This is a genomic window from Acidovorax sp. AC410, assembly GCF_979253235.1.
In genome coordinates this window covers 958,932-1,013,076 of sequence record NZ_CEEDCG010000001.1, presented here as the reverse complement: position 1 = coordinate 1,013,076, position 54,145 = coordinate 958,932, and the positions used below count along the sequence as shown (strand labels likewise).

General features: G+C 69.1%; 53 protein-coding genes (1 of these 53 running past the window's edge). 25 read left to right on the top strand and 28 right to left on the bottom strand.

Going from position 1 to position 54,145, the window contains the following annotated elements:
* Nucleotides 1-145 precede the first annotated feature (145 nt).
* The 3 genes from AC0IZS_RS04625 to AC0IZS_RS04615 all read left to right on the top strand — a co-directional run bounded on the left by AC0IZS_RS04625 (nucleotide 146) and on the right by AC0IZS_RS04615 (nucleotide 3,231).
* Nucleotides 146-904: a Crp/Fnr family transcriptional regulator gene (locus tag AC0IZS_RS04625; RefSeq protein ID WP_471634573.1), complete on the top strand. Its 759-nt coding sequence runs from the start codon at nucleotides 146-148 to the stop codon at nucleotides 902-904.
* A gap of 86 nt (nucleotides 905-990) precedes the next feature.
* Entirely contained in the window at nucleotides 991-2,415 is a 1,425-nt protein-coding gene (gene glmU, locus AC0IZS_RS04620; protein WP_471634572.1) for a bifunctional UDP-N-acetylglucosamine diphosphorylase/glucosamine-1-phosphate N-acetyltransferase GlmU, read from the top strand.
* A 21-nt stretch (nucleotides 2,416-2,436) separates the two neighbouring features.
* The gene (locus AC0IZS_RS04615; RefSeq protein WP_471634571.1) at nucleotides 2,437-3,231 is read left to right on the top strand and encodes a sensor histidine kinase; all 795 of its coding nucleotides are present in this window, start codon (nucleotides 2,437-2,439) and stop codon (nucleotides 3,229-3,231) included.
* Here AC0IZS_RS04615 and AC0IZS_RS04610 read toward each other — a convergent pair.
* Both AC0IZS_RS04610 and AC0IZS_RS04605 read right to left on the bottom strand, forming a co-directional pair.
* The gene (locus AC0IZS_RS04610; protein WP_471634570.1) at nucleotides 3,220-4,296 is read right to left on the bottom strand and encodes a sensor domain-containing diguanylate cyclase; all 1,077 of its coding nucleotides are present in this window, start codon (nucleotides 4,294-4,296) and stop codon (nucleotides 3,220-3,222) included. The two genes, AC0IZS_RS04615 and AC0IZS_RS04610, sit on opposite strands and share 12 nt — an antisense overlap.
* Nucleotides 4,297-4,439: 143 nt before the next feature.
* Entirely contained in the window at nucleotides 4,440-4,937 is a 498-nt protein-coding gene (locus AC0IZS_RS04605) for an Lrp/AsnC family transcriptional regulator (protein WP_471634569.1), read from the bottom strand.
* Nucleotides 4,938-5,068: 131 nt separating this feature from the next.
* On the opposite strand from AC0IZS_RS04605, the gene glmS reads away from it, so the two are divergent.
* The 9 genes from glmS to AC0IZS_RS04560 all read left to right on the top strand — a co-directional run bounded on the left by glmS (nucleotide 5,069) and on the right by AC0IZS_RS04560 (nucleotide 16,941).
* Complete coding sequence (glmS, locus tag AC0IZS_RS04600) at nucleotides 5,069-6,976, top strand: glutamine--fructose-6-phosphate transaminase (isomerizing) (RefSeq protein ID WP_471634568.1); 1,908 nt, start codon at nucleotides 5,069-5,071, stop codon at nucleotides 6,974-6,976.
* 178 nt (nucleotides 6,977-7,154) lie between these two features.
* Nucleotides 7,155-8,783, top strand: coding sequence for a GGDEF domain-containing protein (locus AC0IZS_RS04595; RefSeq protein ID WP_471634567.1), 1,629 nt, complete (start codon nucleotides 7,155-7,157; stop codon nucleotides 8,781-8,783).
* A 214-nt stretch (nucleotides 8,784-8,997) separates the two neighbouring features.
* Nucleotides 8,998-9,426: an organic hydroperoxide resistance protein gene (locus tag AC0IZS_RS04590; RefSeq protein WP_471634566.1), complete on the top strand. Its 429-nt coding sequence runs from the start codon at nucleotides 8,998-9,000 to the stop codon at nucleotides 9,424-9,426.
* 50 nt (nucleotides 9,427-9,476) lie between these two features.
* The gene (locus AC0IZS_RS04585) at nucleotides 9,477-10,805 is read left to right on the top strand and encodes an ATP-binding protein (RefSeq protein ID WP_471634565.1); all 1,329 of its coding nucleotides are present in this window, start codon (nucleotides 9,477-9,479) and stop codon (nucleotides 10,803-10,805) included.
* Nucleotides 10,802-11,554 (top strand): response regulator, encoded by a 753-nt coding sequence (locus AC0IZS_RS04580; RefSeq protein ID WP_471634564.1) that lies wholly within the window; start codon nucleotides 10,802-10,804, stop codon nucleotides 11,552-11,554. The genes AC0IZS_RS04585 and AC0IZS_RS04580 overlap by 4 nt, the downstream gene beginning before the upstream one ends.
* Nucleotides 11,555-11,948: 394 nt before the next feature.
* Nucleotides 11,949-12,977 (top strand): alpha/beta fold hydrolase, encoded by a 1,029-nt coding sequence (locus AC0IZS_RS04575; protein WP_471634563.1) that lies wholly within the window; start codon nucleotides 11,949-11,951, stop codon nucleotides 12,975-12,977.
* Between the two features lie 33 nt (nucleotides 12,978-13,010).
* Nucleotides 13,011-14,759 carry a cytochrome c biogenesis protein DipZ gene (locus AC0IZS_RS04570; protein ID WP_471634562.1) on the top strand — a complete coding sequence of 583 codons (1,749 nt, stop codon included), beginning with the start codon at nucleotides 13,011-13,013 and terminating at the stop codon, nucleotides 14,757-14,759.
* 231 nt (nucleotides 14,760-14,990) lie between these two features.
* Nucleotides 14,991-15,941, top strand: a complete 951-nt coding sequence (locus tag AC0IZS_RS04565; protein WP_471634561.1) for a Bug family tripartite tricarboxylate transporter substrate binding protein — start codon at nucleotides 14,991-14,993, stop codon at nucleotides 15,939-15,941.
* Nucleotides 15,942-15,945: 4 nt separating this feature from the next.
* The gene (locus AC0IZS_RS04560; RefSeq protein ID WP_471634560.1) at nucleotides 15,946-16,941 is read left to right on the top strand and encodes a Bug family tripartite tricarboxylate transporter substrate binding protein; all 996 of its coding nucleotides are present in this window, start codon (nucleotides 15,946-15,948) and stop codon (nucleotides 16,939-16,941) included.
* Between the two features lie 19 nt (nucleotides 16,942-16,960).
* Here the strand turns inward: AC0IZS_RS04560 and AC0IZS_RS04555 are convergent, their stop codons facing one another.
* Both AC0IZS_RS04555 and AC0IZS_RS04550 read right to left on the bottom strand, forming a co-directional pair.
* On the bottom strand, nucleotides 16,961-18,067 hold the full coding sequence (locus tag AC0IZS_RS04555; RefSeq protein ID WP_471634559.1) for an oxidoreductase: 1,107 nt from the start codon (nucleotides 18,065-18,067) through the stop codon (nucleotides 16,961-16,963).
* The gene (locus AC0IZS_RS04550; RefSeq protein ID WP_471634558.1) at nucleotides 18,064-18,462 is read right to left on the bottom strand and encodes a RidA family protein; all 399 of its coding nucleotides are present in this window, start codon (nucleotides 18,460-18,462) and stop codon (nucleotides 18,064-18,066) included. The genes AC0IZS_RS04555 and AC0IZS_RS04550 overlap by 4 nt, the downstream gene beginning before the upstream one ends.
* Nucleotides 18,463-18,601: 139 nt before the next feature.
* Between AC0IZS_RS04550 and AC0IZS_RS04545 the strand changes: the two genes are divergently transcribed.
* Nucleotides 18,602-19,501 carry a LysR substrate-binding domain-containing protein gene (locus AC0IZS_RS04545; protein ID WP_471634557.1) on the top strand — a complete coding sequence of 300 codons (900 nt, stop codon included), beginning with the start codon at nucleotides 18,602-18,604 and terminating at the stop codon, nucleotides 19,499-19,501.
* Between the two features lie 6 nt (nucleotides 19,502-19,507).
* Here AC0IZS_RS04545 and AC0IZS_RS04540 read toward each other — a convergent pair whose 3' ends face one another.
* Entirely contained in the window at nucleotides 19,508-20,437 is a 930-nt protein-coding gene (locus AC0IZS_RS04540) for a LysR family transcriptional regulator (RefSeq protein ID WP_471634556.1), read from the bottom strand.
* A 110-nt stretch (nucleotides 20,438-20,547) separates the two neighbouring features.
* On the opposite strand from AC0IZS_RS04540, the gene AC0IZS_RS04535 reads away from it, so the two are divergent.
* Genes AC0IZS_RS04535 through AC0IZS_RS04515 form a run of 5 tightly spaced genes read left to right on the top strand, consistent with a single transcriptional unit; the run spans nucleotide 20,548 to nucleotide 24,138 of the window.
* Nucleotides 20,548-21,384: an intradiol ring-cleavage dioxygenase gene (locus AC0IZS_RS04535; protein WP_471634555.1), complete on the top strand. Its 837-nt coding sequence runs from the start codon at nucleotides 20,548-20,550 to the stop codon at nucleotides 21,382-21,384.
* A 5-nt stretch (nucleotides 21,385-21,389) separates the two neighbouring features.
* Nucleotides 21,390-21,689, top strand: a complete 300-nt coding sequence (locus tag AC0IZS_RS04530) for a YciI family protein (protein WP_471634554.1) — start codon at nucleotides 21,390-21,392, stop codon at nucleotides 21,687-21,689.
* On the top strand, nucleotides 21,686-22,012 hold the full coding sequence (locus tag AC0IZS_RS04525) for a Dabb family protein (RefSeq protein ID WP_471634553.1): 327 nt from the start codon (nucleotides 21,686-21,688) through the stop codon (nucleotides 22,010-22,012). Before AC0IZS_RS04530 ends, AC0IZS_RS04525 begins: the two co-directional genes overlap by 4 nt.
* Before the next feature lie 23 nt (nucleotides 22,013-22,035).
* Nucleotides 22,036-23,118, top strand: coding sequence for a maleylacetate reductase (locus AC0IZS_RS04520; RefSeq protein ID WP_471634552.1), 1,083 nt, complete (start codon nucleotides 22,036-22,038; stop codon nucleotides 23,116-23,118).
* Nucleotides 23,119-23,145: 27 nt separating this feature from the next.
* The gene (locus tag AC0IZS_RS04515; RefSeq protein ID WP_471634551.1) at nucleotides 23,146-24,138 is read left to right on the top strand and encodes a Bug family tripartite tricarboxylate transporter substrate binding protein; all 993 of its coding nucleotides are present in this window, start codon (nucleotides 23,146-23,148) and stop codon (nucleotides 24,136-24,138) included.
* 18 nt (nucleotides 24,139-24,156) lie between these two features.
* Here AC0IZS_RS04515 and AC0IZS_RS04510 read toward each other — a convergent pair whose 3' ends face one another.
* From AC0IZS_RS04510 to AC0IZS_RS04500, 3 genes are read right to left on the bottom strand one after another with little or no spacing between them, the layout of a single operon-like run.
* Nucleotides 24,157-26,370, bottom strand: coding sequence for a xanthine dehydrogenase family protein molybdopterin-binding subunit (locus tag AC0IZS_RS04510; protein WP_471634550.1), 2,214 nt, complete (start codon nucleotides 26,368-26,370; stop codon nucleotides 24,157-24,159).
* The gene (locus AC0IZS_RS04505) at nucleotides 26,367-27,368 is read right to left on the bottom strand and encodes an FAD binding domain-containing protein (RefSeq protein ID WP_471634549.1); all 1,002 of its coding nucleotides are present in this window, start codon (nucleotides 27,366-27,368) and stop codon (nucleotides 26,367-26,369) included. The genes AC0IZS_RS04510 and AC0IZS_RS04505 overlap by 4 nt, the downstream gene beginning before the upstream one ends.
* Nucleotides 27,369-27,370: 2 nt before the next feature.
* Complete coding sequence (locus tag AC0IZS_RS04500; protein ID WP_471634548.1) at nucleotides 27,371-28,015, bottom strand: (2Fe-2S)-binding protein; 645 nt, start codon at nucleotides 28,013-28,015, stop codon at nucleotides 27,371-27,373.
* Between the two features lie 138 nt (nucleotides 28,016-28,153).
* Here AC0IZS_RS04500 and AC0IZS_RS04495 point away from each other — a divergent pair, with 138 nt between their 5' ends.
* Complete coding sequence (locus AC0IZS_RS04495) at nucleotides 28,154-28,597, top strand: winged helix-turn-helix transcriptional regulator (protein WP_471634547.1); 444 nt, start codon at nucleotides 28,154-28,156, stop codon at nucleotides 28,595-28,597.
* A 3-nt stretch (nucleotides 28,598-28,600) separates the two neighbouring features.
* Here the strand turns inward: AC0IZS_RS04495 and AC0IZS_RS04490 are convergent, their stop codons facing one another.
* From AC0IZS_RS04490 to gcl, 7 genes are all read right to left on the bottom strand, one after another.
* Entirely contained in the window at nucleotides 28,601-29,089 is a 489-nt protein-coding gene (locus AC0IZS_RS04490; RefSeq protein WP_471634546.1) for an RrF2 family transcriptional regulator, read from the bottom strand.
* Between the two features lie 34 nt (nucleotides 29,090-29,123).
* Nucleotides 29,124-29,795, bottom strand: a complete 672-nt coding sequence (locus tag AC0IZS_RS04485; protein ID WP_471634545.1) for an alternative oxidase — start codon at nucleotides 29,793-29,795, stop codon at nucleotides 29,124-29,126.
* 165 nt (nucleotides 29,796-29,960) lie between these two features.
* Entirely contained in the window at nucleotides 29,961-30,875 is a 915-nt protein-coding gene (locus AC0IZS_RS04480) for an EamA family transporter (protein WP_471634544.1), read from the bottom strand.
* A gap of 160 nt (nucleotides 30,876-31,035) precedes the next feature.
* Nucleotides 31,036-32,325, bottom strand: a complete 1,290-nt coding sequence (locus AC0IZS_RS04475) for a glycerate kinase type-2 family protein (protein WP_471634543.1) — start codon at nucleotides 32,323-32,325, stop codon at nucleotides 31,036-31,038.
* On the bottom strand, nucleotides 32,325-33,233 hold the full coding sequence (gene glxR / locus AC0IZS_RS04470) for a 2-hydroxy-3-oxopropionate reductase (protein WP_471634542.1): 909 nt from the start codon (nucleotides 33,231-33,233) through the stop codon (nucleotides 32,325-32,327). Before glxR ends, AC0IZS_RS04475 begins: the two co-directional genes overlap by 1 nt.
* A gap of 19 nt (nucleotides 33,234-33,252) precedes the next feature.
* Entirely contained in the window at nucleotides 33,253-34,035 is a 783-nt protein-coding gene (gene hyi, locus AC0IZS_RS04465) for a hydroxypyruvate isomerase (RefSeq protein WP_471634541.1), read from the bottom strand.
* Nucleotides 34,036-34,058: 23 nt separating this feature from the next.
* Nucleotides 34,059-35,855: a glyoxylate carboligase gene (gcl, locus tag AC0IZS_RS04460; protein WP_471634540.1), complete on the bottom strand. Its 1,797-nt coding sequence runs from the start codon at nucleotides 35,853-35,855 to the stop codon at nucleotides 34,059-34,061.
* Nucleotides 35,856-35,998: 143 nt separating this feature from the next.
* Between gcl and AC0IZS_RS04455 the strand changes: the two genes are divergently transcribed.
* Together AC0IZS_RS04455 and AC0IZS_RS04450 are read left to right on the top strand one after the other, a co-directional pair.
* On the top strand, nucleotides 35,999-36,922 hold the full coding sequence (locus AC0IZS_RS04455; RefSeq protein WP_471634539.1) for a LysR family transcriptional regulator: 924 nt from the start codon (nucleotides 35,999-36,001) through the stop codon (nucleotides 36,920-36,922).
* Between the two features lie 72 nt (nucleotides 36,923-36,994).
* Nucleotides 36,995-38,161, top strand: a complete 1,167-nt coding sequence (locus AC0IZS_RS04450; protein WP_471634538.1) for a pyridoxal phosphate-dependent aminotransferase — start codon at nucleotides 36,995-36,997, stop codon at nucleotides 38,159-38,161.
* Nucleotides 38,162-38,166: 5 nt separating this feature from the next.
* On the opposite strand, the gene maiA is transcribed toward AC0IZS_RS04450, so the two are convergent.
* Genes maiA through AC0IZS_RS04420 form a run of 6 tightly spaced genes read right to left on the bottom strand, consistent with a single transcriptional unit; the run spans nucleotide 38,167 to nucleotide 43,038 of the window.
* Nucleotides 38,167-38,817, bottom strand: a complete 651-nt coding sequence (gene maiA / locus AC0IZS_RS04445; RefSeq protein ID WP_471634537.1) for a maleylacetoacetate isomerase — start codon at nucleotides 38,815-38,817, stop codon at nucleotides 38,167-38,169.
* 16 nt (nucleotides 38,818-38,833) lie between these two features.
* Nucleotides 38,834-39,160, bottom strand: a complete 327-nt coding sequence (locus AC0IZS_RS04440) for a non-heme iron oxygenase ferredoxin subunit (RefSeq protein WP_471634536.1) — start codon at nucleotides 39,158-39,160, stop codon at nucleotides 38,834-38,836.
* A gap of 10 nt (nucleotides 39,161-39,170) precedes the next feature.
* Entirely contained in the window at nucleotides 39,171-39,641 is a 471-nt protein-coding gene (locus AC0IZS_RS04435; protein ID WP_322596312.1) for an aromatic-ring-hydroxylating dioxygenase subunit beta, read from the bottom strand.
* Between the two features lies 1 nt (nucleotide 39,642).
* Entirely contained in the window at nucleotides 39,643-40,935 is a 1,293-nt protein-coding gene (locus tag AC0IZS_RS04430; RefSeq protein ID WP_471634535.1) for an aromatic ring-hydroxylating dioxygenase subunit alpha, read from the bottom strand.
* A 40-nt stretch (nucleotides 40,936-40,975) separates the two neighbouring features.
* Nucleotides 40,976-42,025, bottom strand: a complete 1,050-nt coding sequence (gene gtdA / locus AC0IZS_RS04425) for a gentisate 1,2-dioxygenase (RefSeq protein ID WP_471634534.1) — start codon at nucleotides 42,023-42,025, stop codon at nucleotides 40,976-40,978.
* 17 nt (nucleotides 42,026-42,042) lie between these two features.
* Nucleotides 42,043-43,038, bottom strand: coding sequence for a 2Fe-2S iron-sulfur cluster-binding protein (locus tag AC0IZS_RS04420; protein ID WP_471634533.1), 996 nt, complete (start codon nucleotides 43,036-43,038; stop codon nucleotides 42,043-42,045).
* A 145-nt stretch (nucleotides 43,039-43,183) separates the two neighbouring features.
* On the opposite strand from AC0IZS_RS04420, the gene AC0IZS_RS04415 reads away from it, so the two are divergent.
* Complete coding sequence (locus AC0IZS_RS04415) at nucleotides 43,184-44,122, top strand: LysR family transcriptional regulator (protein WP_471634532.1); 939 nt, start codon at nucleotides 43,184-43,186, stop codon at nucleotides 44,120-44,122.
* Here the strand turns inward: AC0IZS_RS04415 and AC0IZS_RS04410 are convergent.
* The gene (locus tag AC0IZS_RS04410; protein ID WP_471634531.1) at nucleotides 44,116-44,940 is read right to left on the bottom strand and encodes an IclR family transcriptional regulator; all 825 of its coding nucleotides are present in this window, start codon (nucleotides 44,938-44,940) and stop codon (nucleotides 44,116-44,118) included. The two genes, AC0IZS_RS04415 and AC0IZS_RS04410, sit on opposite strands and share 7 nt — an antisense overlap.
* A gap of 178 nt (nucleotides 44,941-45,118) precedes the next feature.
* Between AC0IZS_RS04410 and AC0IZS_RS04405 the strand changes: the two genes are divergently transcribed.
* Nucleotides 45,119-46,150, top strand: coding sequence for a TRAP transporter substrate-binding protein (locus AC0IZS_RS04405; RefSeq protein ID WP_471634530.1), 1,032 nt, complete (start codon nucleotides 45,119-45,121; stop codon nucleotides 46,148-46,150).
* 9 nt (nucleotides 46,151-46,159) lie between these two features.
* A complete protein-coding gene (locus AC0IZS_RS04400; protein WP_471634529.1) occupies nucleotides 46,160-46,843 on the top strand; it encodes a hypothetical protein in 684 nt (227 codons plus the stop codon).
* Nucleotides 46,844-46,862: 19 nt separating this feature from the next.
* On the opposite strand, the gene AC0IZS_RS04395 is transcribed toward AC0IZS_RS04400, so the two are convergent.
* A complete protein-coding gene (locus AC0IZS_RS04395; protein WP_471634528.1) occupies nucleotides 46,863-47,654 on the bottom strand; it encodes a fumarylacetoacetate hydrolase family protein in 792 nt (263 codons plus the stop codon).
* 238 nt (nucleotides 47,655-47,892) lie between these two features.
* On the opposite strand from AC0IZS_RS04395, the gene AC0IZS_RS04390 reads away from it, so the two are divergent.
* The gene (locus AC0IZS_RS04390; RefSeq protein ID WP_428003469.1) at nucleotides 47,893-48,813 is read left to right on the top strand and encodes a helix-turn-helix transcriptional regulator; all 921 of its coding nucleotides are present in this window, start codon (nucleotides 47,893-47,895) and stop codon (nucleotides 48,811-48,813) included.
* Between the two features lie 3 nt (nucleotides 48,814-48,816).
* Here AC0IZS_RS04390 and AC0IZS_RS04385 read toward each other — a convergent pair whose 3' ends face one another.
* The 5 genes from AC0IZS_RS04385 to AC0IZS_RS04365 all read right to left on the bottom strand — a co-directional run.
* A complete protein-coding gene (locus AC0IZS_RS04385) occupies nucleotides 48,817-49,866 on the bottom strand; it encodes an Ldh family oxidoreductase (protein ID WP_471634527.1) in 1,050 nt (349 codons plus the stop codon).
* Nucleotides 49,850-51,145: a homogentisate 1,2-dioxygenase gene (hmgA, locus tag AC0IZS_RS04380; RefSeq protein WP_471634526.1), complete on the bottom strand. Its 1,296-nt coding sequence runs from the start codon at nucleotides 51,143-51,145 to the stop codon at nucleotides 49,850-49,852. The genes AC0IZS_RS04385 and hmgA overlap by 17 nt, the downstream gene beginning before the upstream one ends.
* 151 nt (nucleotides 51,146-51,296) lie before the next feature.
* Nucleotides 51,297-52,295, bottom strand: a complete 999-nt coding sequence (locus tag AC0IZS_RS04375) for a tripartite tricarboxylate transporter substrate binding protein (RefSeq protein WP_471634525.1) — start codon at nucleotides 52,293-52,295, stop codon at nucleotides 51,297-51,299.
* A gap of 43 nt (nucleotides 52,296-52,338) precedes the next feature.
* A complete protein-coding gene (locus AC0IZS_RS04370; RefSeq protein WP_471634524.1) occupies nucleotides 52,339-53,496 on the bottom strand; it encodes a CaiB/BaiF CoA transferase family protein in 1,158 nt (385 codons plus the stop codon).
* A 25-nt stretch (nucleotides 53,497-53,521) separates the two neighbouring features.
* Nucleotides 53,522-54,145 carry the 3' portion of a hydroxymethylglutaryl-CoA lyase gene (locus tag AC0IZS_RS04365; protein WP_471634523.1) on the bottom strand. 330 nt of this gene lie beyond the right edge of the window, so the window shows 624 of its 954 coding nt (coding positions 331-954); its start codon lies off the right edge, out of view — the gene reads right to left on this strand; it ends in the stop codon at nucleotides 53,522-53,524.

Below are 54,145 nucleotides of genomic sequence, written 5' to 3'. Positions count from 1 at the left end.
CTGACAGGCGTGCAATGTCAAAAGACATAGCAGGATCGCGCACACCGAAAAGGCCGCAGGCGCCATGGTGCGGGGCCAACACCCATGCAAAAATGCCTGCGGGCCGGCGCGTCAAATGGCCGCCCGCTTCTAAAATGGCGCCACGATGAATGCCACCCTGCCGCCCGATGCATGTCCCCCGCACTGCCACGAGTGCCGCTTGCGCAGGACGGGGTCTTTCATCCCGGTGGAGCCCCGGGTGCTCGATTTCATCGAAGGCTTTCGCTCGGCCACGCTGGCGGTGCAGTCCGGGGATGCGCTGGTGCATGAGGCCCAGGCCAACGCCCGCCTGTTCACCCTGTACTCGGGCTGGGCGTTTCGCTACAAGACGCTGAGCGACGGGCGTCGCCAGATCCTGAACTTCCTCCTGCCGGGCGACCTGGTGGGCTTGCAGCAGGAGTTCGGTGACCTGTCGGCGCACGGTGTCGAGGCGCTCACCGACTGCACGCTGTGCGTGTTCCAGAACGACAGCCTGTGGGCCGTGTTCGCGGAGCATCCCCGGCTGGGTTACGACGTCACCTGGCTGGCCGCCCACGAGGAGGGCCATGTGGACGACGGCCTGCTGACCGCCGGGCGGCGCAATGCCACGGAGCGCGTGGCCATGCTGCTCATGCACCTGTACCGCCGGGTCGAGCGCGTGGGCCTGGTGGAGGCCGATGGCAGCGTGGCCTTCCCGCTCAACCAGCAGCACATTGCCGATGCGCTGGGCCTGTCGCTGGTGCATACCAACAAAACTCTGCGCCGGCTGGCCCTGCTGGGCCTGCACGAGCTGCGCAACGGGCGGCTGCGGCTGCTCAATACCCGCGCGCTCGAACGCATCGCCGAGTATTACGACACGCCGCCGCGCCTGCTGCCTCTGTTGTAGGCGCGCAGGCGCAGCCCTGGCGCGGCGCAGCCGATAATCCCGGTGCCTGCACGCCACCTGGTGCGCAGGCCCAATTTTCAATTTCCATGACGCAACTCGACATCCTCATCATGGCGGCCGGAAAGGGCACGCGCATGAAAAGCCGTATCCCCAAGGTGCTGCAGCGCCTGGGCGGGCGCCCGCTGCTGCAGCATGTGCTGGACCAGGCGGTCCACCTGCAGGCGCGCAGCGCCACCGTGATCACCGGCCACGGCGCCGCCGAAGTGGAGGCAGCCACCCGCAAGGCCGGAGCGAGCGGTTTGGAGCTGGCCTTTGTGCGGCAGGAGCCGCAACTGGGCACCGGCCATGCCGTGCAGCAGGCCGTGCCGCACCTGCGCGAGGACGGCACGGTGGTGGTGCTGTCGGGCGACGTGCCGCTGACCCAGGCCGATACCCTGCGTGCCCTGGTGGCCGCCGGTGGCAGCGACCAGCTGGCGCTGCTGACCGTCACGCTGCCTGACCCCACGGGCTACGGTCGCATCGTGCGCAACGCGGCAGGCGCGGTGCAGGGCATCGTCGAGCACAAGGATGCAAGCGAGGCGCAGCGCGCCATCGCCGAGGTCTACAGCGGCATCATGGCCGTGCCCGCACGGTTGCTGGCGCCCTGGCTCGCCCGGCTGACCAATGACAACGCCCAGGGCGAGTACTACCTGACCGACATCGTCGCCATGGCCGTTGCCGACGGCGTGCCGGTGGTGGCCCATCGCATCACCGATGCCCTGCAGGTGGCCGGCGTGAACAGCCCGCAGCAACTGGCCGAGCTCGAACGCGCCCACCAGCAGCGCCAGGCCCGCGCGCTGCTGGAGCAGGGCGTGCGCCTGGCCGACCCGGCCCGCTTCGACCTGCGCGACGACGTGCGCACCGGCGTGCGCGGCGAACTGGTGTGCGGGCAGGACGTCGAGATCGACGCCAACTGCCTCTTCACCGGCCGCGTGGAGCTGGGCGAGGGAGTGCAGATCGGCGCCAACTGCTACATTGCCAACGCACGCATCGCCGCAGGCGCGGTGATCCACCCCTACACCCACATCGACGGTGAGAAGCTCGGTGCCAGCGTGGGCGAGGGTGCGCTGATCGGCCCCTTCGCGCGCCTGCGCCCGGGCGCCCAACTGGGCCGCGAAGTCCACATCGGCAACTTCGTGGAGGTGAAGAACTCCACCCTGGCCGATGGCGCCAAGGCCAACCACCTGGCCTATCTGGGCGATGCCACGGTGGGCGAGCGCGTGAACTACGGCGCCGGCGCCATCACCGCCAACTACGACGGTGCCAACAAGCACCGCACGGTGATCGAAGCCGACGTGCATATCGGCAGCAACTGCGTGCTGGTGGCACCCGTCACCATCGGTGCAGGTGCCACGGTGGGCGGCGGCTCGACCATTTCCAAGGACGTACCACCGGGGTCTTTGGGCGTGGCCCGCGGCAAGCAGGTGGCCATTGCCCATTGGTCGCGTCCGGCGAAGCAGCCCAAACCCTGAGCTGACCAGGAGGCCTGCGCCATGAGTGACGACGACACCCCCCAGACCGTGGAGGCCTTGCGCGCCGAACTGGCGCGCAGCCGCCAGCAGGTGGCCGACATGGCTGCCGCGCAGGAGGAGTTTCTGCGTGCCGTCTCGCACGACCTGCGCGCGCCGCTGCGCCATGTGACCTCCTACGGTACTCTGGTGCGCGAGGTGCTCGGTGACCTGCCGGCCGATGTGGTGCAGGCGCCCGAATTGCAGGAGGCGCTGGGCTTTCTGGCCACGATGGACCAGTCGGCCCGGCGCATGGGGCTCATGATCGATGGCCTGCTGGCCATCACGCGCGCTACGCGCGCGCCCCTGCGTTGCGAAACCGTGGCGCTGGCCGATGCCGTGGCCCAGGCACGCACGGACCTGGCGGCGGCCGAGGCCGGGCGCGAGGTGCAGTGGCACCTGGCGCCCGACCTGCCCGTGCTCGATGCCGACGCCGCCCTGCTGCGGGAGCTGCTGGTGCAGGTGCTGGGCAATGCGCTCAAGTTCACGCGCGGCCAGGCGGTCGCCCAGATCCACATCGGCGCAGAGCCGCTGGCGGGCGGCCGCGTGGCCGTGACCGTGCGGGACAACGGCGTGGGCTTCGACCCCGCGCGCGCGGGCGCGCTGTTCGGCGTGTTCCAGCGCCTGCACCGCGAGACGCAATTCGAGGGCGTGGGCACCGGTCTGGCCCTGTGCCGGGTGATCGCCCAGCGCCATGGCGCGCAGCTCACGGCCGATGCAACGCCGGGCGCGGGCTGCCAGGTCCGCCTGGAGTGGCCTGCTTCGCCCTCAGGGCTCTGAGGCGGCCAGCGCGCCCTCGGTGGCGCTGCCCGTGCCGTCCCGGCTGTCGGTAACGCGGTTGCGCCCGGCGTTCTTGGCCACGTAGAGCGCGGCATCGGCTGCATCCATCCAGGCGCGCAGGCTGCCGTGTTGCGGATGCGCGGCCGCCACGCCGATGCTGGTGGTCATGCGCAGGGCTGGCAGGTCGCGCAGGCGGATGGCCTCGGTCTGCGCGCGGATGCGCTCGGCCACGGCGACGGCTTCCTCCACGGCCATGCCGGTCAGCAAGATGGCGAACTCATCGCCTCCATAGCGGCCCGCGCAGTCCGTGGCGCGCACATGGCCGCGCACCACATGGGCCACCGCGCGGATCACCTCGTCGCCCACGGTATGGCCGTGCTGGTCGTTGATCTGCTTGAAGCTGTCGATGTCCATCATCAGCATGCAGGCCGGCTCGCGGCTGGCATGGTGGCGGCGCAGCGCGGCCTCGGCCTGCTCCTGCCAGTGGCCGCGGCCGTACAGGCCGGTCAGCGTGTCCACGCGGCGCAATTCGTCGAGCAGCAGGTTCTGCTGTGACACCTTGCGGATCAGCCGGTAGCTGACCATGCTGACCGAAAGGGTGTGCAATGCCATGACTGGCAGACAGGCCAGGATGATGGGCAGGGGGCTCTCGGGTGACCAGTGCACTCCCGTGAGCAGGGAGCTGGCTGCTCCGCCCGCAAGCATGGCCGGAATCGACCGCGCCCACAGGCTGCGGATGCCGGTGGTGATCTTGTCCACCAGGGTCAGCGTACACAGCAGCACACTGGGCAGCAGGCTGAAGTGCATGAGCGGCACCAGGGCCGCCGCCAGGGCCGAGTCGGCGAGCAGGTTGCGGATCTCGGCGCGGTAGGGATCGGCACTGCGCCGTGCCAACTGGTAGGCCACGTGGGGCCAGACGAAGCAGGGCAGCACCATGCCCACCCAGGCGAGGATGGATGCCTGGCGCTGCCACAGCACGACCGCCACCACCACGCCGCCCAGGCCCATGCCAAGCACGCGCAGCGGGTATACGCGGCGGGGCATCTGTTGTTCGTAGGTGGCCATGGAGGGCAATGCAGGCGCAGGCGGATGGTGCCGCGAGAAGAGGAAGGCGCAAAGAGCTTACCTTTACCCGGCGGTAGAGGCCAGCGGGAAATGGCATGCCCTTGCGGATCCCGTGGCGTCCAGGCCTCGGTCCGGCATGGCCGTCATGGCGCTTGCACCGGGATGGCAGTGTTGAATTTTGCGCGTTTGGTGCTGAAGAAAGCCTTCACGTTGCGCACGTTGGCGTCGCCCGTGAACAGCTGCTGGGACAGCGCCAGGTAGCCTGGCATGTCGCGCGTGTACACCACCAGGATGAAGTCCGGGCCGGGCGACACGCGCCAGCACTGCTGCACGGCCGCGTGCGCCACCGCGCGGGCCTCGAAGGCGTCGAGCGCCTGCGCATCCTGCCGGTCCAGCGACACCTCCACGATGCAGGCCAGGCCATGGCCTTGCACGGCGGCCAGGCGGTCTGGTTGCAGCAGGGCCACCTGCCGCTCGATCAGGCCCACCTCGTGCAGCCGCTTGACCCGGCGCAGGCAGGTCGGCGGCGAGACGTGTACCTGTGCGGCCAGCGCCTGGTTGCTCTGGCTGGCGTCGATCTGCAGCAGTGCGAGCAGCTGCAGGTCCACCTGATCAAGGGTGATTGATTCCGAATTTTCCATTATTTTGGAATTTTATTTCAATCAATGAATTTCGTGAAATTCGAGTTCATTTTCTTGAAAATATCAATCACTAATTCCATCGGTGCGTGCCTACCATTGCGCTACTTATCCAACAACAGGAGCAGCAATCCATGTGCGGCATCGTCGGCGCGGTCTCCACGCGCAACATCGTTCCCATCCTCGTGCAGGGCCTGCAGCGGCTCGAATACCGCGGCTATGACTCGTGCGGCGTGGCCGTGCATGCATCGAGCCTGGACGCCAGCCGCCCGGCCGGCCTGCAGCGTGCCCGCAGCACGGCCCGCGTGGCCGAACTGCTCGAACAGGTGCAGACCGACCATGTCGATGGCGCCACCGGCATCGCCCACACGCGCTGGGCCACACACGGTGCGCCGGCCGTGCACAACGCCCACCCCCATTTCAGCCATGGCACGGGCGATGCGGCCAGCACACCGGGCCGCGTGGCGCTGGTGCACAACGGCATCATCGAGAACCATGAGGAACTGCGCGCCGCCCTGCAGGCCCGTGGCTACGTGTTCGCCAGCCAGACCGACACCGAGGTCATCGCCCACCTGGTGGACAGCCACTACAGTGGCGACCTGTTCGAGGCCGTGCAGGCCGCGGTCGCCCAGTTGCATGGCGCCTACGCCATTGCCGTCATGCACAAGGACGAGCCGCACCGCGTGGTGGGCGCGCGCGCCGGCTCGCCGCTGATCCTGGGTGTGGGCTCCGGCGCCGGCGGCTCGGTGGCGGGCGAGCATTTCCTGGCCAGCGACGCCATGGCCCTGGCCGGTGTGACCGACCAGATCGTCTACCTCGAAGAGGGCGACCTGGTCGACCTGCAACTGGGCCGCTACTGGATCGTGGGCAAAGGCCGCGAGGCGCTGACCCCCGCGCAGCGCCCGGTGCGCACCGTGCAGGCCCACAGCGGCGCGGCCGAACTCGGTCCCTACCGCCACTACATGCAAAAGGAGATCTTCGAGCAGCCACGCGCCATTGCCGACACGCTCGAGGGCCTGGAAGGCATCGTGCCCGAGCTGTTCGACGGCGCCGACGGCACGGCCGCCTGGCGCGTGTTCAAGGAGATCGACAGTGTCCTCATCCTGGCCTGCGGCACCAGCTACTACAGCGGTTGCGCCGCCAAGTACTGGCTCGAAGAGATCGCCGGCATCCCTACCCAGGTCGAAGTGGCCAGCGAGTACCGCTACCGCACCAGCGTGCCCAACCCGCGCAGTCTGGTGGTCACCATCACCCAGTCGGGCGAGACGGCCGACACCCTGGCCGCGCTGCGCCACGCGCAGAGCCTGGGCATGCAGCACACGCTGACCATCTGCAACGTGGCCACCAGCGCCATGGTGCGCGAATGCAAGCTGGCCTACATCACGCGCGCCGGCGTGGAGATCGGTGTGGCCAGCACCAAGGCCTTCACCACGCAGCTGGCCGGGCTGTTTTTGCTCACGCTGGCGCTGGCCCAGTCCAAGGGCCGCCTCACGGCCGAGCAGGAGGCCGCCCACCTCAAGGCCATGCGCCACCTGCCCGTGGCACTGCAGGCCGTGCTCGCGCTCGAACCCCAGGTCATCAGCTGGGCCGAGGACTTCGCGCGCATGGAAAACGCCCTGTTCCTGGGCCGGGGCCTGCACTACCCGATCGCCCTCGAAGGTGCCTTGAAGCTCAAGGAGATCAGCTACATCCACGCCGAGGCCTACCCGGCCGGCGAGCTCAAGCACGGCCCCCTGGCCCTGGTCACCAGCGCCATGCCCGTGGTCACCGTGGCACCCAACGATGCGCTGCTGGAAAAGCTCAAGAGCAACATGCAGGAAGTGCGCGCCCGCGCCGGCGTGCTCTACGTGCTGGCCGATGCGGACACCCGCATCGAGAGCAGCGAAGGCATCCACGTGATCCGCATGCCCGAGCACTACGGCCCGCTGAGCCCGCTGCTGCACGTGGTGCCGCTGCAACTGCTGGCCTACCACACGGCCTGCGCGCGCGGCACCGACGTGGACAAGCCACGCAATCTGGCCAAGAGTGTTACGGTGGAGTGAGGGCGCCTTGGTCGCTGCCGCCGATGCCCCCATCTGCGGCGAGCTGGGCAGGCCGGCCCGGCAGGGCATGCATTCGTGCGGCTTTTTGCAACGGGAATGACCAGGGCCCGGTCTCTGTGCGATATTCACGGGACCTGTTCTAGAACCAGTCACCCCGCAGCACCATGCGCCATAGACCATGGAACGCACAGACCAACTCCTGGCCGACCTGAAAGATTGCGAAGCAGCCAGTCTCGTGGGTGCGCACGACGCCGGGGTCGAGATTGCGGCGCGTGCCCTGCAGACCGCCAGGGAGTGCGGGCTGCGCTCCGAAGCCGCGTCGGCGTCCGCCTGGCTGGCTGAGCACCAACTGCGCCGGGGCGAGAGCGAAAAGGCTGCGCTAAGCGCCCACGCAGCCCTGGTGGAGGCCGACGCGCTCGAGTTGCATGGGGTCGGTATCAAGCTGCGCAACATCCTGACCCGAGCCTGGTGCCAGCTCGGGCGGGCTGACGAGGCGCTGCCTGAGGCAATGCAAGCGCTGGGGCGGGCACGCACTCTGGATGCGCCCGGGCTGGTGTCGCGCAGCCTGTCCAGCCTGGCGGGCGTGGTGGAGTTGCTGGGCGACCCTGCGCATGCGATCACCCTCTTGCACAAGGCAGATGAAGAGGCCCAGCGTGACGTTGACAAAGTGGCGCAGTTCGCTGCAGTCGTCAATCTCGCAGGCGCACTGTGCCGATCCGGGCGCCAGCTCGCCCATCTGCCGGGCCCGCTGGCTCCGACCGAAGCGCAGGCTGCGCATCTGCGCGAGGCCCTGGCCGTAGTGCAGAGGGCGAAGGTGCTCGCGCGCGGGCATGTACGCTGGAAAATGGTCTGCGCCGAGATCGAATGCCTGGCCCTGGAAGCCTTGGGGCGGCTTGCGGAGATGCGTGTCGCGGTCGATCGGCACCGCGCATTCGCCATCAAGGCGAAGGCCCCTGATGCCCGTGCAGAAAACGAACTGCTCAACGCCGACTGGCTGTTGGCCAGCGGGCGTGCGGCCGAGGCCTGCGAAGCGCTGGACCACCGGGTGGATGCGGCCGCGGCCCAGCGAAACGAAGGATGCCGCCGGTGGTGGTGGAGATCCCGGTACCGTGCCTTCAAGGCCGCTGGCTCCGACGCGCAGGCACTGGCAGCACTGGAGTCCATGATGGTGCAGGTGCGCCGCGACCGTGAACTGAGCCTGACCGCCCAGGCGCGCGTGCTGTTGGGCGAGGTGAGAATGGAAATTGCCCAGCAGGAACTCGCGCAATTGAGGCTTGAAGCGCAAGAGCTCCGCGAGCGCGCCGATGTGGCAACGCAGAAATCCCTGCTGGACCCGCTCACCGGACTGGCCAATCGGCGGGCACTGGACGCCCGCCTGATGGCCGTGCTTCCGATGCGGCATGGTCAGGCGGAGGACTTCTCGCTGGCTGTCGTTGACATTGACCATTTCAAGCAGATCAACGATGGCTGGGGCCACGACATCGGAGACGCCGTGCTGCGCGAGACCGCCAAGTTGCTGATCGGCGGCGTGAGAGGGGGCGACTTCGTGGCGCGCATTGGCGGCGAGGAGTTCGTCATCCTGCTCTGGGGACAGGCATTGGCTGATGCCTCCCTGGTGTGCGAGCGGCTCAGGCAGCAGGTGCAGGCGCATGACTGGTCCCGATTCTTGCCGGGGCGTGACGTGACGGTCAGCATGGGGCTGACCTGTGCCCAGCCTCTGGACGATGCGGCCCAGCTCCTGCGGCGTGCCGACCAATGGATGTACGCGGCCAAGCGCGAAGGGCGCAACCGATTGCAGGGAGGATGATGGGGGGCTCCACGCGGTCCGCATGCACCGGCATTGCAGACCTGGGGCTGCCGTACCGCTGCACAGCCTGCGCGCGCGGCGGGGAGTTTTGTATGGTTTTGTACGCAGCCCTTGGCGGGCTACATTGGGTCAAGAAACCGCTGGGGCACAGCGCCGTCTGGTTCAACAATCCGGCCGTCATTTCGACAAGCAAACACTCCCCAAGGACCACACCATGACTGCCGCAGCAAGCACCGAAGAAACAGTTCTCTACACGGGCCGCACCCACACCACCGGTGGCCGCACCGGCGCCTCGCGCAGTGACGATGGCCGGCTGGACATCGTACTCACGCGCTTCGGCACGGTGGGCCAGGGCACCAACCCCGAGCAGCTGTTCGCAGCAGGCTGGTCGGCCTGCTTCATGGGCGCCATGGCACGCGCCGCGCAGACCGTGGGCGTGCGGCTACCGGAAGACCTGGCCGTGGATGCCGAAGTGGACCTGGTGCAGGGGCCGGACGGCTTTGCGCTGGCGGCGCGCCTGAAGGTCAGCGTGCCCGGCGTCGACCGCGACCAGGCCCTGGCCATCGTCGAAGGCGCGCACCAGCTGTGCCCCTATTCCAAGGCAACCCGCGGCAACATCGCGGTCGAGCTGTCCGTCGCCTGAACGGACTGCCAGCGTCCCGCCATGCCCTGGCCCATTTGCTAAGGAAGCCCGTGCCCTCATTCCTGCGGCGGCTCTGGCCGTCCACCCTGCTGGCTCGCACCACGCTCCTCGTGGTGCTGGGCATGGCGCTCGCGCAGCTGCTGACCTATGTGGCCATCCGCTACGAGCGGGGCCAGACGCTCATGAACCTGATGGTCAGCGGCGTCGAGCGCGACATCGCCAGCTCGGTGGCCATTCTGGACCGGCTGCCCGCCAGCGAGCGGGAGGACTGGCTCCAGCGCCTGGAGCGGCCCAACTACACCTTCTCCCTGCAAGGTGTCGTCGACACGGCGCCCCCAACCTCGCCCGCCCTGTCGCGCTTCGTCGAGGTCGTGGCCACCGCACTGCGCCCGTTCCCGGTGCTGGCTGTGGGCCAGCTCGAGAACCTGCTGGAGACGGTGCGCATGCAGGTGCGCCTCGGTGATGGATCGTCGCTCTATGTGCTCGCGCGCCGGGTTCCGATGCCGGTCTCTGACTGGGTCACCTGGCTGCTGCTCGCCCAGTTGCTGGTGCTGGCGGCCTGTGCGTGGGCGGGCATGCGCCTGGTCACGCGGCCGCTCAAGCGGCTGGCGGCCGCGGCGGACCAGCTGGGCCCTGACCTGCAGCCCTCGCTTGTGGCGGAAAGCGGGCCGGCCGAGGTGGCGCAGGCCGCACGCGCCTTCAACGCCATGCAGCGGCGCATTGCCGGCTACCTCAACGAACGCATGCAGATCCTCGCGGCAATCTCGCACGACCTGCAGACACCCATCACCCGCATGCGCCTGCGTGTCGACCTCTTCGAGGGCATGCCCGAAGCCGACAAATTTCGCCACGACCTCGATGCCATGCGTACGCTGGTGCAGGAAGGCGTGGGCTATGCCAAGACGCTGCAGGGCTCGCAGGAGCAACTGCGCCGCCTGGACCTGGACGCCCTGGTGCGCAGTATCGCCAACGACTACGCCGACACGGGCAGCCCCGTCACCATGGTGGGCGAGGTCACCGTGCCCGTCACCACGCGCCCGCATGCCTTGCGCCGCATCCTCACCAACCTGGTCGACAATGCGCTGAAATATGGCGAGCGTGCAGAACTGCGCGTGCGGCTGGAGCAGGACCACCTGTACATCGACGTCTGCGACACCGGACCGGGCATTCCCGAAGCGCAGCTGCTGGCAGTGCTGCAGCCCTTCTACCGCGTCGAGGGCTCGCGCAACCGCGAGACCGGTGGCTCCGGCCTGGGCCTGGCCATCGCGCACCAGCTGGCCCTGTCGCTAGCCGGAGAGCTCAGCCTGCACAACCGCCCCGAGGGCGGCCTGTGCGCGCGCCTGAAACTACCCGCCCACACCCCGATTGCATCCCCATGATGAGTACCACCGTTGCCCCCAGCGACCACATCCTCGTGGTCGACGACGACCGCGAGATCCGCGACCTGGTCAGCGCCTACCTGCAGAAAAATGGCTACCGCGTCACCACCGTGCCCACGGGGCGGCACATGCGCCAGACCCTGGAGACGGCGGGTCCCTTTGAACTCATCATCCTGGACCTGATGCTGCCCGGCGAAGACGGCCTGACACTGTGCCGCGACCTGCGCGCCGGCAAGTTCAAGGCCGTGCCCATCATCATGCTCACCGCCCGTGGCGACGAGGCCGACCGCGTCCTCGGGCTCGAGATGGGTGCTGACGACTACTTGGCCAAGCCCTTTGCCGCGCGCGAGCTGCTGGCGCGCATCAAGTCCGTGCTGCGGCGCACGCGCATGCTGCCGCCCAACATGCGCAGCACCGAGGAAGCACGCTACCTGGCCTTTGGCGACTGGCGGCTGGACACCGTGGAACGCGCCCTGCTGGACAAGGAGGGCACCCTGGTGCCCCTGAGCGGGGCCGAGTACCGGCTGCTGCGCGTGCTCGTGGACCATCCGCAAAAAGTGCTGACGCGCGACCAGATCCTGTCCATCACCCAGGGGCGCGAGGCGGAGCTGTTCGAGCGCTCCATCGACCTCATGATCAGCCGCCTGCGCAAATGCCTGGGCGACGATGCGCGCGAGCCGCGCTACATCAAGACCGTGCGCAGCGAGGGCTATGTCTTCGCGGCCCAGGTCGAAGCACAGGAAGGCTAGGGGCTGACCATGCGCAGATGGTTGTTCTCGCTCTTGTTCCTTTTCGGCGGGCTGGCCTCGGAGATCAGCCAGCCCGCGGGCCGACCCTGTGCCGTGCCCTCTGCCAGTGCGTCCCCGCCACGGCGGCGAGGCGCCCTCCCTCCGTCCTAGCGTTCCGGCTTCCTTCGGACCACCGCAGCACCGCCACCTTCAGGGTGGCGGTGGCGTTTTTGGCGCGGCCATGCGCGCGCTCGCTGGCGGCGGCTTTGTATGGCTGTGTATCCGGCGCCGATCTGGCTACACCGCCATGCACTTCCAGGGGGGCCATGACACATGCCACATACACGGCGGCGATGTACTAGGGGCAGCCGCTGACACCGTGTCGGCGCCCGTCAATCCCCTGAAAGAATCGACCATGGACACCACCAACCCATCCACCCGCCGCCGCAGTTTCCTGGGCAGCGCCGCCCTCGGCCTGGCCATCGCTCCCGTCGGCAGCCTGCTCACCGCCCCAGCGCGCGCTGCGGCGGGCAGCGGCGGGGCGACCCGCTTCGATGGGCTCAAGACCGTCGATGCCGGCGACCTGCGCGTCGAGTACGCAGAGGCCGGGCCGGCCAACGGCCCTGTCGCCCTCCTGCTGCACGGCTGGCCCTATGACATCCATGCCTTCGTCGATGTCGCGCCGCGCCTGGCGGCTGCCGGCTACCGCGTGATCGTGCCCTACCTGCGCGGCTACGGCGGCACCCGCTTCCTGTCCGCAGACGCCGTGCGCAACGGCCAGCAGGGTGCCGTGGCCCAGGACATCATTGCGCTGATGGACGCGCTCGGAATCCGCCAGGCCGTGCTGGGCGCCTTCGACTGGGGTGCGCGCATGGCCTGCATCCTGGCTGCCATCTGGCCCGAGCGCGTCGCCGGCCTGGTCTCCGTGAGCGGCTACCTGATCGGCAACCCCAAGGCCAATGCCAAGCCGCTGCCGCCGGCCGCCGAGTTCGCCTGGTGGTACCAGTCCTACTTTGCGACCGACCGCGGCCGCGATGGCTACGCCGCCAACCCGGCCGCGTTCAACCGCTTCATCTGGCAGCAGGCCTCGCCGCAGTGGCAGTTCGATGAAGCGACCTACCAGCGCAGTGCCCAGTCCTTCGAGAACCCGGACCATGTGGCCATCGTGGTCCACAACTACCGCTGGCGCATCGGCCTGGTGGGTGGCGAGCCGCGCTTCGATGCGTTGGAGGAAAAGCTGGTGGCCGCGCCCAGCATCGGCGTGCCGTCCATCACGATGGAAGGCGATGCCAATGGCGCGCCCCATCCGGCCCCAGCCGCTTATGCGAAGAAGTTCACGGGCAGGTACCAGCACCGCCACCTGAGCGGCGGCATCGGCCACAACCTGCCACAGGAAGCGCCCGGCGCCTTCGCGCAGGCGGTGATCGACGTCACCCGGCTCTGACCCCCGGCCACCAACCCGCCAGGAGCTGCTGCCATGACCCTCTATATCCTCGCGTTCGCCGGCGGGGTGCTGACCCTGCTCAGCCCCTGCATCCTGCCGGTCCTGCCCTTCGTCTTCGCGCGCCATGACCGGCCCGCTGCACAGGGCCACCTGCCCTTGCTCGCCGGCATGGTCGTTGCCTTCGCGTCCGTGGCCTCGCTGGGTGCGGTGGCGGGTGCCTGGGCCGTGCACCTGAACCAGGCCGGCCGCTGGATCGCACTGGCCTCGCTGGCCTGGTTCGCGGTTTCCTTGCTGCTGCCCGGGGTGGCGGGCTGGTGGAGCCGCCCGCTGGTCCGGGCGGGCGAACGCCTGCTGCGCGTCAAGACCCCAAGCCCCTGGCTGGGCTCCGCGCTGCTGGGCGTCGCCACCGGCCTGGTCTGGTCACCGTGTGCGGGGCCGGTGCTGGGCCTGGTGCTCTCCAGCGCCGCCTTGGCCGGCCCGGATGTGCACACCTCGCTGCTGCTGTTGTCCTACGGCGCGGGTGCGGCCCTGGCCCTGTGGGTGGCATTGCGGATGGGCGCCCGGCCCCTGGCGGCCCTGAAGGCGCGCTGGTTGCCTGGCGTCGCCGGCCGCCGCCTCGCTGGCGGTGTGATGCTGGCCGCGGTGCTCGCGGTCGCCCTGGGCGTGGACACCGGCGTGCTGGCCCGGCTCACCGGCCCCGGGGCTGCAGGTGGGTTCGAAGCCCGGCTGCTGCAGCGAGCGATGCCAGGGGCCGAGGCGGCCGAGTTGCCCGCCGACCGCCATGCCACACCACGCCCCTCCAGCCTGCCCATCGAATCCACGCGGGTCAGCCTCGATGGCGGCACCCAGTGGCTCAATGCCGCGCCGCTGTCCATTGCCGCGCTGCGCGGCAAGGTCGTGTTGTTGAATTTCTGGACCTACTCCTGCGTCAACTGCCTGCGCACGCTGCCCTACGTCAAGGCCTGGGCGCACAAGTATGCGGACCGCGGCCTGGTGGTGGTGGGCGTACACACCCCGGAGTTCGCGTTCGAGAAGGACCCCGGCAACGTCCAGCGGGCTGTGCGCGATCTCGGCATCCCCTACCCCGTGGTGCAGGACAACGACTTCCGCATCTGGCGCAGCTTCAACAACCGGTACTGGCCGGCGCTGTACTTCGTCGATGCGCAAGGCCGTGTGCGGCACCACCAGTTCGGCGAAGGCGGCTACGCGGCCTCCGAGCGCGTGATCGAGGAGCTGCTGCGCGAGGCTGGCGCCTCCTCCACTTCCAGCACCGGCGCCGTGCCACCGAATGCCCGACCAGACACCCGGGGCCTGGGCCTGGCTGCCGATGCGGATACGCTGCGCAGCCCCGAGACCTACCTGGGGTACGAGAAGGGGAGCCGTCCGCGCGTGGCCGGCAGGGTCGTGGCCGACCAGCCGGCGCACTACACCGCTGCGCCGCTGCAGACCAACACCTGGTCGCTTGCCGGCAATTGGACGCTGGGCCCCGAGTTCGTGCAGGCCCACCAGCCGGGCGGCCGCCTGGCGGTGCGCTTCGAGGCCCGCGATGCCAACCTCGTGCTGGGTGCGGCCACCGGCCAGCCCGTGCGCTTTCGGGTGACACTGGACGGCCAGCCGCCCGGTATCCACCATGGAACGGACGTGGACGCCGAAGGCAATGGGGTGGCGGACGCGACGCGGCTCTACCAACTGATCCGCCAGGGCGGCACGGTGAAGCCCCGCACCGTGGAGATCCAGTTCCTGGATGCGGGCGCGCGCAGCTATGCCTTCACCTTTGGCTGAACGGCCCCTCGGCGACCTGTTCAGTGTGTGCGCCATGCCCACCAACGGGCCCCGGTGCGGGGCCTCGCCGGTATTGAAGACGGGCCTATCTGCTAGGCCCCATCTGGCGTAGCGGGCCGGGCACCGGCCGTTCAGAATGGAGCGGTGCCGTCGCGGCCCGCGACAGGACAGGACAACAACGACAACGCCAGGAGACTTCATGCGCCTTACCCTTCCCCCGCACGCCGATCGGTGCTGGCCCTGCTCGCCGTGCTGGCACTGCCGGGCGCCTGGGCGCAGGCGCCGGCCTATCCCGACAGGCCCATCAAGCTGGTGGTGGGCTACCCGGCCGGCGGCGCGGTGGACATCGTCGCGCGCACGGTGGGCCAGGCCATGTCCGTCAGCATGGGCCAGCCCATCGTCATCGAGAACAAGCCCGGCGCCGGCACCAACATCGCGGTGAAGTCCGTGATCAGCGCGGTGCCTGACGGCTACACGCTGATGCTCGCGGCCAACGCACTGGCGGCCAACATGGCGCTGTACCAGCCCGCGCCGTTCGATGCCGAGAAGGACATGGTGCTGATCTCGCAGGTGGGCCGGGTGCCCGTGGTCATCGCGGCCAACCCAGCGGCGCCGTACAACACCGTGGCGCAGCTCATCGCGGCGGCCAAGGCCAAGCCCGATGGCATCGCCTTCGCCAGCCCGGGCAACGGCGCCACGCCGCACATGGCGGTGGAGCTGTTCGCCAAGGCGGCCGGCATTGCGCTGCAGCACGTGCCCTACCGCGGCGGCGGGCCGGCCATCACCGACACCATCGGCGGCCAGGTGCCGCTGGTGGCGGTCAACGCGCTGGAGGCCCTGCCGCACGTGAAGAGCGGCAAGCTCAAGGTGCTGGCCGCGCTGAGCGCCAACCGCACCAGCATCTTCCCGGACGTGCCGACTATCGCCGAATCCGGCTACCCCGGCTTCGAGGCCTCGGTCTGGTACGGCCTGGTCGCGCCCGCAGGCACGCCCAAGGCCATCACCGACAGGCTGCATGCCGAGGTGCAGAAGGCACTCGGGCAGCCCGAGGTCAAGGCGCGCATGACCGGCGTGGGTGGCGAGGTCACGCCCGGCAGCAGCGCGCAGTTTGCCGCGCTGGTGCGCTCCGAACGCCAGCGCTACGAGAAGCTGGTCAAGGAGACCGGCATCAAGCCGGACTGAACCCATGGCGGCCTTCCTGCCCCGGCGCCGGTTCCTGCCCCTGCTGGGCCTGCCGTTGCTCGCCGGGGCGCGGCTTGCGCACGCGGCGGCCGACTTTCCCTCGCGGCCGGTGCGCATCATCGTGCCCTTCACGCCCGGGGGCTCCAGCGACATCCTGGCGCGGGCCGTGGGGCTGGAATTGGGTCAATCGCTGGGCCAGCCGGTCATCGTCGAGAACGTTCCGGGAGCGGGGGGAACCCTGGGCTCCGAGCGGGCCCTGCGCTCGCCGCCCGACGGCCACACGCTTTTCATGGGCCACACCGGCACGCTGGCGGTCAATCCCTGGCTGTACTCGCAGCTCGGCTTCGATCCGCTCAAGGCCTTTGCGCCCGTGGCCCTGGTGGCCCGGGTGCCCAACGTGCTGGTGCTCCATCCCTCGGTACCTGCCGGCAGCCTGGCCGAACTGGTGGCTTACTCGCAGTCGCACCCCGACCGGCTGGCCTATGGGTCGGGTGGCAATGGCAGTGCGGCCCACCTGGCGATGGAGCTGCTCAAGCTGCAGACGGGGCTGAAGGCCTTGCACGTGCCCTACAAGGGCACGGCACCCTCGGTGAACGACCTGCTCGCGGGCCAGGTGCAGATGCTGTTCACCGGCGTGCCTGCGCTGCTGCCGCACATCAAGGCCGGCAAGATCAAGGCGCTGGCGGTCTCCAGCCGCCAGCGCCTGGTGCAGTTGCCCGATGTGCCTGCGGTCGAGCAGTCCGGCGCAGCGGGCACGCGCGGTTTCGAAGCCGACCAGTGGTACGGCCTGGTCGCCCCCGCGCGCACGCCGGCCGACGTGGTGCAGCGGCTCAATGCGCGCACCAACGACGCCCTGGTCGCTGCGGCGGTGGCCCAGCGCCTGGCCAGCGAAGGGGCCCAGCCCACTCCTGCCACCGCACAGGCATTCGGCGCCCTGATCGCCAGGGAAAAGGCCCGCTGGGAAGTCGTGGTCAAGGCCGCCGGGGTGAAGGCCGAATAGGGTCGCGCAGCCCTTCGAATCACCCGCTTGCGTCCGCGGTCTCGAACTCTGCCGCCTTGAGATCCCCCAGCGGCGACAGCAGGGCCGGATCGAACGCGCGCGGCGCCAGGCCATCGCGCAGGCGCTGCGGCCAGTCGGGGTTGGCCAGTGCACCGCGGCCCAGGGCCACGAGGTCCGCACCATCGCCCAGCGCGTTCGCCGCGCGTGCGGGGTCGTGCAGGCCGCCGTTGGCGATGAGGGTGGTGCCGGGCGCATGGCGGCGCGCCAGCTGCACCAGGCTGGCGCCGCCATCGGCGAAGGCTGGGCGCCAGGCCTCGAACTCGGTGACGTGCAGGCAGTCCGCGCCCGACTGTGCCAGGGCGCTGAACACGGTGGCTGCACCGCCCTCGGCCTCGGGCCAGCGGTGGGTGAAGTCGTTGACCTTGCCCTGCGAGATGCGCACCCCGATCGGCGCTGCGCTGCCCAGCTCCTGCCTCACACCCTGCACCACCTCGCAGGCCAGGCGCACGCGCTGGCCGATGGGGCCGCCCCAGGCATCGCTGCGGCTGTTGGTGTGGCCGGTGAGGAACTGGTCGAGCAGGTAGCCATTGGCGCCATGGACCTCCACGCCGTCGAAGCCGGCCACTTCCACCGCGAGCCGTGCCGCCCGGCGAAAGCCGGCGATGGCCTCGGCGATGTCGGCCTCGGACATCGCCACGGGCAGCGGGTAGAGGCCTTCGCCGCGGTACAGCGCCATCTGCTGCCCCAGCGGGCGGATTGCCGACGGCCCCGCCGTGTGGTCGCGAAAGCGGTTGAACTGTGACAGCGCGCCCGCATGCATGAGCTGCGCGAACACGCGCCCGCCCGCCGTGTGGATGGCCTGCACCACGGGGCGCCAGGCCAGGGCCTGCGCGCGGTCGCTCAGCCCCGGCTGGTGGGCGTAGCCCTGGGCAAAGGCCTGGTCGGTGTAGATGCCCTCGGTGATCACCAGGCCGAAGCCACCCTCTGCAAAGCGCGCGTAGTAGCGTGCCATGCGCTCGGTGGCATGGCCTTCGGCTGTGGCGCTGACGCGCGTCATGGGCGCGACGGCCAGCCGGTTGGGCAGGGCGAGGGGGCCGATGCGGGTGGGCGACAGCAGGGGTGTCATGCGGGCACCCCGGGGATGGTGGCGATGGCCTCGATCTCGATCATCGCGTCGGGCGAGTACAGGCCCGAGACCTCGACGATGGTGTCGGCAGGGTAGGGCGCGCTGAACCATTGGCGACGCAGCTCCACGATCTTCGGGAAGTGCGCCATGGAGGTCAGGAAGATCGTGACCTTGGCCACATGGCGCAGGTCCGTGCCGGCGGCCTGGAGCACCCGGTCGAGGTTCTTGAAGGCCTGCTGGGCCTGGGCATCGAAGTCGCCCCTGCCGACGATGGCGCCGTCGTCGCCGATGGCCGCCTGGCCCGAGACGAAGACCAGGTTGCCCAGCGCAATGGCCTGCGACAGCAGGAAGGGGGCATAAGGGTCGGGCTGGGTATGGACTTGCGTGAATGGCATGGTGGTTTCCTTGATGGATGAACAGGGTTGGGTCATGGTTCGCCCGAAGGCGATGACATGCCGCAAGTTTCTTAAAAGGAGTGGCACTCGACAAAGGTTGATTTTTCAGGCGACAGATGAGTAGAACTAAACTGTCGCGATGCGCAGACTTCCCCCTTTGGGTGCCATGCGGGTGTTCGAGGCCGCCGCGCGGCGGCTGAGCTTCAAGGACGCGGCCGACGAGCTGCACGTCACCCCCACGGCCGTGAGCCACCAGATCAAGCTGCTGGAGGAGCACCTGGCCCTGCGCCTGTTCGAGCGCGGAACACGCCAGGTGTCGCTGACGGCCGCAGGGCACCAGCTGTTTCCCGTGTTGCGCGATGGGCTGGACAGCTTCGAGCGCGCAGTCGAGCGCGTGCGTCGCACCCAGGGCCAGGCGCAGACGGCCACGCTGTCATCGACCGTGGCCTTCATGGCCAAGGTGCTGGCGCCGCGCGTCGGCTCGTTCAGCGCACAGCACCCGGGCTGGGCCCTGCGCCTGGATGCCAGCCACCGGGTGGTGGACCTCGACACCGAGGCCGATGCCGCCATCCGCTACGGCAGCGGGCGCTATGCCGACATGGTGGTGGAGCCCTTGTTCCAGGACCGTTTTGCCCCCGTTTGCACACCGGCCCTGGCGGTGGCCGCGCTGCGCGACCTGGGTGCCGTGCCGCTGATTCATTTCGAATGGGGCCAGGCGCCGCGCGACGAGTCGCTCGCGCCGGTCTGGCGCACCTGGCTGCAGCAGGCAGGGCTGGTCGGCGACGCGCCCCCGGATGCGGGGCTGTCGTTCACCGAGGAGATGCATGCCGTGCAGGCCACCGTGGCGGGCCAGGGCGTGGGCCTGCTCAGCCTGACGCTGGTGGCAGACGAGCTGCGCTCGGGCGTGCTGGTGCAGCCCTTCGATCTTGCGGTGGACAGCTACCGCTACGACCTGGTCTACAGCCCGCGCGCGGCCGACCGGCCGGCCACGCGCGTGCTGCGCGAGTGGGTAAACGGCCAATTCGGCAACCGGGTGTGACAGGTCTCAGCGCAGCCCCATGTAGCTGGTCCACTTGCGCTCGTAGCCGTTCTTCTCGAACTCGTCGGCCATGAAATCGATGAAGGAGCGCACCTTGGCCGACAGGTGCTTGCGGCTCGGGTAGGCGATGTTGATCTGGATGCGCGGCAGGTCCCAGTCGTTGAGCACCGGCACCAGCCGCCCGGCCACGATGTCGTCGTAGACGATGTAGCTGGGCTGCACCAGGATGCCCAGCCCGCTCAGCGCCGCGGCGCGAAGCACCTGGCCATCGTTCGATTCGAGCAGGCCCTGGATGGGCACCACACAGCTGTCCGCGCCGCGGGCCAGGCGCAGCTCGTGCGCATGGTTGGCGTACACGTAGATCAAGAAGTCGTGCGCCGCGAGTTCGCCTGGCGACTGGGGCATGCCGTGCGAGGCCAGGTAGGCCGGCGAGGCGCACAGCACCCGGCGCGTGGTGGCCAGCCTGCGGATGGTGATGCTGCTGTCGGGCTCGAACTCGCGGTTGCGGATCGCCACGTCGATGCCGTTCTCGATCATGTCCAGGTAGCGGTTGGCCGCCTCGATGTGCACGCGCACTTGCGGGTACAGCCGGTGGTACTGCGCCAGGCGCGGGGCGATCAGCTGCATCGAGAACGACAGCGAGGCGCTGACGCGCAGCACCCCCGAGGGCTTGAGCGTGCTGGAGTTGATGGCCGTCTCCGCATCCTGCAGCTCGGCGAGCACGGCGCGCGCGCGCTCGTAGAACTCCTGGCCCTCGCTGGTCAGATACAGGCGCCGGGTGTTGCGCTCCACCAGCCGCGCCTTGAGCCGGGCTTCGAGCGACGCCAGGTGGCGGCTGGCGGCGGGGTTGGACAGCCCCAGCGCCTCGGCCGCACCGCCCATGCTGCCCACCTCGGCGACCTTGATGAACAACTCCAGCTCGGTAAGGCGGTCCATATTTTCATTTATTGGAAATCTTCATTCCATTTTGACCTGTTTATATTGTTTTGTGGAAATCATAAAGTCCGGTCTCACAGCCAGCGAACACCACGGCGGAGACAGGAACCATGCGCAACCTCGACCAGGACAACATCACCCAGGCGGTCATCGCCAGCTTTGCCGGTACCGCCGACCCGCGCCTGAAGCAAATCCTCATCAGCCTGGTGCAGCACCTGCACGCCTTCGCCCGCGAGGTGGAACTGACCGAGGACGAGTGGTTCAAGGGCGTCGAATTCCTCACCCGCTGCGGCCACATCACCGACGACAAGCGGCAGGAATTCATCCTGCTGTCGGACGTGCTGGGCCTGTCCATGCTCACCGTGGCCATGAACAACCACAAGCCTGAAGGCTGCACCGAGGCCACGGTGTTCGGCCCCTTCTACGTGAAGGATGCACCGCAGTACGAACTGGGCGCCGACATCGCCAACGGCGCCAAGGGCACGCCCTGCCAGGTGCGCGGCACGGTGCGTGGCACGCGGGGCGAGGCCATTGCAGGCGCCACGCTCGATGTCTGGCAGTCCGACGACGACGGCCTGTACGACGTGCAGCACGAGGCGCTGGAGCAGGCGCAGGCGCGCGGGCAGCTGCGTGCCGACGCCGAGGGCCGCTACCACTTCCGCTCCATCGTCGCCGTGCCCTACGCCATTCCGCACGACGGGCCCGTGGGCGCCATGCTGCAGGCCACCGGCCGCCACCCCTGGCGCCCGGCGCACCTGCACTTCATGGTGAAGGCGCCGGGCTACGAGACGCTGATCACCCACGTCTTCCGGCAGGACAGCGACTACCTCGACTCCGACGCGGTGTTCGGCGTGCGCCAGTCCCTGGTCTGCGACTGGGCCCTGCAACCCGATGGCAGCTACTTGCTCGCGTACGACTTCGTGCTCAACCCGGCGAAGGCGGGGTGAGGCCAATGCTGTTCAGCTTTCTCCTGCTCGACCGGCCGGATGCCGGCGACCTGCGCCAGGCCGTGCGCCCGCAGCACAAGGCCTACCTGGGTTTGGTGCAGCAGCGCATCGCGTTCGCCGGGCCCCTGGTGCACGACGACGGCAGCACCATGCTCGGCAGCCTGCTGGTCATCGACTTCGAATCCCGTGAAGCGGCGCTCGCCTGGCTGGCGAACGAGCCATTCACCCAGGCGGGCCTGTACGTCAGCACCACCGTCCACGCCTTCATCAACCTCTGGCCCCAGAAGACGGGGTTCCCTGCATGAGCACCTACCCGCAAACCATCCGCCACATCGTGATGTGGAACGTGCAGGGCGACACGCCTGCCGAGCGGCAACGCACCATCGAGCGCCTGTGCACCAGCTTCGACAGCCTCAAGGGCCGCATCCCCGGGATGCGGCACCTGGAGATCGGCGTGGACGTGAGCCGCACCGGCTACGCCTGCGACGTGGTGCTCTACAGCGAGTTCGATTCGCCCGAGGCCCTGGCCGCCTATGCCGAGCACCCGGAGCACCTGCGCGTGCGGGCCGAACTGGGCGCCATGCGCACGGCGCGCTACCAGGTGGACTACCCGGTCGCTGCGGCATGAGTGGGCGGCAAGAGAACCACCCCATGTACGGCTTCATCTACCGCCACCAGTCGCCGCGCACCGTGTTCGGCGCCGGGGCGCTGGCCCACCTCGAACGCGAGATCGACCTGCTGGGTGCCCGCCGCGCCCTGGTGCTGTGCACGCCCGGGCAGGTGGCCCAGGCCCAGCAGGTGGCAGACCGCCTGGGTGCGCGCGCGGCCGGCGTCTTCGCCCGGGCCGAGATGCATGTGCCCATCGAGGCCGCGCGGGCGGCGCGCGACGAGGCGCGCCGGCTGGGGGCCGACTGCGCCGTCGCCATCGGCGGCGGCTCCACCATCGGCCTGGGCAAGGCGATTGCGCTCGAATCGGGCCTGCCCATCCTGGCCATACCGACCACCTATGCGGGCAGCGAGATGACGCCGATCTACGGCATCACCGAAGCCGGCCTCAAGACCACGGGCCGCGATGCCCGCGTCATGCCGCGCACGGTGATCTACGACCCCGAGCTCACGCTGTCGCTGCCCGTGCCGCTGAGCATCACCAGCGGCATCAATGCCATTGCGCATGCGGTGGAGGGCCTGTATGCAGAGGACGGCAACCCCGTCATGGACTTGATGGCCGAGGAGGGCATCCGCGCGCTGGCCCGGGCGCTGCCGGCCCTGCACTGTGACGGCAGCGACGTGCAGGCGCGCGGCGATGCCCTGTACGGCGCCTGGCTGTGCGGCAGCGTGCTGGGCAACGTCAGCGTGGCCCTGCACCACAAGCTGTGCCACACCCTGGGCGGCAGCTTCAGCCTGCCGCACGCCGAGACCCACACCGTGGTGCTGCCCCATGCGCTGGCCTTCAACCTCCGCCATGTGCCCGGTGCCGCGCAGCGCATCGCGCGCGCCCTGGGTGGCGTGGCGCCCGGCGACGTGGCTGGCGCGCTGTTCGACCTGGCGCTGGCCACGGGCGCGCCCGTGGCCCTGCGTGACCTGGGCCTGCGCGAGGCCGACCTCGACACCGCATGCGACCTGGCCCTGACCCAGCAGTACCCCAACCCCCGGCCGCTGGAGAAGAACGCTGTGCGCCACCTGCTGCAGATGGCCTACGAGGGGCGAAGGCCCACTGCTGCGCCATTGCCGTAACGAACAACCATTCCAAAGGAGACAAGTATGACAACGAAAGCAACCCAACCATCCCCCCGCCGCCCCAGCCTCATGGGCTTGGCGCTGCTCGCCCTGGCACCCTGCCTGGCCGTGCCGGCCCTGGCGCAGGACAAGTACCCAAGCCGCCCCATCAAGGTGATCGTGCCCTTCCCGGCCGGCACGGCGCCCGACGTGATGGCCCGCTTCTGGGCCGAGCGGCTGGCCAAGGCCGTGGGCCAGGGCGTCATCGTCGACAACCGGCCGGGCGCCAGCACCATCGTCGGCACGCAGCAGTTCGTCGCTGCCCCGGCCGACGGCTACACCTTGCTGTACACCGCCAGCGGCACGATCTCGATCAACCCCTATGTCTACAAGAAGCTGCCCTACCAGGTCGGCGACCTGGTGCCGGTGATCCAGACCCTGTCGATCCCGCTGGTGATCACCGTGGCCAACAGCTCGCCCTTCAAGACCCTGCCGGACCTCATCAAGGAGGCGAAGGACAAGCCGGGCAAGGTGAGCTATGCCTCTTACGGCGTGGCGACGGCGCCGCATGTGTCCATGGCGCATTTCGCCAACAGCGCCAACGTTGCGATGAACCACGTGCCCTACAAGGACGGCGGACTCAACGACATCGTGGGCGGCACGGTGGACACGGCCTTCAGCCCCATTGCCGACGTGCTGCAGTTCATCCGCACGGGCCGGGTGCGGGCGCTGGCCGTGTCGAGCCGCCAGCGCCTCGAATCCCTGCCCCAGGTGCCCACCGTGGCCGAGACCTTCCCGGGCTTCGAGGGCGATTCCTGGCACGGCATCTTTGCCTTGAAGGGCACGCCGCAGGCCGCCATCGACATGGTGGCCGCCGCGTCGCAGAAGATCGTGGCCTCCGACGAGTACAAAAAGTACCTGGGCAGCATGGGCCTGGTGCCCATCGGCGGCACGCCTGAGGCCTTTGCCAGCGTACTGCAGGTGGACGGCAAGCGCTGGGTCAATGTCATCAAGGGCAACAACATCACCCTGGACTGAGCCGCTTCACCCGCTCTTTCAGAGCAGGTGCTCCAGCCGGATCGGCAGGTCGCGCAGGCGCTTGCCCGTGGCGTGGAAGATGGCGTTGGCAATCGCCGGTGCCACGCCGGTCATGACCACCTCGCCCAGGCCCTTCACGCCCAGGTTGTTGATGCGCGGGTCGGGCTCGTCGATGAAGTCGGCCTCGATGCTGCCGATATCGAGGTTCACCGGCAGCACGTACTCGGCCAGGTTGGCGTTGAGGAAACCGCCGTAGCGCGGATCCACCTCGCTGACCTCACGCAGTGCCGCGCCGATGCCCCAGACCACGCCGCCCTGCACCTGGCTGCGTGCGGTGCGCGGGCTGGCCACGCGGCCGCAGTCGGCCACGCTCACCACGCGCGGCACGCGCACACGGCGTGTGTGGGGCTCGATGCGCACCTCCACGAAATGCGCGATGTAGCTGAAGGCCGCGAACTCCGGGTAGTGCGGTCCCGCCGCCGCGGGCAGGCCCTGGGCCAGGCGGGCGTAGATCGGCTCGGGTTGGCCCGGTGCGCGGTGGCGGCTTTCCACCTCGATGAAGGGCGTGCGCGCGGCCTTCAGGATCTGCGCTGGCGTGCGCGCGCGCCGCGAGGTATTGAGCGCCGCCAGCTGCGCCATGGCCTCCTCGGCCGCCTGGAGCGCTGCCGGCAGCGCCGTGGCCGTGCCCCAGGAGCCGGCGGTCAGGTGCTGGGGCACGCCGCGCGTATCGCCCAGCACCACCGTGACCTGGTGCACGGGCACCTGCATCACCCCGGCCACGGTGTTGGCCACGGCAGTGCGGATGCCCTGGCCCATCTCGTGCCCGCCGATGTTGATGCGCACACGGCCATCGTCCGACACGCGCAGCCGCGCAATGGCCGGGGCCGTCGCCGCCTTGTAGGCCCCGGCGGCCACACCCCAGCCGATCAGCGTGCCATCGGCCGCCTGCATGGACCCCGGGGCGCTGCTGCGGCGCGACCAGCCAAAGCGCTCGGCGCCGCGCGTGAGGCATTGCGCCAGGTGGCGCGAGGAAAAGGGCTTGCCCGACTGCGGGTCGACCTGCGTGTCGTTGGCCAGGCGCAGGGCCACGGGGTCCTGCCCCAGCGCATGGGCCAGCTCGTCCATGGCGCTCTCCAGTGCGAAGCAGGTGAAGTGCTCCCACGGCCCGCGCATGAAGCCCGGCGTGTGCGTGTCGGTGCGCACCAGGCTCTCGCGCCCGCGAAAGTGGGCGCAGGCGTACATGCTGGCCGATATCTCGGTGCACGATGAGGGGAACAGGTCGTGCTGCGAAGTCTGCTGCTGCACCTCGTGCGTGATGGCCTGCAGCCGGCCTGCGGCATCGGCGCCCAGTTGCAGCCGGTGCGTGCTGGCCGGCCGAAAGCCCGAGGCATGGAAGACCTGCTCGCGCGTCACCACCAGCTTGACCGGGCGGCCCAGCCGGCGCGCCGCCAGCGCCACCAGCACCGTGTGGCCCTGCAGCGAATTCTTCTGGCCAAAGCCACCACCGACCGAGGGCGACACCACGCGCACCTGCTCGGGCGGCACCGCCAGTTGCCTGGCCAGGCCATGGCGCAGGGCGCCGCTGTTCTGCGTGGATTCGTAGACCGTGAGCGCATCGCCCTGCCAGTGCGCCACCGTGCCCAGCAGCTCGATGGGATTGGCATGTTGCGCGGGGCCGCGGTACTGCGCTTCCACCCGCACGGCGGCGGCGGCATAGGCCGCATCCGCATCGCCGCGCAGCTTGTCGGCAAAGGCCGGCTTGGGCAGTGGCAGGTCGGCCTGTGGGAGAGCACGGTTGCCGGGTGCGGCGAAATCCACGGTGAAAGGCGTTTCGTCGTACGTGGCGCGCACCCGGGCGGCGGCCTCTGTGGCCGCTTCCAAGGTGTCGGCTACCACGATGGCGATGGGCTGGCCGTGGTAGCCGATGACGGTGCCGGCCAGCGGCTGCAGGCTCTGCACGCCGTAGCCCCCGCCCAGGATGAAGCCGGCCGAGGCCAGGCCCCGCACGTCCTCGTGCGTGAGTATGAGGCGCACGCCGGGCACGGCCTGGGCCGCACTGCGGTCGATAGAGCGCAGCGTGCCGCGGCCGATGCGCGCCACCGCGAGCATGGCGTAGGCCATGCCGGGCAGGTTCTGGTCCGTGCCGTAGCGCGTGGCGCCGCGCACCTTGTCGTAGGCGTCCACGCGCGCCGTGTCGGGAAATGCCTGGGGTGAATGTGTCGCTGTGGTCATGCCGTGCCTGCCCGTTCCTTGGCGATGAGGAGTGCGTCGGCCACCGTCTGGCGGCCGAGCTCGATGCGAAAACCGCTGTGGTGCCCGGCCCTGGCGCCCTCGAAGGCGATGGCGGCGGCCTGCAGTGCGCTGTCGCGCGTGAGCGGCTGGCCAATCAGCGCCTGCTCTGCCTGGCGCGCGCGCCATGGGCGGGTGGCCACGCCCCCCAGCGCAATGCGCGCCTCGCGCACCACGCCGCCATCGATCTGCAGTGCCACGGCGGCCGATGCCAGCGCGAAGGCATAGGACTCGCGGTCGCGCACCTTGTGGTACGTGGACGCCCGGCCCAGCGGTGACGCCGGCACGCGGATGCGCGTGACCAGCTCGTCGGCGGCCAGCGCGGTCTCGATGTGCGGCGTGCTGCCCGGCTCGCGGTGCAGCGCCTCGATGGGAATGCTGCGCATGCCGCGCGGGCTGATGGTGTCCACCACGGCATCGAAGGCCGTGAGTGCAACCGCCCAGTCGCCGGGGTACACGGCGTTGCAGGCGTCGCTCGCGCCGAGCAGGGCCTGGCCGCGGTCGGCGCCGTCGATGGCGGCGCAGCCGCTGCCGGGCTGGCGCTTATTGCAGGGGTAGGACTCGCCGCCGCGAAAGTACGCGCAGCGCGTGCGCTGCAGCAGGTTGCCGCCCACGCTGGCCATGTTGCGCAGCTGCTGCGAGGCGGCCTTCCACAGCGATTCGGCCAGCGCCGGGTAGAGCACCATGACGCGCGGATCGGCGGCCACCCGGGCCATGGGGGCCAGCGCACCGAAGCGCAGCTCGGCGCCCACGGTGTGGATGGCCGAGAGCTCGCGTACACCGGTGATGTCGATCACGGCGGGCGGCGCCATCACGTCCAGCTTCATCAGGTCGTACAGCGTGGTGCCGCCGGCCAGGAAGCGCGTGCCCTCGGGGGCGGCGGCCATGGCGCGCACGGCATCGGCCGCCGTGGTGGCGCGGGAGTAGGCGAAGGGGCGCATGCTCAGAACCTCCGCACCAGGGGGGCCGCCTGCTGGATGGCGCCCACGATGCCCACGTAGGCGCCGCAGCGGCACAGGTTGCCGCTCATGTACTCGCGGATCTGCTCGGGCGACTTCGCATGCCCTTCGCGCACGCAGGCAATCGCCGCCATGATCTGGCCCGGCGTGCAGTACCCGCACTGCAGCGCGTCGTGGTCGATGAAGGCCTGCTGCATGGGGTGCAGTGCGCCGCCGGGGCCTGCGATGCCCTCGATGGTGGTCACCGCGCGCCGGTCGGCCTGCACCGCCAGCGTGAGGCACGAGGCCACGCGCTGGCCGTCGAGGTGTACTGTGCAGGCACCGCACTGGCCGTGGTCGCAGCCCTTCTTGGCGCCCGTGAGGGCCAGGTGCTCGCGCAGCGTGTCGAGCAGTGAGGTGCGCGCATCGACCACCAGGGCCACGGGCTGGCCGTTGACCTGCATGCGGATCGGCACCTGGAAGGCAGGAGGCGCGGCCGAGGCGGCAGGTGCTGCGCTGGCGTCGATGGTGATACCACCGGCCAGGGCGGCCATGGCACTGCTGACGACCACCTCGCGGCGGTTGAGTTCGGGGCCACTCGCACAAGCCTGGCCGGGCTCGGCGGATGCATGGGGACAGGGGTGTTTCATCGGGATTTCCTGCGGTGGGAGCCAGCCCGATCCAGCGTGTGGCCATCGGGACTGTGCGATGGCGCGGATCGTATGATCTGCACCAGCCCATGGGAAGTAGGCACTTGAAAGTGCCTCACTTACCGCGCGGAAACCGCCATGACCATGCACGACACCACCCACGCCCACCGCTACCCGCTGCACAAGCACCCACCGCCGGGCGCCACCGACCCGGAGCTCGACCGGCTGGTGCGCGAAATCATCGGCCGCGTGGCCGACAAATGGACCATGCTGGCGCTGGAGGTGCTGGCCGAGCACGGGCGCCTGCGTTTCACCCGCGTGGGGGAACTGGTAGGCGACATCAGCCAGAAGATGCTGACCAAGACCCTGCGCCAGATGGAGGCCGATGGCCTGGTGGTGCGCACCGTGTTTGCCGTGGTGCCGCCGCGCGTGGAGTATGAATTGACCGAGCGCGGACTGAGCCTGGGCGCGGCCTTCTGCGGCGTGTGGCTGTGGGCCGAGGAGCACCGCCAGGGCATCCGCGATTCGCGCAAGGCCTTCGAAGCCGGCGGTGGGGCCGCCGGCGGGTGCGAAGCACCGTAGTGGTCAGGCGTGGCTGCGGTCCGCTGCGGCCGGACGCTGCGCCAGCCCCTTCCAGGTGACTGGCTGCCACAGCGCCAGCTGCGCCAGCGCCGGGCTGGTGTTGACCAGGTCGGCGATGGAATAGCGGTCCAGCTCGCGCAGGAAGACCTCGGTGGCCAGCTTCAGGGCCACCTCCAGGCCGCAGCCGCCGGTCAGCACGCAGTGGTTGTCCTCGCCCATGCATTCCACCAGTGCGAAGTCGACCTCCAGCCGGCGCACCACCTCGCCGAGCGAGAGCTTGCGCGGGTCCATCGCCAGGCGCATGCCGCCATTGCGGCCGCGCACCGTGTCCACCCAGCCCGTCTTGCCCAGCGCATGGGTGACCTTCATCAGGTGCGCCTGCGAGATGCTGAAGGCCTCGGTGATGTCGGCGATGGTGACCAGGGCCTCGGTGCGCGAAGCCAGCACGAGCAGCACGCGCAGGGAATAGTCGGTGAATACGGTCAGGCGCATGGGGCTGGGCAGGAGGGCGTTGCGCTGGATTGTCTCAGCTGGCGTGTTGTGCGGTGGCCAAGCCGGCCAACGCATCGGCAAAGCCGTGGTTCACGTCGCGGTGGCCCGCCTCGTCGGCACGCACGGCCAACACCACGTCGCGCAAGCGGGCATCGGCGGGCAGCTTCCAGTAGCCGATGGCGATGGCGGGTGCCGGCACGTTCTCGACCCGGCCTGCGTCGATCTCCGCCAGGTACAGCGTGTAGCTGACCACGGCCTGCTCTTCGAAGTAGCCTACCAGGCGGTGTGCCGTGCGCGAAGAGACCAGGTACAGCGCGAAGAAGCACACGAAGAAAACGGCCTGCGTGAACAGGATCACCGCACGCTCGAACCAGTTGGGCCGGGCGATCTCGATGAAGGTCATGAGGTGCATGCGCTCGTTCTCGGCTTCGTCGAGCAGGGTGCGAATCCAGCCTTCGTCGTCCACCATCCAGCGCAGGCAGCGCAGGTGCACGAGCATGCCGCCCACCATGCCGGGGACGGCTGCCACCGTCTCGAGGACGATGGCGCGGTTGCCGTAGCGCTTGGCAAAGAAGGTATCGGCGAAAAAGCGCAGCGCGAGGGTGATGGACAGGGCCACGCGGTCGGAGAAGCCGGCGGCGGGGTGGTGCGCATCGAGGCTGTGGTCGGTGTGGGGGGCTTGGGTGCCGTGGGTGTCGGTGGTCATGGGTGCATTCCAGTAAAGGCGCTGGGATCGGATGGCCGGGGTCCTGGATGGCTTGCTGTCTACCGCGCCGCGTAAACATTGATTTAATGTATATCTTTAAGCGCCAGGCGTCAAGGGCGTCGCCCCCTCACGGAGACGGCGCCCTGAGTTACGGGCGTGCCGGGATCAGGCTTTCCACTGCAGCCGCAGGCGAGCCAGCAGCGGGGCCCCGAAGAGATTCACGAACAGGCCGACCATGAGCAAGGCCCCGCCGACGAAGTGCACCGGCTGCAGTGTCTCGCCAAAGGCCAGCCAGCCCGTGCTCAGGCCGACCAGGGGCACCAGCAGCGTGAAGGGCGCCACGCGGTTGATGGGGTAGCGCGAGAGCAGGAAGGTCCACACCCCATAGCCGAACAGCGTGGCCGCCCAGGCCAGGTAGGCCACCGAGGCGAAGGACGCCAGGCCGAAGCCCTGCAGCGCCGCGGAGATGGCGGCAGGCCCCTCGATCAGGAGCGAGAGCGCCAGCAGCGGCAGCGGTGGCACCAGGCTGGCCCAGACCACGAAGGCCAGCTGGTTCATGGGCCCATGCCGGCCCACGGCCCGGCTCACGATGTTGCCGCAGGCCCACATGGCGGCGGCGGCCACCGTGAGCAGAAAACCCAGCAGCGGCATCGAGGCGCCATGCGCGCTGCCGATCAGCATCAGCCCCCCGGCCGCCAGCAGCAGGCCGGCCAACTGGTTGCCCTGCCAGCGCTCGCGCAGCCACAGGGCCGTGAGCACCAGCGTGAAGAACGACTGCGACTGCAGCACCAGCGAGGCCAGGCCGGAGGGCATGCCCACGTGGATGGCGCTGAACAAAAAGGCGAACTGCCCCACCGACATGCTCAGCCCGAAGGCCAGGTACAGCCGCAGCGGCACCTTGGGCGCCTTGAAGAACAGCAGCGCCGGGAAGGCTGCGAGCATGAAGCGCAGCGCCCCCAGCAGCAGCGGCGGCACGCCGACCAGACCGACCTTGATGACGGCGAAGTTGACACCCCAGACAAGGATCACGAGCAGCGCGAGCACCAGGTCGCGCGGGCGCAGGGCGGCGGGCGCGCTCATGGGGCGGACCTTGGGTTGGCAAAAACGAGGAGATGGGGCAGGGGGAAGATTCGGCAGGGCATCCCCGAATCTTAGGCCTTGCCCCTGCCCGATGCCATGCACGCGGGGGACAACCGGGCATCAGAATCGGACATCCCCGCGCCGCTTGGTGCAAGCGCTTTCAGGGCCCGTCGATCACGATGGCGCGAAAGTCGTTCACATTGGTCAGTGTGGGTCCGGTCACCACTGCGTCGCCCAGCGCGCCGAAGAATCCATGGCCGTCGTTGCGTGCCAGGGCATCGGCGGGCCGGATGCCCTGGGCCCGCGCGCGCTGCAGCGTGGTGGGCGTGAGCTGGGCACCCGCGATCTCTTCCTGTCCGTCCACGCCATCGGTGTCGCCAGCCAGCGCATGGATGCGCGGGTGGCCCTGCAATGCCAGGGCCATGGACAGCAGGCATTCCACATTGCGCCCACCGCGCCCGTCGCCGCGCACGGTGACCGTGGTTTCGCCGCCCGAAAGCAGCACGCAGGGCGTGGCAAACGGCTGCTGGCGCTGCGCCACTTGCAGCGCGATGCCGCCCAGCACCCGGCCCACGTCGCGCGCCTCGCCCTCCAGCGCATCGCCCAGGATGTACGGGGTGTAGCCGGCCTGGCGCGCCACCTCGGCCGCTGCCTCCAGGGCCATTTGGGGCGTGGCCACCATGCGCACCTCGCTGCGGGCCAGGTGGGGGTGGCCAGGCTTGGGCGATTCTCCCTGGCCCGACTCCAGCAGCTCGCGCGCCGCCGGTGGCAGCGCGATGCCGTGGCGGCGCACGATGCCCAGCGCATCGGCGCAGGTCGTGGGGTCGCCCACGGTGGGGCCGGAGGCGATGTCGACGGGGGCATCGCCGGGCACGTCCGACAGCAGCAGGGTCAGCACGCGCGCCGGGTGGCAGGCCAGCGCCAGCCGCCCGCCCTTGATGGCCGAGAGGTGGCGGCGCAGGCAGTTCATTTCGGCGATGGTGGCGCCCGACTGCAGCAGCGCGCGGTTCACCTCCTGCTTCATGGCCAGGGTGATGCCTGGCAGCGGCAGGGGCAGCAGCGCCGAGCCGCCGCCCGAGATGAGGCACAGCACCAGGTCGTCCGCGCGCAGGCCGGCCACGCAGTCGAGCATGCGCTGCGCGGCCGCCATGCCGGCGGCGTCGGGCACGGGGTGGGCGGCCTCGACGATCTCGATGTGGCGGCAGGGCACGGCGTAGCCGTAGCGCGTGACGACCAGGCCAGAGATCGGCCCATCCCAGTGGTCCTCCACCGCCCGCGCCATGGCGGCCGAGGCCTTGCCCGCGCCGATGACGACCAGGCGCCCCGAGCCCAGCGACGCAGTGGGCAGGTGCGGCGGCACGCACAGGGCCGGCTGGGCACTGGCGATGGCTGCGTCGAACATGCGCAGCAGCAGCGCCTGCTGCGGCGTGGCAGGGGGCTGTGCTGCCATCAGCGGGCCGGCGCCTGGCCGATCTCGAAATGCGCCAGGGTCTCCAGCGCGCGCACCAGGGCCGAATGGTCCCAGGCCGCACCGCCCTGCGCCACGCAGCTGTTGAACAGCTCCTGCGCCATGGCGGTGTTGGGCAGGGCCACGCCCAGGGCGCGCGCGCTGGCCAGGGCCAGGTTCAGGTCCTTCTGGTGCAGCTCGATGCGAAAGCCCGGGTCGAAGGTGCGGCGCAGCATGCGCTCGCCATGCACTTCGAGGATCTTCGACGAGGCGAAGCCGCCCATCAGCGCCTGGCGCACGCGCGCCGGGTCGGCGCCGGCCTTGGCGGCGAACACCAGGGCCTCGGCCACGGCCTCGATGTTCAGCGCCACGATGATCTGGTTGGCCACCTTGGCGGTCTGCCCGTCGCCGTTGCCGCCCACCAGGGTGATGTTCTTGCCCATCAATTCGAACAGCGGCCTGACGCGCGCGAACGCCGCGTCCGGCCCGCCGACCATGATGGACAGCGTGGCGTTCTTCGCCCCCACCTCGCCGCCCGAGACCGGTGCGTCGAGGTAGTCGCAGCCCAGGGCGTTGATGCGCTGCGCGAAGTCCTTGGTGGCGATGGGCGAGATCGAGCTCATGTCCACCACGGTATTGCCCTTGCTGAGGCCGGCGGCCACCCCGCTCTCGCTGAACAGCGCGTCCTCGACATGCGGGGTGTCGGGCACCATGGTGAAAATGATGTCGGCCCGCTCGGCCACGCCGCGCGCCGTGACGCACTGGGTGGCCCGGCTCTCGGCAATGGCGGGCGGCACGCGCCCGCGGGTGTGCACGAAGAGCTGGTGGCCGGCCTGGATCAGGTGCTGCGCCATGGGCGCGCCCATGGTGCCCAGGCCGATGAAACCGATCTTGAGGGAGGTGGTGGTCATTGGAAGATGTCCTTGAAAATCATGCTTGGGTCAGGGCTTCGCGCCAGCCCAGGCCGGCCTCGGTGGTGGTGGCGGGCTTGTATTCGCAGCCGATCCAGCCCGTGTAGCCGATGGCGTCGATGTGCTTGAACAGCCAGGGATAGTGGATCTCCCCGGTGCCTGGCTCGTTGCGGCCCGGGTTGTCGGCCAGCTGGATGTGGCCTATGCGCGCCAGGTGCTTGGCTAACGTGGCGGCCAGCTCACCCTCCATGCGCTGGGCGTGGTAGATGTCGTACTGCACGAAGGCGTTGCCTGCGTCCACCTCGTCCAGCAGGCGGAGCGCCTGGGCCGTGGTGTTCACGAAGAAGCCCGGGATGTCATGGGTGTTGATGGGCTCGACCAACAGGCGCAGCCCGGCCTGGCGCAGCGCCTGCGCGGCAAAGCGCAGGTTCTCCACCAGCGTGCGGCGCAGCAGCTCGGGCGGCACGCCCTCGGGCGCCTTGCCGGCCAGGCAGTTGAGCTGTTTCACGCCCAGCGCCTGGGCATAGCCAATGGCCTGCGCCACGCCGGCGCGGAACTCGGCCTCGCGCCCCGGCAGGCAGGCGATGCCGCGCTCGCCCGCGCCCCAGTCGCCTGCGGGCAGGTTGTGCAGCACCAGCTGTAGGCCGTGGGCGTCGAGCTGGGCACGGATCTCCTCGGCCGGCCAGGCGTAGGGGAAGAGGAACTCGACGGCCGTGAAGCCAGCGCGCGCGGCGGCGCCGAAGCGGTCGATGAAAGGCAGCTCGGTGAAGAGCATGGTCAGGTTGGCAGCGAATCGGGGCATGCGGGTGTCTCCTTGAATGTTGATCAGTCGAGCAATCCGGCGAGTTCCAGGCCAGCGTGGCCGCCGGGGTGGCGGCAGTCGATGGCCTCGAACTCGTTGACCCTGTCGATCTCGGTGCCCATCGCGATGTTGGTGACCTTCTCCAGGATCACCTCCACGACCACCGGCACCCGGTGCTCGCGCGCCAGGGCCAGGGCCTGGGTGAGGGCACTGGCGATCTTCTCGGGGTCGGTCACGCGCAGCGAGCGGCAGCCCAGGCCCTGCACCACGGCCTGGTGGTCCACGCCGTAGCTGCGCAGGTCGCCCTCGCCCGGCGCCACGTTCTGGTTCTCGAAGGCCAGCTGCACGCAGTAGTCCATGTCGAAGCCGCGCTGCGCCTGGCGGATCAAGCCCAGGTAGCTGTTGTTGACCAGCACTTGCACGTAAGGCAGGTTGAACTGCGCCCCCACGGCCAGCTCTTCCATCAAGAACTGGAAGTCGTAGTCGCCGGACAGGCCCACCACCGTGCGCGTCGGATCGGCCGCCACCACGCCCAGCGCAGCGGGAATGGTCCAGCCCAGCGGGCCGGCCTGGCCGCAGTTGATCCACTGGCGCGGACCGTAGACGTGCAGGAACTGCGCGCCCGCGATCTGGCTCAGGCCGATGGTGCTCACGTAGATGGTGTTGCGCGGCAGCACGGCGTTCATCTCCTCGTACACGCGCATGGGCTTGATGGGCGTCTCGGTGAAGTGCGACTTGCGGTGCATCAGCGCCTTGCGTTCGGCGCAGCGCCCGGCCCAGTCGCTGCGGTCGGGCAGGCCCCGGGTGTCCTTGCGCTCGCGCGCCACCTGCACCAGCAGCTGCAGCGCGGCGCGCGCATCGCTGACGATGCCGAAGTCGGGGTTGAACACGCGGCCGATCTGTGTGGGCTCGATATCGATGTGCACGAACGTGCGGCCCTTGCAGTACACCTCGGGCGAGCCGGTGTGCCGGTTGGCCCAGCGGTTGCCGATGCCCATCACGAAGTCGCTGGCCAGCAAGGTGGCGTTGCCGTAGCGGTGGCTGGTCTGCAGGCCGCACATGCCGGCCATCAGCGGGTGGTCGTCGGGCAGGGTGCCCCAGCCCATCAGCGTGGGGATCACGGGCACGCCGGTCAGCTCGGCAAACTCCACCAGCAGGTCCGAGGCATCGGCGTTGATGATGCCGCCGCCGGCCACGATCAGCGGGCGCTCGGCGGCTTCGAGCATGTCCAGCGCCTTCTCCACCTGCCGGCGGGTGGCCGCGGGCTTGTAGACCGGCAAAGGCTCGTAGGTGTCGATGTCGAACTCGATCTCGGCCATCTGCACGTCGAAGGGCAGGTCGATCAGCACCGGCCCGGGCCGGCCCGAGCGCATCAGGTGGAAGGCCTGCTGGAAGGCGCGCGGCACCAGGGCCGGCTCGCGCACCGTCACGCTCCACTTGGTCACCGGCTTGGAGATGGACTCGATGTCCACCGCCTGGAAGTCCTCCTTGTACAGCCGGGCACGCGGCGCCTGGCCGGTGATGCACAGGATGGGAATGCTGTCGGCGATGGCCGAGTACAGGCCGGTGATCATGTCGGTGCCCGCCGGCCCGCTGGTGCCCACGCACACGCCGATGTTGCCTGCCCGGGCGCGGGTATAGCCCTCCGCCATGTGCGAGGCGGCCTCCACGTGGCGGGCCAGGATGTGGGTCAGCGACTGGCGCTCGCGCACCGCCGCATAGAACGGGTTGATCGCTGCGCCGGGCACGCCGAACAGCTGGGTGATGCCCTCTTTCTCCATCACCAGCACGGCGGCCATGGCGGCTTTCATTGTTGCCATCGGGGTCTCCTGTCAAGGGGTTTGAAAACTGATGGACTGGATGCTCCCCGCATTGGCCAAAGCCCGGAACCCGCATCCAGGGCATTAGCGTTATTCCCTTTTGGAATGCAATCGGCCGCCAGGCGCTGCCGATAATCGTTTCCATGGATCGCCTTCTCGGAGTCAAACTGTTCGTTCGCGTGGTGGACCTGGGCTCGTTCAGCAAGGCCGCCGCCGAGATGGGCGTGGGCCAGCCCTCTGCCACCAAGCTCGTGGCCCAGCTCGAAAAGCAGCTCGGCTCGCGCCTGCTGCACCGCAGCACGCGCGGCGTGTCGCCCACCGAGATCGGCCGCCTGTACTACGACAAGTGCAAGCTCATCACCCACCATGTCGAAGAGGCCGAGACCGTGGCCGCGCTGCTGCAGTCCCAGGTGCAGGGCGGGCTGCGCATCAGCACCTCGGTGGCCTTCGGCCGGCGCGTGCTGGTGCCGCTGGTGATGCGCTTCATGCGCGAGAACCCGCGCCTGCAGATCGAACTGGTCTTCGAAGACCGCTACGTGAACCTGGTCGAGCAGGGCATCGACGTGGCCATCCGCATGGGGCGCCTGGCAGACTCCACGCTGGGCGCGCGCTACCTGGGGCTCAACCCCTGGGTGCTGGTGGCCTCGCCCGGGTACCTGGCGCAGCGCGGCACGCCTGCCGAGCCGGCCGACCTGGCGCGTCACGATGCCCTCATCTACAGCACCGCACAGGGCGATGCGCGCTGGCACCTGGGCAAAGGCTCGGGTGCGGCGCTCACGGTGCCGGTGGCCGGGCCGCTGCGCTCCAACAACCTCTCGGCCCTGCTGGCCGCCGCGCGCGGGGGCATGGGCATTGCGGCGCTGCCGACCTACGTGGCGCATGGCTCGCTCGAGGGCGGCGCCGTCGTGTCGCTGCTGCCCGGCTGGACCCTGCCGCCGCAGGAGATCCATGCCGTCTACCCTTCGCCGCGCATGGTGCCGGCCAAGGTGGTGAGCTTCATCGAATGGCTGCAGCTGCAGATGGGCGAGCGCTGGTGGGCTGTGCAGGGCGGCGATCAATCGCCCTGAAGGGCCCTGGAAAAAGCGCTACGCTTGCAGTCCCTTCACCGATTTGCTGCGGGCCACCGCCGTTTTCCGACCATGCGCGAGACCATCCAGACCCTCGAACCCTCCATGATCCGCGAGGTCGCCAACGCCGGCCTGGGGCGCGACGACGTGCTGGCCTTCTGGTTCGGCGAGAGCGATGAGGTGACCCCCGAGGTGGTGCGCAACGCCGCCATCGAGTCGCTGCAGCGCGGCGAGACCTTCTACAGCCACAACCTGGGCCTGCCCGCGTTGCGCGAGGCCGTGGCGCGCTACACCAGCAGCCTGCACCCGGCGGTGGACGCGGGCCGCATCGCGATCACGTCGGGCGGCGTCAGTGCGCTGATGCTGGCCGTGCAGACCCTGGTGGATGCGGGCGACGAGGTGGTGGTGGTCACGCCCGTGTGGCCCAACCTGGTGGCGCAGCCGGTGATCCTGGGCGCGCGCGTGCGCACCCTGCCGCTCACGGCGGCGGACGGGCAGTGGACGCTCGACATCGAGGCCCTGTGCCGCGCCGTGACCGCGGAAACCCGTCTGCTCATCGTCAACGCCCCCAACAACCCCACGGGCTGGACGCTCACGCGCGCCGAGCAGCAGCGCATCCTGGACCACTGCCGCAGCACGGGCACCTGGATCCTGGCCGACGAGGTCTACGAGCGCCTGTACTACGAACCCACCGAGAACCGCTGCGCGCCGAGCTTTCTGGACATTGCCAGCGCCGACGACCGCCTGGTGGTGGCGCACAGCTTTTCCAAGAGCTTTCTCATGACCGGCTGGCGCCTGGGCTGGCTGGTGCTGCCGCCCGCGCTGGTGGACGGCATCGCCAAGGTCATCGAGTTCAACACCTCGTGCGCCAGCGTGTTCACCCAGCGCGCGGCCCTGGCGGCGCTGGAGCACAGCGAGGAGATCACGCCGCGCGTGGTGGCGCACTTGAAGGCCTGCCGCGACACGCTGGTGCCCTTGCTCGCCCAGGTGCCGGGTGTCAAGGTGACGGCGGCGCGTGGCGGCATGTACGCCTTCTTCCAGATCGAAGGCTTCAACGATTCGCTCACCCTGGCCAAGCGCCTGGTGACCGAGGCCGGCCTGGGCCTGGCACCGGGCAATGCCTTTGGCGCCGAAGCCCAGGGCTGGTTGCGCTGGTGCTTTGCCTCCAAGGACCCGGCGCGCCTGGTCGAAGGCGTGCGGCGCTTGCGCACCTGGCTGGAGGCCAACCCGGTGCGCTGAACCCGCTATTGAGCGTCTGGCTGCACGGAGGGGTGCGCCTGCTGGAAGGCCGGCAGCGCAGCGCAGCGCTCGTCGATGGCCACCAGCGTGGGGTAGGGCGACAGGTCCACGTCGAAGCGCCGCGCGTTGAAGACCTGCGGCACCAGGCAGCAGTCGGCCAGGGTGGGCGTGTCGCCAAAGCAGAAGCCGCCCGCTTTGCCTGCGGCGGTGATCTCGGCCTCCAGCGCCTCGAAGCCCTGGGCGATCCAGTGCTTGATCCAGTCGCTCTTGGCCGCATCGGCCACGCCCAGCGTGCCGGTCAGGTACTTGAGTACGCGCAGGTTGTTGATCGGGTGGATCTCGCAGGCGATCACCAGCGCCAGTTGCCGCACGTAGGCGCGGTCGGCCAGGGCAGTGGGCAGCAGCGGCGTGGTGGGGTATTTTTCTTCCAGGTATTCGAGGATGGCCAGTGACTGGCTCACGCGCATGCCGTCTTCGCCGAACACGGGGACCAGGCCCTGGGGGTTGATGGCCTTGTACTCGGGGTTGAGGTGCTCGCCGCCATCGCGCACCAGGTGTATGGGGATCTGGGTGGCTTCGAGGCCCTTGAGGTTGAGCGCGATGCGCACCCGGTAGGCGGCCGAGCTGCGAAAGTAGGTGTAGAGAATGCGGTCCATGGCGCAATGATAGGTGCTAGCCCAGTGCGATATAGACCCGCCCGCCATCGATGCGCACGGGGTAGCTGCGCACGGCATCGGTCACGGGCTGGCAGGTGGGCGCGCCGCTGCGCACGTCGAACCGGCCCTGGTGCAGCGGGCACTCGATCTCGTGGCCTTCCAGAAAGCCGTCGCAAAGGCGCGCGTGGCCGTGGGTACACAGGTTGTCGGTGGCGTAGACCGCACCCTCCACGCCATAGAGCGCGATGTCGCGCCCGTTCACGGCCAGGCCGATCACGTCGTCCTGCGGCACGTCGTCAAACGCGGCCGCATCGGTCCATTGCAGGGTGGTGGTTTCGCTCATGGCATGGTTCCTAGATGGGGTAGATGATCGAGTTGGGGATCATTTCGCTGTCGTAGACGACGAGCTTCTTCGCGAACTTGAGGCCATCTGGCGTGCGCACCACCTCGTCGATGTAGCGGCCCGCGTTGAACACCGTGGACATCTGCGACAGCTTGGTGCGCAGCACGGCGTAGTTGGCCTCGCAGTGGATGCGCTCGCCGTCGAGCTGGCGCACCACCGGCGCGCCGATGATGTGGCGCTGGTAGTAGGGGTCGTGGAACAGGGTCTCCTTGATGCCGTAGACCCGGTCGCGCAGCATGCCCTTGCTCTCGAACGACAGCGTGGCCAGCGGAAACCCGCGCTCGTGGTTTTCGCGCGGCTGCAGGCGGTAGCTGCAGTCGTCGGTGAAGAAGCCGGGCCACAGGTCCCAGTCGCCCGAATCGACGGCGCTGGCGTAGTCGGCATAGAGCTGGGTGAGGGCGTAGTAGGTGGCGAAGTCCATCTCAGCCCCCTGCCTTGTCCTGGGGTGCGTCGCCGTCCTCCATGACCTCACGCCAGTATTGGTACATGCCGCGGATCAAAGTCTCGGTCACCATGTGGTCGGTGTCGCCCACCTCGCGCCCGCCCAGTTCGGCCAGCGCGCGGTGAAAAGGCTTTTGCTCGAAGCCTTGCTGCGAAAACTCGATCACCTCGCCATCGTCGGCCGAGACGAAACCCGCCGGCCCGAACAGGTTGGCCTGGCGCAGGCGGCGCTGCGTCATCTCCTCGGTGTCGTCCGCGAAACCGAAGTGCGTCCACACGAAGTCGAAGGCGCCATGGCCCGCGGGCTGGATGTGGCGTGTGGAGACGCTGTTGACCTGCTGCTGCAGGATCACGCTCGGGAACAAGGTCATCATCACCGCGGTGGGACCGCCCCACCAGGGCTCGGGCACGATGTCCAGAAAGCGCGGGTCTTCGAGCTGCATGCTTTCCTTGAAGCTCGACACCTGCGTGACCTGCCCCGCCTTGCCGGCCTGGCCGCGCGTAGAGACCATGGCCGCGTGGCGGTGGCGGGCGTCCATGGTGAGCTCGCTCTTGTTGTCCGCGCGCCAGAGCCCGAAGGTCACGAACCAGGTGTGCAGCAGGCCGGGGTGGTAGGGGTCCTTGATGTTCTCCTGCATCAGCTTCCAGTTGCCCGGAATGCGCTGGCGGTTGTAGCCCAGGATGGTGAGCTTGCGGCCATCGAACAGCCGGTCGAAGTAGGCCAGGATCTCGGGGCCGAGAAAGTCCTCGAACGATTCCACGCCATGGTCGAACGAGGCGAACACCACGCCGCCGCGCGTGGCAACCTTCAGTTTGTTGAGCCCATGGTCTGCCGGGTTGAAGTCGGCCGGCATGCCGCCGTGGACCTTGCCGTCCTGTTTCACGCCACGGCGGAACGGCACGCCCTGCAGCTCGCCCTTCAAGCTGTAGTTCCACTGGTGGTAGGGGCAGACCAGTTCCTTGCGGTTGCCCGAGCGCTCGCGGCAGAACTGCATGCCCCGGTGCGCACAGACGTTCTCGATCACGTTGATGCCGCCCTCGGCATCACGCACCATGACCACCGAGCGCTCGCCGATCGCCGTGCGCTTGAAGTCGCCCGCGTTCGGGATCTCGGCCTCCAGGCCCACATAGCACCAGTGCTGGCGGTAGAAGAAGCGTTCGAGCTCCTTGCGGTGCAACTCCTCGTCGGTGTAGACCTTGAAGGGCACGCGGCTCGTGCCGGGACCCTCCCACCGGGCCTGCGCCGGGAAGATGGTGTGGGGTTCGCTGCTCATGTAAGTCTCCTTGTTTCTTGTGGGGGGCGGTACCGCGGTGTCACAGCCGCTCTTCGCGCCACAGGCCCAAGGCTTTCTGCACGGGGCGGTCGGAGTAGGAAAAGAGGATGCTGTCGGTGCGCGCGCGCAGCGTGAGCGTTTGCCAGGAGGGCACTACGAACACGTCGCGCTCCGCAAAGCCAAAACCCCGTCCGTTGATCTCGGCCTCGCCGCTGCCTTCGAGGCACACGTACACCGTGCCATCGGTGCAGCGGTAGGGGCGGGTGGTGAAGCCGGCCGGCAGGCGCTGTGCAAAGGTGCCCATGGTGGGCATGGGCGATGCCCCGGTGGCCGGGTTCACGAAGCGCTGCTTGAAGCCCAGGTGCGCATCGGGTGCGCCCTGGGCAATGGCGAGCAGCGCCGCACGCGTCTGCGCGTAGGGGTAGATGAACAGGCGCGTCGGCTCGCCCGTGCGCTGCTCTTCATCGACGGGCAGCATGTTGGCGCCGTAGCGCGCCAGGGCGTCGCCCTCGGGCCGCGCCACGCCCTGCGAAGGCGCGGCAGACTTTTCGGCAAAGCCCGCGTCCAGAAAGCGCACCAGCGGAATATCGAGGCCGTCGAGCCAGACCACGGGCTCGCTGCCCAGGTTGCCGTGGTCGTGCCAGGTCCATGCCGGGGTGATGATGAAGTCGCCGCGGTGCATGGTCACGCGCTCGCCGTTCACCGACGTGTAGGCCCCCTCGCCATCGAGCACCAGGCGCAGGGCGGACTGCGTGTGGCGGTGTGCCGGTGCCACCTCGCCGGGCAGGATGAGCTGCAGGCCGGCGTACAGCGACTGCGTGATGCACGACTGGCCGCGCAGACCCGGGTTCTCGAGGATGAGCACGCGGCGCTCGGCTTTCTCGGCGCTGATCAGCCGGCCCGCCTCCATCACCTGCGCACGCACTGCCGCGTACGACCAGTGGTGTGGCACGGCCGGCGAGCGCGGCTCTGGGGGCACCAGTGCGCCCAGCACTTCCCACAGCGGCGTCATGCTGTTGCCGCCGATGCGCTCGTAGTAGGCCTTGCGCGCGGCCAGGGTCTCTGTGGAATGGGGGCGGGGCTGTTCCATGGGGCTTCCTTGTGAGGTCAAGTGCCACTGGCGTAGAAGGCGTCCGCATGGATCTGGCTGGGCAGCACGCCCATGCGGCGCACCAGCAGTGCGGTGGCCTCCACCATCGGTGGTGCGCCGCAGAGGTAGGCGCGAAACCCGGCCAGGCTCTGCCAGTCCTGCGCGATGGCATCGGTGACCAGGCCCGTGCGGCAGCCCGCCGCCCGGCCCGAGGCCAGCACCGTGTGCACGCTGAGGGCTGGGTGCTCGTGCTGCAGCGCGGCCAACCATTCCAGACCATAGACGTCGCGCTCGGAGCGCACGCCAAAGTACAGATGCATCGGGTTGCGCATGCCGGCCGCGAGCGCGCCGCGCACGATGGACAGGATGGGCGCGAGGCCCGTGCCACCGGCCACGCAGAGCATCGGGCCGTCGTGCTGGCGCCGCAGGTAGGCCGAGCCCAGCGGTCCGCTCACGCGCACCGCATCGCCCACCTTCAGCTCCTGGGCGATGTATCCCGTCACGCGCCCCTCGGGCACAAGCCGCACATGGAACTCCAGCTCGCCACCACCGGCCAGGCCCGCCATGGAATAGGGACGTGCGTGCGCGGGCGTGAACTGCAACTGCGCATACTGCCCCGGCGAGAAGTCGAGCGGCTTGGCCGGCTGCAGGCGCAGGCGCCTGATGTCATGGGTCGCATCCTCGATGGCGACCACCATGGCCTTGAGGGTGCGCGCGGTATGCACCACCACCTCGTCGGGCTCGGCGATCTCCACCGTGCAGGGCTCGGTCACGAAGGTCTGGCAGGCCAGCACGTAGCCGGCATCGCCATCGGTGGCAGCGCCCAGGGGGCGTTGGGCCTCGCGGCCCGATTCCAGCACCTCGCCCTGCACCACCCTGCAGCGGCAGGTGCCGCAGCGCCCGGCCATGCAGCTGTACGACACGGGCACGTCGTTGGCGCGCAGGGCGTCGAGCAGGTTCACACCGGCAGCGACGTGCAGGGTGCGCCGCAGTGGGCGGACATGGATTTCCATCGTGCGTTGTCTCTTTGTCTTTCTTCGGGCTCGCAGCGCTCCCTGGGGGAGTCATGGCAGCGATGATCCGGTCCACCTGAAAATCAGTCAACGCGATGGGGTCAATGTTCAATATCATTGAAATCAATATTTATCGGGGCAGGCCATGGAACTCAAGGACATCGACCTCAACCTGCTGGTGGTCTTCAACCAGTTGCTCACCGAGCGCAAGGTCTCCAAGGTGGCCGAGAACCTGGGCCTGGGCCAGCCGGCCGTGAGCAATGCCCTGGCGCGCCTGCGCCGGCAGTTCGACGACCCCTTGTTCCTGCGCACGGCCAGTGGCATGCAGCCCACGCCGTTTGCCGAGCAACTGGCCGAATCGGTGGGCTATGCGCTGGGCATGATCCATGGCGCGGTGAATGCGCGCAACGCCTTCGATCCCGCCAGCAGCCAGCGCAGCTTCACCGTGGGCATGACCGACATCGGGGAGATCTATTTCCTGCCGCAGCTCATGCAGCGCATTGGCGAGGTGGCGCCGGGCGTGGCGATCAGCACGGTGCGCAACACCGCGGTCAACCTCAAGGACGCGATGGAGGCCGGCCAGGTGGACCTGGCCATCGGCCTGCTGCCGCAGCTCAAGGCGGGCTTCTTCCAGCGCCGGCTGTTCGAACAGGACTACGTGGTGCTGCTGCGCCAGGGCCACCGGCTCGCGCAGCGCAGGCAGTTGCGCGCAGCGGACTTCTTCGCTGCCGAGCATGTGGCCGTGGTCTCGGCCGGCACCGGCCACGGCCAGGTCGACGAAATCCTGGACAGGCACTCACCTGAGCGGCGCGTGAAGCTCAAGGTGCCGCACTTCGTGGCCATCGGCCATATCCTGCAGTCCACCGACCTGATCGCCACCGTGCCCGAACGGCTGGCCGGGCGCATGGTGGAGCCCTTCGGGCTGGTGGCGCGTCCGCACCCGGTCAAGCTGCCGCGCATCGCCATCAACCTCTTCTGGCACGCCAAGTACCACAAGGATCCGGCCAGCCAGTGGCTGCGTACGCTGGTCTTTGACCTGCACTCGGACTATGCGGGTCGGGCGCAGGGGGCGGCGCTTCAGTAGCGGTCGTCCTCGTCGCTGCCATTGCCCCAGGTGCCGACATTGGCCGACTTGAGCAGCGGTGAGGCCTGGCCCGCCATGGCCAGCTCGTCCGCCGCGGCCATGAGCTCGGGGCCGAAGCGGGCCATGCTCTTGGCCGTGAGCCGGGCCGAGGGGCCGGCGATCACCAGCACGCCCGTGGTGGGCTCGCCCTTGCGGCGCACCGGGGCCGCCATGGAACTCATGCCGGGCGCATAGCCGTCCTGGATCAGGCTGTAGCCGCGTTTGGCGTGCGCGCGCAGGGCCGTCTGCAGCGCCTTGAGCGTGGTGGGCGCGTTGGGCCCGAACTGGCGCGGGCTGCCCAGGCCCTGCCTGGACACGCGTGCAGCGGCCTCGTCTTCGGGCAAGGTCATGAGCCAGGCGTGGCCCGCGGCGCTGCACGACAGGCGCAGGTCGATGCCCATGTCCGGGTCGTACAGCAGGCCGGACTTGGCGCCCTGGGCCTTGGCCACCAGGGTCAGCCGCTCGCCGTCGACGATGGCCAGGCGCACGAGTTCTTCCGTGGTGCGCGCGAGCCGGTCGATCACGGGCTGGGCGATGTCGACCACGCCCGAGCGGCTCAGGAAGCTCAGCCCCATCGACGCCATTTTGGTGGTGAGCGCGTAGTCGCCCTTGTGCGGCATCTGGCGCACGTAGCCATAGCCGATCAGCTCGTGCAGCGTGCGGTGGCAGCCGCTGCGCAGCATGTTGAGGTCGGTGGAGATGCGCGCCAGCGCCACGCCATCGGGGTGCGCGACCAGGTACTCCAGGATGGCCAGGGATTTTTCGAGCGCTCCGCTCATGGGGACTCCTTCGGGTGGATGGCCGTGATCATACGCAGACTTTCAGAATTTGAATGAGTTGTAAATGTTGAATGGTGTTCAGAAAATGCGAATACCATGCGCCGTCGTACCGCGAAGCACGCACCGCTGAAGGCGTGCCGCAGCGATCACCTCCCAAGAAAGAAAGGAAGAGACAAGCATGACCACATTCACATTGCGCCGCGCGGCAATGGCCACCATCGGCGCCCTGGCACTCGCCTGTACCGCGCCCTCGGCGCTGGCCCAGGACATCAAGGAGCGCAACCTCAAGTTCGCTTTCAGCCTGGCCAAGGACCATCCCCTCGGGCAGGGCGCACAGAAGTTCGCCGACCTGGTCGGGCAAAAGAGCGGCGGCAAGATCAAGGTCACGCTGTTCGCCAATGCCGTTCTGGGCAGCGACACGCAGAACCTGTCGGCTGTGCGCGGCGGCACGCTCGATTTCGCGTCCATGGCCACGGGTCTGCTCGCCGGCATCGACAAGCAGTTCATGGTGTTCGACTTCCCCTTCCTGTTCGACAGCCCGCAGGAGGCCTATGGCCTGGCCGACGGCCCGGTGGGCACCCGGCTGCAGGCGGGCCTGGCGGCGCACGGCATCGTCGGCCTGGGCATTTGGGACCTGGGCTTTCGCAACATGACCAACAGCAAGCGCCCCATCGCGCGGCATGAGGACCTGCAGGGCCTCAAGCTGCGGGTGATCGCCTCGCCGATCTACCTGGACATGTTCAACACCCTGGGTGCCAACCCCGTGCCCATGACCTTCGGCGAGGTCTACGGCGCGCTGGAGTCCAAGGCCATCGACGGCCAGGACAACCCGGTGGGCGTGATCGAGTCGGCCAAGTTCGCCGAGGTGCAAAAATTCCTCTCGCTCACGCGCCACGTCTACACCGGCATGCCCGTGCTCATGAGCAAGAAGACCTGGGACGGCATGTCCGAGGCCGAGCGCAAGCTCATCACCGACGCCGCCAACGAGGCGAAGCAGGAGGAGCGCCGCATCGCGCAGGCCAAGGAGGCCGAGTCCATCACCAACCTGCGCAAGACCATGCAGGTCAACGACGTGGCCCCGGCAGAGCTTGCGCGCCTGCGCCAGAAGGTGCAGCCCGTGGTCGACAAGTTCGCCAAGGAAGTCGGCGAGCCGCTGATGACCCAGGTCAACGCCGAGCTCGCGCGCCTGCGCGGCGCCGGCAACAAGTGAGGGCCGGCCATGGCACTGTTGGGGCAGGCCGCTCTGGCCATGTGGTGGGACATCGCGCCCGAGCGGCGTACCGAGTTCGAGGACTGGCACACGCACGAACACTTCCCTGAGCGCATGGGCATCCCCGGCTTCCACCGGGGCTCGCGCTGGTCTGCGGCGGATGGCGGCGAAGGCTTTTTCGTGCTGTACGAGCTGGCGGCGTACGAAACCCTGGTTTCCGATGCCTACCTGGCGCGCCTGAACGCGCCCTCGCCCTGGTCCACAGAGATGATGCCGCACCACCGCCACATGGTGCGCAGCCAATGCCGCGTGCTGGAGAGCCGTGGTGGCGCGCTGTCACGGCATGCGCTCACGCTGCGGCTGTCGCCGGCCGAAGGCGCATCGGATCGCCTGCGCGCCCATCTGGCTGCGCTGGCGGGGTCACTGTCGTTGCGCCCCGGCACCACCGCGGGACATCTGCTGCAGAACCAGACCCCGCAGATCGCTGTCACCACCGAGCAGCAGATCCGCGGCGGCCCCGACCCGGCGGCCGACTGGGTCTTCATCGCCTGCGGCTACGACCGGGCGGCGCTGGACGCGTTGGCAGGTGCTGAACTGTCGGAGGCTGCGCTGGTGGCCGCCGGCGCGCAGGCCGGCGCGCTGCGCGGCCTCTACGCGCTGGCACACTCCAACACGGCGCAGGACCTGGGTTAGCGGCCCCGCAGCGCGCCTGTCAAACGATGCGCAGCTTCAGGTTGGGAAAGCGGTCGATGTGGATCTCGATCTCGTCGCCCTTGACCACCGGGCCCACGTTCTCGGGCGTGCCCGAGTAGATGATGTCGCCGGGCCTGAGCTCGAAGGCGCGCGACAGGCGGCTGATCTGCTCGGCCACCGACCAGATCATGTGCTGCAGCGTGGCGCTCTGCTTGGTGGTGCCGTTGACCTTGAGCCAGATGTCGCCATCCTTGATGTGGCCCACCTGGCTCACCGGGTACAGCGGCCCCACGGGCGCGGATTGGTCGAAGGCCTTGCCGATCTCCCAGGGCTTCTTCTGGTCGCCCATTTCGCGCTGCAGGTCGCGGCGCGTCATGTCCAGGCCCAGCGAGTAGCCGAACACGTGGTCGAGCGCGCTTTCCACCGGAATGTCCTTGCCGCCCTTGGCCAGGGCCACCACCAGTTCCACTTCGTAGTGGTAGTTCTTGGTCAGCGTGGGGTAGGCATGGTCGGCCACCACGCCGGGCTTCACGAACTGGATCGCGTCGGCCGGCTTCTGGAAGAAGAAGGGCGGTTCGCGCGTGGGGTCCGAGCCCATCTCGCGCGCATGGGCGGCGTAGTTGCGGCCGATGCAGTAGACGCGGCGCACCGGGAACACCTGTTCGCTGCCCACGATGGGGATGGTGGTCTGCGGCAGGTCGAAGGGCGTGGGCGCCGCCTTGCTGGCGCCTGCGGGCAGGGCGCAGCCGGCAACGGCGCCGGTGGCGATGAGGGCGGAGTGGGTCAAGATATTGCGTCGGGGTTGGTCCATGGTGCTTTGTCTCCTGTTGGAGCGGCTAACAAAACTCTTCTGGCGTCGTTGCTGCGTCTTGTCGTACTCCTCGTACTGCCTGCGACGCAGCGCCTAGCCAGAACCGCTTCGCTGAGTTTTGTTAGCCGCTCTTGTTGTGGTCGATAGCGATTGTTGGGGCGGCCATCACAGGCAACTTGCACGCATCTACGCCCAAACCGGACAGGGCCACCACTGCGCGAGCGGATACCATTTGCGCATGCCCTCCCCGTCCCGACCGAACGCCCATGCCCGCCTGTACGGCATGCAGGAGCGCGCTGAGCACCTGGATTTCGACATCCGCTTTCAGGGCGCGCGCGACGTGCTCAGCCGGCCCCACCGGCATGAGTACTTCCAGATCCAGGTGAGTCTCGAAGGCGGCGACCGGCAGGTGGTGGGCACGGCCACGCGGCCCTTCGGCGCGGGCACGCTGAGCTTCGTGCTGCCCTTTCGCATGCACGTGGTGCCTCACCCGGTAGGCGCGCGCTACGCCATCATCAACTTCGACCAGCGCTTCCTCTGGCCCGAGCTCGACGTGCCCGCCCTGGACCTGGAGGACGTGGGCATCGCGCAGCACCCGGAGCTGGCACCCTTCCTGTTCCAGGAGTCGCTGGACTTCGCCTTCGGGCCCGAAGATTTCGCGCAGATCCGCCAGTGGCTTGATGCCCTGGTGGCGCACAACCAGCCGCGTACGCTGGGCTCGGCGGCCAGCATCCGCGGCATCCTGCTGCAGCTGCTGGGCCTGGCCTGCGCGCGCTTTGCCGGCGACCTGCACGCCCAGGCCGCGCGCCACCACCGGCGAGGCGGCGTGCAGCACGACGCCCTGCAGCGCGCGCTGCGCCACCTGCGCGCGCATTCGCACGAGGACATTGCGCTCACCGACACGGCCACGGCCGTGGCGCTGTCACCCAACTACCTCGCTCACCTGCTCAAGAAGCAGACCGGCCGCACCTTCACCGAGTTGCTCACCGAGCGGCGCCTGGAGCATGCACGCGCGCTGCTGGCCGGCTCCGACACGCTGATCCGCGAGATCGCGCACCAGAGCGGCTTCCACGACGAGGCCTATTTCAGCCGCCGCTTCCGGCAGGAGGCCGGGCTCACGCCGCGCCAATTCCGCCAGCAGGCCCGTCTGCAGGGGTAATCATCAAGCGGGAAATGGACACTCCGCACGAACACCCAATGCACGCAATTCGGCCAGCAGGCCGGCTGGCAACGGCACCCCGTCGCTGCGGCGCTGCAGTTCGCACTCCGCCTGGCGCTGGCCCGGGTAGCGGGCGCCGGGGCCGCTGGCCTCCAGGCAGGTCTGCATCCAGGCGGACACGCTGGCGTCGAACGCCTCGCGCCCGGTGGCCAGCGCGGGGTTGATCACCAGCGCAAAGGCGCTGGCGTTGGCGGCCGAGCCGGTGCCGCCGGTAGACGCCTCTGGCGCCGACGTGACGCCGCCCAGACTCGCCGCCAGGCACTCGACCAGCATCGCCAGCCCCAGGCCCTTGTGGCCGGCGATGGGCTGCATGGCGCCCTGCAGCGCCAGCACCGGATCGGTGGTGGGCTGCCCGTCGGGGCCGAGCGCCCATTCGGGCGGGACAGTGTCCTGGCCCTCGCGCACGGCCTGCGCCACATGCCCGCGCGCCACCACGCTATTGGCCATGTCGAACACCAGGGGCGCGCGACCCGCCAGCGGCAGGGCGAAGGCCAGTGGGTTATTGCCGATCACCGGTCCGCTGGCGCCCGGCAGGGCCATGACCGGAGGCGTGCGCTGGCACAGGAAGGCGAAGAAACCCTGCTCCGCGGCGGCCGCCACATACACCGCCAGCGCTGCCAGGTGGCCTGTGGCCCGGATGTGGCAGGCCACCAGGGGCTGGTGGCGCGCCAGGGCCATGGCCTGCTCCAGCGCGAAGCTGGCCACCACCTGGCCCAGGCCGCCGTCGCCATCGCAGCGCAGCCAACTGGCGGCATCGGCATCGATGCGGGGCACGGCGCGGGCATTCACCTCGCCGCTTGCGAGCTTGTCCACATAGCCCGGCAGGCGCGCAATGCCATGGGTATCGATGCCGCGCAGGCTGGTGCGCAGCAGCAGACCGGCGGTGAGGGCGGCAGGCTCCTCGGCCACCCCGAAGCCCATAAACACCCGCGTGGACCAGGCCTGCAGCGTGCAGCTGTCCAGGGTGTTGGCGGCTTCAGGGCTTGCCGGCATCGAAATGCTTGCGCAGGCCCTGCCAGCAGCGGTAGTAGTCGTCCTGCAGCTGCGCCGACTGCAGTGCCTGCGCGGTGGGGCGCTGCACGCAGCGGGTCTCGAACATGAAGGCCATGGTGTCCTTGATGGCGTGCGGTGCCGACAGGTCGGCGTTGCTGGCCTTCTCGAAGGTCTCCGCATCGGGGCCGTGGCCGGTCATGCTGTTGTGCAGGCTGGCGCCGCCGGGCACGAAGCCCTCGGCCTTGGCGTCGTAGACGCCGTGCACCAGGCCCATGAACTCGCTGGCGATGTTGCGGTGGAACCAGGGCGGACGGAAGGTGTCCTGCATCACCAGCGTGCGCGGCGGGAAGACCACGAAGTCGATGTTGCTCACGCCCGGGGTGTCCGAGGCACTGTGCAGCACCAGGAAGATCGACGGGTCCGGGTGGTCGTAGCTGATCGAGCCGATGGCGTTGAAGCGCCGGAGGTCGTACTTGTACGGCGCGTAGTTGCCATGCCAGGCCACCACATCGATGGGCGAATGCTCCATCTTCGCCGACCACAGGTGGCCCATGAACTTGGCCACCAGCTCGTGCGGCGCGTCGATGTCCTCGTAGGCCGCGTGCGGCGTGAGGAAGTCGCGCGGGTTGGCCAGGCCGTTGGATCCGATAGGGCCCAGGTCGGGCAGGCGAAAGTTGGCGCCATAGTTCTCGCAGATGTAGCCGCGCGCCTCGCCGTCCGGCAGCTCCACGCGAAAGCGCACGCCGCGCGGTATCACCACGATCTCCTGCGGCTCGGCGTCGATCACGCCCAGCTCGGTCACGAAGCGCTGGCGGCCCTGCTGCGGCACGATGAGCATTTCGCCATCGGCGTTGTAGAACACACGCCGCTCCATGGAGCGGTTGGCCGCGTACAGGTGCATGGCCGCGCCGTTCTGGGCGTGCGGGTCGCCGTTGCCGGCCATGGTGACGATGCCCTGCACGAAGTCGGTGGGCTCGGTGGGCAAGGGCAGCGGGCTCCAGCGCAGCTGGTTCGGAGGCGTGGGCACGGCGTCGAAGGCGCTCACGATGCGCCCATCCTCGATGCGCTCGAACGGCGTGTGCATGGCCGACGGGCGGATGCGGTACAGCCAGGAGCGGCGGTTGTCCGCACGCAGCGCCGTGAAGGCCGTGCCGCTCAACTGCTCGGCATACAGGCCGTAGGGGCAGCGCTGGGGCGAGTTGCGGCCCACGGGCAGGGCGCCTGCAAGCGCCTCGGTGGCGAATTCATTTCCAAAGCCGGACTGGTAGGGGGTGCTCATGGTGTGTGGCGTGCAGGGTGGGCAAGGTGGGGCTGCGCCATCCCCGATGGAGGCGCCTCGCAGGCCATTGTGGAGCGGGTTGCGTGCAGGTTTCCTGCGTGCCCGGCATACCGGCTCTGGCGGGCGGGTCAATGCCCGGCGTTCAGCGAACTCACTCGACCGTCACGCCCGCCTTTTTCACCAGCCGGGCATAGCGCTCCTGCTCGGTCTTGAAGAACTGTAGCGAAGCCTCGGGCGCCATGGGGTTGATGATGTTCTCCTGCTTGGCCATGGCTTCTTTGGTTTCCGGCATGGCGAAGGCCGCCACCACGGCGGCATGCAGGCGCTTGACCTCGGCAGGCGGCAGCTTGGCCGGGCCCACCACGGCGAACCAGCCGGCCACGTCCACGTCCGGGAAACCCTGCTCGGCGATGGTCGGCAGGTCCGGCAACGAGGCCACGCGCTGCGTGCCCATGATGCCGATGGCGCGCAGGGCGCCGCTCTTGAGCTGGCCCTGCACGGCGGGCAGCGCCACCACGCCGATCTCGACCTGGCCGCTCACCATGTCCGTGACCATGGGGCCCACGCCCTTGTAGGGGATGTGGCGCACGTCCACGCCCGCGGCTTCCATGAACATGGCGCCCGCCAGGTGGATGATGGTGCCGTTGCCCGAGGAGGCGTAGTTGTAGCCATCGGGCTTGGCCTTGAGCAGGGCCTGCAACTCCTTGGCGTTCTTCGCCGGAATCTTGGGGTTGACCACCAGCACGAAGGGTGTGGCGCCCACCACCGTGATCGGCGTGATGTCGCCCACGGCGTCGAACGGCATCTTCTTGAACACGCTGGGGTTGACCACATGGTTGTTGGACACCACGCCCAGCGTGAGCCCGTCGGCCGGCGCACGCACGATGACCGAGGCGCCGGTGATGCCGCCCGCGCCGGGCAGGTTCTCGATCACCACGCTCTGGCCGCCCAGCGCCTTGATCAGCTGCGGCGCGGCCGCGCGCATGATGGTGTCCACCCCCGAGCCGGCGCCCACGGGCAGCACCATGCGGATGGGCTTGTCGTTGGCGCGCACGTTGGTGGTGGCGGCGCCGCACAGGGCCAGGCCGGCCAGCCAGAGGGCGGCGCGGCGGTGGGGCTGGAAGGACGGGGTAGAGGTCGTGGCTTGCATGGTGCTTGTCTCCTGTGGTTCTTGTCGATTTGCGAAAAAGGGGTCAGACCGGAACCCGGCTGGGCAGGCCGGCGAGGATTTCCTCGGTGTGCTCGCCCACGCGCGGCAGCGGGCGGCGCACGCCGGGGCGGCGCCCGCCCATGCGCAGGGGCAGCAGCACCACGTCGGTGGTGCCGCCGTCGTCGGTCTGCATGGGCACCAAGCCGCCGCTGGCCTTGAGGTGCGGGTCGTCCATCAACTGGTCGGGCCGCACGATGGGCGCGTAGGGAATGCCGGCCGCTTCCAGCCGAGGGGCCAGCTCTTGCACGCGGTGGTGCTGCAGGATGGCGCCGAGCTTTTGCAGCAGGGCCGGGCGCACGCCCACGCGCAGGGTGTTGGTGGCCAGCGCCGGGTCGGCGGCGAGCTCGGGCGCCTCGATCACGCGGCACAGCGTGAGGAACTGCTTGTCGCTCACCGCGCCGATGAACAACTGCTCCCCATCGGCCAGCGTGAACACGTCGTACACGCTCCAGGCCGACACGCGCGAGGGCATGGGCGGCGGCGCCTCGCCGGTCATGGCGAACTGCTGCATGTGCTGGGACGACAGGAACACGCAGTTCTCGAACAGCGCGCTCTGGATCTCCTGGCCACGGCCGGTGAACTCACGATCGCGCAGCGCGGCCAGCACGCCGATGGCGCCGAACATGCCGCCCATGATGTCGTTGACCGAGGTGCCCGCGCGCAGCGGCCGGCCCACGGGCCCGGTCATGTACGACAGACCGCCCATCATCTGCACCACCTCGTCCAGCGCCAGCCGATTTTCGTAGGGGCCGGGCATGAAGCCCTTGTGCGTCACGTAGATCAGGCGCGGAAAGCGCTGCGACAGCGTCTCGTAGTCCAGCCCGAAGCCGGCCATCAGCCCGGGGCGGAAGTTCTCCAGCACCACGTCGCACTCGCCCGCCAGTTCGGCTGCAGTCGCACGGCCGTCTTCGGTGCCGATGTCGATCACCACGCTCTTCTTGTTGCGGTTGAACGAGCGAAAGAAACCAATCCCCAGACCCGGCAGCTCGCGCGTCTTGTCGCCACCGGGCGGCTCGACCTTGATGACCTCGGCCCCCAGGTCGGCCAGCACCATGCCGCAGGTGGGGCCCATGACCATGTGGGTGAATTCGAGGACGCGGATGCCCGTGAGGGGCAGGCGCGGTTCTGGGGTGGGGCTCATGGCGGGTTCCTTGGGGCGGTGCAATTCAGGCGGCAACGGCCGCCTGGTGAGGAAAGGTCTTGGGCAGGCCTGCGCGCCACAGGGTTCCGTGCAGCGTCTCGCCTGCCAGCCACCCGGCCACCTGGGTGCGCAGCGCCAACAGCGCGGCAATATCGATGCCGGTGGCAATGCCCATGCTGCCGAGCAGGTAGGCCAGGTCTTCGCTCGCCACATTGCCGCTGGCGCCGGGCGCGTGCGGGCAGCCGCCGATGCCGGCCAGGCAGGCGTCGAAGCGGGCCACGCCTACCTCCAGCGCCGCAGCCACGTTGGCCAGGCCCAGGCCGCGCGTGTCGTGGAAGTGCCCGCACCAGAATCGGTCGCCCGCCAGGCGCACGGCGTCTTCGAACAGGTCGCGCACCATGGCCGGGTCGGCGTAGCCCACGGTGTCGGCCAGGCTCACGCGGTCGGCACCGGCGTCCAGCAGGGCCTGCATGAGGCGCAGCACCTCGCTCTTGGCGACATGGCCCTGCAGCGTGCAGCCGAAGGCCGTGCCCACGCCGCCTTCGATCAGGGTGCGGCCGCCGGCGGCGTCGCGTGCAGCGCGGATGCGCGCCACCTCGGCCACCACCTCGTCGGGCGTCTTGCGCAGGTTGGCCAGGCTGTGCGCGTG

What these genes read in the sequence shown, in the direction of transcription:
- AC0IZS_RS04475 (WP_471634543.1), bottom strand. Translation starts at nt 32,325, where the DNA reads ATGGCAGCACAGCCCCCTGCCACGCCGCAGCAGGCGCTGCTGCTGCGC.
- AC0IZS_RS04595 (WP_471634567.1), top strand. Translation starts at nt 7,155, where the DNA reads ATGGAACGCACAGACCAACTCCTGGCCGACCTGAAAGATTGCGAAGCA.
- AC0IZS_RS04440 (WP_471634536.1), bottom strand. Translation starts at nt 39,160, where the DNA reads ATGAGCGAAACCACCACCCTGCAATGGACCGATGCGGCCGCGTTTGAC.
- AC0IZS_RS04385 (WP_471634527.1), bottom strand. Translation starts at nt 49,866, where the DNA reads ATGCCGGCAAGCCCTGAAGCCGCCAACACCCTGGACAGCTGCACGCTG.
- AC0IZS_RS04495 (WP_471634547.1), top strand. Translation starts at nt 28,154, where the DNA reads ATGACCATGCACGACACCACCCACGCCCACCGCTACCCGCTGCACAAG.
- AC0IZS_RS04415 (WP_471634532.1), top strand. Translation starts at nt 43,184, where the DNA reads ATGGAACTCAAGGACATCGACCTCAACCTGCTGGTGGTCTTCAACCAG.
- maiA (WP_471634537.1), bottom strand. Translation starts at nt 38,817, where the DNA reads ATGGACCGCATTCTCTACACCTACTTTCGCAGCTCGGCCGCCTACCGG.
- AC0IZS_RS04490 (WP_471634546.1), bottom strand. Translation starts at nt 29,089, where the DNA reads ATGCGCCTGACCGTATTCACCGACTATTCCCTGCGCGTGCTGCTCGTG.
- AC0IZS_RS04530 (WP_471634554.1), top strand. Translation starts at nt 21,390, where the DNA reads ATGCTGTTCAGCTTTCTCCTGCTCGACCGGCCGGATGCCGGCGACCTG.
- glmS (WP_471634568.1), top strand. Translation starts at nt 5,069, where the DNA reads ATGTGCGGCATCGTCGGCGCGGTCTCCACGCGCAACATCGTTCCCATC.
- gcl (WP_471634540.1), bottom strand. Translation starts at nt 35,855, where the DNA reads ATGGCAACAATGAAAGCCGCCATGGCCGCCGTGCTGGTGATGGAGAAA.
- AC0IZS_RS04435 (WP_322596312.1), bottom strand. Translation starts at nt 39,641, where the DNA reads ATGGACTTCGCCACCTACTACGCCCTCACCCAGCTCTATGCCGACTAC.
- AC0IZS_RS04430 (WP_471634535.1), bottom strand. Translation starts at nt 40,935, where the DNA reads ATGAGCAGCGAACCCCACACCATCTTCCCGGCGCAGGCCCGGTGGGAG.
- AC0IZS_RS04375 (WP_471634525.1), bottom strand. Translation starts at nt 52,295, where the DNA reads ATGCAAGCCACGACCTCTACCCCGTCCTTCCAGCCCCACCGCCGCGCC.
- glxR (WP_471634542.1), bottom strand. Translation starts at nt 33,233, where the DNA reads ATGACCACCACCTCCCTCAAGATCGGTTTCATCGGCCTGGGCACCATG.
- glmU (WP_471634572.1), top strand. Translation starts at nt 991, where the DNA reads ATGACGCAACTCGACATCCTCATCATGGCGGCCGGAAAGGGCACGCGC.
- gtdA (WP_471634534.1), bottom strand. Translation starts at nt 42,025, where the DNA reads ATGGAACAGCCCCGCCCCCATTCCACAGAGACCCTGGCCGCGCGCAAG.
- AC0IZS_RS04545 (WP_471634557.1), top strand. Translation starts at nt 18,602, where the DNA reads ATGCGCAGACTTCCCCCTTTGGGTGCCATGCGGGTGTTCGAGGCCGCC.
- AC0IZS_RS04575 (WP_471634563.1), top strand. Translation starts at nt 11,949, where the DNA reads ATGGACACCACCAACCCATCCACCCGCCGCCGCAGTTTCCTGGGCAGC.
- AC0IZS_RS04610 (WP_471634570.1), bottom strand. Translation starts at nt 4,296, where the DNA reads ATGGCCACCTACGAACAACAGATGCCCCGCCGCGTATACCCGCTGCGC.
- AC0IZS_RS04400 (WP_471634529.1), top strand. Translation starts at nt 46,160, where the DNA reads ATGGCACTGTTGGGGCAGGCCGCTCTGGCCATGTGGTGGGACATCGCG.
- AC0IZS_RS04525 (WP_471634553.1), top strand. Translation starts at nt 21,686, where the DNA reads ATGAGCACCTACCCGCAAACCATCCGCCACATCGTGATGTGGAACGTG.
- AC0IZS_RS04505 (WP_471634549.1), bottom strand. Translation starts at nt 27,368, where the DNA reads ATGCGCCCCTTCGCCTACTCCCGCGCCACCACGGCGGCCGATGCCGTG.
- AC0IZS_RS04455 (WP_471634539.1), top strand. Translation starts at nt 35,999, where the DNA reads ATGGATCGCCTTCTCGGAGTCAAACTGTTCGTTCGCGTGGTGGACCTG.
- AC0IZS_RS04605 (WP_471634569.1), bottom strand. Translation starts at nt 4,937, where the DNA reads ATGGAAAATTCGGAATCAATCACCCTTGATCAGGTGGACCTGCAGCTG.
- AC0IZS_RS04555 (WP_471634559.1), bottom strand. Translation starts at nt 18,067, where the DNA reads ATGACACCCCTGCTGTCGCCCACCCGCATCGGCCCCCTCGCCCTGCCC.
- AC0IZS_RS04370 (WP_471634524.1), bottom strand. Translation starts at nt 53,496, where the DNA reads ATGAGCCCCACCCCAGAACCGCGCCTGCCCCTCACGGGCATCCGCGTC.
- AC0IZS_RS04405 (WP_471634530.1), top strand. Translation starts at nt 45,119, where the DNA reads ATGACCACATTCACATTGCGCCGCGCGGCAATGGCCACCATCGGCGCC.
- hyi (WP_471634541.1), bottom strand. Translation starts at nt 34,035, where the DNA reads ATGCCCCGATTCGCTGCCAACCTGACCATGCTCTTCACCGAGCTGCCT.
- AC0IZS_RS04390 (WP_428003469.1), top strand. Translation starts at nt 47,893, where the DNA reads ATGCCCTCCCCGTCCCGACCGAACGCCCATGCCCGCCTGTACGGCATG.
- AC0IZS_RS04560 (WP_471634560.1), top strand. Translation starts at nt 15,946, where the DNA reads ATGGCGGCCTTCCTGCCCCGGCGCCGGTTCCTGCCCCTGCTGGGCCTG.
- AC0IZS_RS04395 (WP_471634528.1), bottom strand. Translation starts at nt 47,654, where the DNA reads ATGGACCAACCCCGACGCAATATCTTGACCCACTCCGCCCTCATCGCC.
- AC0IZS_RS04550 (WP_471634558.1), bottom strand. Translation starts at nt 18,462, where the DNA reads ATGCCATTCACGCAAGTCCATACCCAGCCCGACCCTTATGCCCCCTTC.
- AC0IZS_RS04540 (WP_471634556.1), bottom strand. Translation starts at nt 20,437, where the DNA reads ATGGACCGCCTTACCGAGCTGGAGTTGTTCATCAAGGTCGCCGAGGTG.
- AC0IZS_RS04570 (WP_471634562.1), top strand. Translation starts at nt 13,011, where the DNA reads ATGACCCTCTATATCCTCGCGTTCGCCGGCGGGGTGCTGACCCTGCTC.
- AC0IZS_RS04590 (WP_471634566.1), top strand. Translation starts at nt 8,998, where the DNA reads ATGACTGCCGCAGCAAGCACCGAAGAAACAGTTCTCTACACGGGCCGC.
- hmgA (WP_471634526.1), bottom strand. Translation starts at nt 51,145, where the DNA reads ATGAGCACCCCCTACCAGTCCGGCTTTGGAAATGAATTCGCCACCGAG.
- AC0IZS_RS04510 (WP_471634550.1), bottom strand. Translation starts at nt 26,370, where the DNA reads ATGACCACAGCGACACATTCACCCCAGGCATTTCCCGACACGGCGCGC.
- AC0IZS_RS04515 (WP_471634551.1), top strand. Translation starts at nt 23,146, where the DNA reads ATGACAACGAAAGCAACCCAACCATCCCCCCGCCGCCCCAGCCTCATG.
- AC0IZS_RS04410 (WP_471634531.1), bottom strand. Translation starts at nt 44,940, where the DNA reads ATGAGCGGAGCGCTCGAAAAATCCCTGGCCATCCTGGAGTACCTGGTC.
- AC0IZS_RS04535 (WP_471634555.1), top strand. Translation starts at nt 20,548, where the DNA reads ATGCGCAACCTCGACCAGGACAACATCACCCAGGCGGTCATCGCCAGC.
- AC0IZS_RS04625 (WP_471634573.1), top strand. Translation starts at nt 146, where the DNA reads ATGAATGCCACCCTGCCGCCCGATGCATGTCCCCCGCACTGCCACGAG.
- AC0IZS_RS04480 (WP_471634544.1), bottom strand. Translation starts at nt 30,875, where the DNA reads ATGAGCGCGCCCGCCGCCCTGCGCCCGCGCGACCTGGTGCTCGCGCTG.
- AC0IZS_RS04580 (WP_471634564.1), top strand. Translation starts at nt 10,802, where the DNA reads ATGATGAGTACCACCGTTGCCCCCAGCGACCACATCCTCGTGGTCGAC.
- AC0IZS_RS04485 (WP_471634545.1), bottom strand. Translation starts at nt 29,795, where the DNA reads ATGACCACCGACACCCACGGCACCCAAGCCCCCCACACCGACCACAGC.
- AC0IZS_RS04420 (WP_471634533.1), bottom strand. Translation starts at nt 43,038, where the DNA reads ATGGAAATCCATGTCCGCCCACTGCGGCGCACCCTGCACGTCGCTGCC.
- AC0IZS_RS04450 (WP_471634538.1), top strand. Translation starts at nt 36,995, where the DNA reads ATGCGCGAGACCATCCAGACCCTCGAACCCTCCATGATCCGCGAGGTC.
- AC0IZS_RS04615 (WP_471634571.1), top strand. Translation starts at nt 2,437, where the DNA reads ATGAGTGACGACGACACCCCCCAGACCGTGGAGGCCTTGCGCGCCGAA.
- AC0IZS_RS04500 (WP_471634548.1), bottom strand. Translation starts at nt 28,015, where the DNA reads ATGAAACACCCCTGTCCCCATGCATCCGCCGAGCCCGGCCAGGCTTGT.
- AC0IZS_RS04520 (WP_471634552.1), top strand. Translation starts at nt 22,036, where the DNA reads ATGTACGGCTTCATCTACCGCCACCAGTCGCCGCGCACCGTGTTCGGC.